This window comes from Microcoleus sp. MOSTC5 (assembly GCF_036701825.1).
GTDB lineage: Bacteria > Cyanobacteriota > Cyanobacteriia > Cyanobacteriales > Microcoleaceae > Microcoleus > Microcoleus asticus.
In genome coordinates, this window is record NZ_JAUBRK010000001.1 from 57,672 (window position 1) to 115,342 (window position 57,671).

Annotated in this window: 52 protein-coding genes, 2 tRNA genes and 1 pseudogene (1 of these 55 only partly in view); 27 read left to right on the top strand and 28 right to left on the bottom strand. The window is 46.9% G+C overall.

The genetic code is table 11. From position 1 onward, the window contains the following. Window positions 1-184, top strand: the final stretch of a protein-coding gene (locus QUA54_RS00265) for an aminopeptidase P family protein (RefSeq protein ID WP_333412364.1). Its footprint begins 1,706 nt before the window's first position; the window shows 184 of its 1,890 coding nt (coding positions 1,707-1,890); the start codon falls outside the window, past its left edge; its stop codon occupies window positions 182-184. A 175-nt stretch (window positions 185-359) separates the two neighbouring features. Here QUA54_RS00265 and QUA54_RS00270 read toward each other — a convergent pair. From QUA54_RS00270 to QUA54_RS00280, 3 genes are all read right to left on the bottom strand, one after another. Beyond that, window positions 360-432: transfer RNA gene (locus tag QUA54_RS00270), tRNA-Thr, on the bottom strand. 164 nt (window positions 433-596) lie between these two features. Next, the gene (locus tag QUA54_RS00275) at window positions 597-2,753 is read right to left on the bottom strand and encodes a WD40 domain-containing protein (RefSeq protein ID WP_333412366.1); all 2,157 of its coding nucleotides are present in this window, start codon (window positions 2,751-2,753) and stop codon (window positions 597-599) included. Between the two features lie 41 nt (window positions 2,754-2,794). Then, the gene (locus QUA54_RS00280) at window positions 2,795-3,058 is read right to left on the bottom strand and encodes a hypothetical protein (RefSeq protein WP_333412368.1); all 264 of its coding nucleotides are present in this window, start codon (window positions 3,056-3,058) and stop codon (window positions 2,795-2,797) included. Window positions 3,059-3,148: 90 nt separating this feature from the next. Here QUA54_RS00280 and QUA54_RS00285 point away from each other — a divergent pair, with 90 nt between their 5' ends. The 4 genes from QUA54_RS00285 (at window position 3,149) to QUA54_RS00300 (ending at window position 6,569) form a co-directional block, all read left to right on the top strand. Beyond that, window positions 3,149-4,294, top strand: a complete 1,146-nt coding sequence (locus QUA54_RS00285; protein WP_333412370.1) for a sulfate ABC transporter substrate-binding protein — start codon at window positions 3,149-3,151, stop codon at window positions 4,292-4,294. Between the two features lie 89 nt (window positions 4,295-4,383). Continuing rightward, window positions 4,384-5,244 (top strand): sulfate ABC transporter permease subunit CysT, encoded by an 861-nt coding sequence (cysT, locus tag QUA54_RS00290; protein ID WP_333192646.1) that lies wholly within the window; start codon window positions 4,384-4,386, stop codon window positions 5,242-5,244. Further along, on the top strand, window positions 5,234-6,112 hold the full coding sequence (gene cysW, locus QUA54_RS00295; protein WP_333412372.1) for a sulfate ABC transporter permease subunit CysW: 879 nt from the start codon (window positions 5,234-5,236) through the stop codon (window positions 6,110-6,112). The genes cysT and cysW overlap by 11 nt, the downstream gene beginning before the upstream one ends. A 97-nt stretch (window positions 6,113-6,209) precedes the next feature. Continuing rightward, a complete protein-coding gene (locus QUA54_RS00300) occupies window positions 6,210-6,569 on the top strand; it encodes an NIL domain-containing protein (RefSeq protein WP_333197504.1) in 360 nt (119 codons plus the stop codon). A 222-nt stretch (window positions 6,570-6,791) separates the two neighbouring features. Here QUA54_RS00300 and QUA54_RS00305 read toward each other — a convergent pair whose 3' ends face one another. Further along, window positions 6,792-6,974 (bottom strand): hypothetical protein, encoded by a 183-nt coding sequence (locus QUA54_RS00305; protein WP_333412374.1) that lies wholly within the window; start codon window positions 6,972-6,974, stop codon window positions 6,792-6,794. Window positions 6,975-7,254: 280 nt separating this feature from the next. On the opposite strand from QUA54_RS00305, the gene QUA54_RS00310 reads away from it, so the two are divergent. Then, on the top strand, window positions 7,255-12,627 hold the full coding sequence (locus QUA54_RS00310; protein ID WP_333412376.1) for a DUF4347 domain-containing protein: 5,373 nt from the start codon (window positions 7,255-7,257) through the stop codon (window positions 12,625-12,627). Window positions 12,628-12,720: 93 nt separating this feature from the next. On the opposite strand, the gene QUA54_RS00315 is transcribed toward QUA54_RS00310, so the two are convergent. Continuing rightward, a complete protein-coding gene (locus tag QUA54_RS00315; RefSeq protein ID WP_172184354.1) occupies window positions 12,721-13,101 on the bottom strand; it encodes a c-type cytochrome in 381 nt (126 codons plus the stop codon). Window positions 13,102-13,281: 180 nt separating this feature from the next. Between QUA54_RS00315 and petG the strand changes: the two genes are divergently transcribed. Further along, on the top strand, window positions 13,282-13,401 hold the full coding sequence (gene petG / locus QUA54_RS00320; RefSeq protein ID WP_006632329.1) for a cytochrome b6-f complex subunit V: 120 nt from the start codon (window positions 13,282-13,284) through the stop codon (window positions 13,399-13,401). 244 nt (window positions 13,402-13,645) lie between these two features. Here petG and QUA54_RS00325 read toward each other — a convergent pair whose 3' ends face one another. The 8 genes from QUA54_RS00325 to QUA54_RS00360 form a co-directional block, all read right to left on the bottom strand. Continuing rightward, complete coding sequence (locus QUA54_RS00325; RefSeq protein WP_333412378.1) at window positions 13,646-14,728, bottom strand: glycosyltransferase family 1 protein; 1,083 nt, start codon at window positions 14,726-14,728, stop codon at window positions 13,646-13,648. A gap of 211 nt (window positions 14,729-14,939) precedes the next feature. Then, on the bottom strand, window positions 14,940-16,010 hold the full coding sequence (locus QUA54_RS00330; RefSeq protein ID WP_333412380.1) for a glycosyltransferase family 1 protein: 1,071 nt from the start codon (window positions 16,008-16,010) through the stop codon (window positions 14,940-14,942). Window positions 16,011-16,174: 164 nt separating this feature from the next. Continuing rightward, window positions 16,175-18,304, bottom strand: coding sequence for a glycosyltransferase (locus tag QUA54_RS00335; RefSeq protein WP_333412382.1), 2,130 nt, complete (start codon window positions 18,302-18,304; stop codon window positions 16,175-16,177). A 251-nt stretch (window positions 18,305-18,555) separates the two neighbouring features. Further along, a complete protein-coding gene (locus QUA54_RS00340) occupies window positions 18,556-19,089 on the bottom strand; it encodes a hypothetical protein (protein WP_333412384.1) in 534 nt (177 codons plus the stop codon). A 192-nt stretch (window positions 19,090-19,281) separates the two neighbouring features. Continuing rightward, the gene (locus QUA54_RS00345; RefSeq protein WP_333412386.1) at window positions 19,282-20,355 is read right to left on the bottom strand and encodes a glucose-1-phosphate thymidylyltransferase; all 1,074 of its coding nucleotides are present in this window, start codon (window positions 20,353-20,355) and stop codon (window positions 19,282-19,284) included. A gap of 285 nt (window positions 20,356-20,640) precedes the next feature. Further along, the gene (locus QUA54_RS00350) at window positions 20,641-21,351 is read right to left on the bottom strand and encodes a M15 family metallopeptidase (RefSeq protein WP_333412388.1); all 711 of its coding nucleotides are present in this window, start codon (window positions 21,349-21,351) and stop codon (window positions 20,641-20,643) included. A gap of 45 nt (window positions 21,352-21,396) precedes the next feature. Further along, the gene (locus tag QUA54_RS00355) at window positions 21,397-21,621 is read right to left on the bottom strand and encodes a DUF433 domain-containing protein (RefSeq protein ID WP_333412390.1); all 225 of its coding nucleotides are present in this window, start codon (window positions 21,619-21,621) and stop codon (window positions 21,397-21,399) included. Window positions 21,622-21,738: 117 nt separating this feature from the next. Next, entirely contained in the window at window positions 21,739-22,401 is a 663-nt protein-coding gene (locus QUA54_RS00360) for a class I SAM-dependent methyltransferase (RefSeq protein WP_333412391.1), read from the bottom strand. A 451-nt stretch (window positions 22,402-22,852) separates the two neighbouring features. Between QUA54_RS00360 and QUA54_RS00365 the strand changes: the two genes are divergently transcribed. From QUA54_RS00365 to QUA54_RS00420, 12 genes are all read left to right on the top strand, one after another. Then, window positions 22,853-23,323: a MarR family transcriptional regulator gene (locus tag QUA54_RS00365; RefSeq protein ID WP_333412393.1), complete on the top strand. Its 471-nt coding sequence runs from the start codon at window positions 22,853-22,855 to the stop codon at window positions 23,321-23,323. 163 nt (window positions 23,324-23,486) lie between these two features. After that, window positions 23,487-25,163: an HlyD family secretion protein gene (locus QUA54_RS00370; RefSeq protein WP_333412394.1), complete on the top strand. Its 1,677-nt coding sequence runs from the start codon at window positions 23,487-23,489 to the stop codon at window positions 25,161-25,163. 375 nt (window positions 25,164-25,538) lie between these two features. After that, window positions 25,539-25,676 (top strand): 50S ribosomal protein L34, encoded by a 138-nt coding sequence (gene rpmH / locus QUA54_RS00375; protein WP_006632320.1) that lies wholly within the window; start codon window positions 25,539-25,541, stop codon window positions 25,674-25,676. A 42-nt stretch (window positions 25,677-25,718) separates the two neighbouring features. Then, on the top strand, window positions 25,719-26,123 hold the full coding sequence (gene rnpA, locus QUA54_RS00380) for a ribonuclease P protein component (protein WP_172184371.1): 405 nt from the start codon (window positions 25,719-25,721) through the stop codon (window positions 26,121-26,123). Continuing rightward, on the top strand, window positions 26,095-26,487 hold the full coding sequence (locus QUA54_RS00385) for a PH domain-containing protein (RefSeq protein WP_172184373.1): 393 nt from the start codon (window positions 26,095-26,097) through the stop codon (window positions 26,485-26,487). The genes rnpA and QUA54_RS00385 overlap by 29 nt, the downstream gene beginning before the upstream one ends. Before the next feature lie 201 nt (window positions 26,488-26,688). Beyond that, window positions 26,689-27,837, top strand: coding sequence for a membrane protein insertase YidC (gene yidC, locus QUA54_RS00390; protein WP_333412396.1), 1,149 nt, complete (start codon window positions 26,689-26,691; stop codon window positions 27,835-27,837). A gap of 11 nt (window positions 27,838-27,848) precedes the next feature. Continuing rightward, entirely contained in the window at window positions 27,849-28,322 is a 474-nt protein-coding gene (locus QUA54_RS00395; protein ID WP_333197487.1) for a R3H domain-containing nucleic acid-binding protein, read from the top strand. Between the two features lie 97 nt (window positions 28,323-28,419). Further along, the gene (locus QUA54_RS00400; RefSeq protein ID WP_333412398.1) at window positions 28,420-28,941 is read left to right on the top strand and encodes a YceD family protein; all 522 of its coding nucleotides are present in this window, start codon (window positions 28,420-28,422) and stop codon (window positions 28,939-28,941) included. Between the two features lie 6 nt (window positions 28,942-28,947). Then, window positions 28,948-30,456 (top strand): AAA family ATPase, encoded by a 1,509-nt coding sequence (locus QUA54_RS00405; RefSeq protein ID WP_333412400.1) that lies wholly within the window; start codon window positions 28,948-28,950, stop codon window positions 30,454-30,456. A 168-nt stretch (window positions 30,457-30,624) separates the two neighbouring features. Then, entirely contained in the window at window positions 30,625-31,086 is a 462-nt protein-coding gene (locus QUA54_RS00410; RefSeq protein WP_333186304.1) for an SH3 domain-containing protein, read from the top strand. Between the two features lie 448 nt (window positions 31,087-31,534). Further along, window positions 31,535-31,711 carry a hypothetical protein gene (locus QUA54_RS00415; RefSeq protein ID WP_172184385.1) on the top strand — a complete coding sequence of 59 codons (177 nt, stop codon included), beginning with the start codon at window positions 31,535-31,537 and terminating at the stop codon, window positions 31,709-31,711. Between the two features lie 522 nt (window positions 31,712-32,233). Then, window positions 32,234-33,811 (top strand): peptidoglycan-binding protein, encoded by a 1,578-nt coding sequence (locus QUA54_RS00420; RefSeq protein ID WP_333412402.1) that lies wholly within the window; start codon window positions 32,234-32,236, stop codon window positions 33,809-33,811. A 177-nt stretch (window positions 33,812-33,988) separates the two neighbouring features. Here the strand turns inward: QUA54_RS00420 and QUA54_RS00425 are convergent, their stop codons facing one another. From QUA54_RS00425 to lipA, 4 genes and pseudogenes are all read right to left on the bottom strand, one after another. After that, complete coding sequence (locus QUA54_RS00425) at window positions 33,989-34,516, bottom strand: transcriptional repressor (protein ID WP_333197482.1); 528 nt, start codon at window positions 34,514-34,516, stop codon at window positions 33,989-33,991. A gap of 267 nt (window positions 34,517-34,783) precedes the next feature. After that, window positions 34,784-36,049, bottom strand: a complete 1,266-nt coding sequence (gene sigC / locus QUA54_RS00430) for an RNA polymerase sigma factor SigC (protein ID WP_333186295.1) — start codon at window positions 36,047-36,049, stop codon at window positions 34,784-34,786. Window positions 36,050-36,571: 522 nt separating this feature from the next. After that, on the bottom strand, window positions 36,572-36,751 hold the full coding sequence (locus QUA54_RS00435) for a hypothetical protein (protein WP_333412405.1): 180 nt from the start codon (window positions 36,749-36,751) through the stop codon (window positions 36,572-36,574). 245 nt (window positions 36,752-36,996) lie between these two features. Next, window positions 36,997-37,872, bottom strand: a pseudogene (gene lipA, locus QUA54_RS00440) (lipoyl synthase); the annotation flags it as partial. A gap of 91 nt (window positions 37,873-37,963) precedes the next feature. Here lipA and QUA54_RS00445 point away from each other — a divergent pair. Together QUA54_RS00445 and QUA54_RS00450 are read left to right on the top strand one after the other, a co-directional pair. Next, window positions 37,964-38,037: transfer RNA gene (locus QUA54_RS00445), tRNA-Pro, on the top strand. A gap of 456 nt (window positions 38,038-38,493) precedes the next feature. Beyond that, complete coding sequence (locus QUA54_RS00450) at window positions 38,494-39,615, top strand: EAL domain-containing protein (protein WP_333412407.1); 1,122 nt, start codon at window positions 38,494-38,496, stop codon at window positions 39,613-39,615. A 165-nt stretch (window positions 39,616-39,780) separates the two neighbouring features. Here the strand turns inward: QUA54_RS00450 and QUA54_RS00455 are convergent, their stop codons facing one another. From QUA54_RS00455 to QUA54_RS00465, 3 genes are all read right to left on the bottom strand, one after another. Then, window positions 39,781-40,656: an SDR family oxidoreductase gene (locus QUA54_RS00455; RefSeq protein WP_172184507.1), complete on the bottom strand. Its 876-nt coding sequence runs from the start codon at window positions 40,654-40,656 to the stop codon at window positions 39,781-39,783. A gap of 171 nt (window positions 40,657-40,827) precedes the next feature. Continuing rightward, entirely contained in the window at window positions 40,828-41,613 is a 786-nt protein-coding gene (gene xth, locus QUA54_RS00460; RefSeq protein WP_333412410.1) for an exodeoxyribonuclease III, read from the bottom strand. After that, complete coding sequence (locus tag QUA54_RS00465; protein WP_333412411.1) at window positions 41,610-42,341, bottom strand: hypothetical protein; 732 nt, start codon at window positions 42,339-42,341, stop codon at window positions 41,610-41,612. The genes xth and QUA54_RS00465 overlap by 4 nt, the downstream gene beginning before the upstream one ends. A gap of 496 nt (window positions 42,342-42,837) precedes the next feature. Between QUA54_RS00465 and QUA54_RS00470 the strand changes: the two genes are divergently transcribed. Together QUA54_RS00470 and QUA54_RS00475 are read left to right on the top strand one after the other, a co-directional pair. Beyond that, window positions 42,838-43,443, top strand: a complete 606-nt coding sequence (locus QUA54_RS00470) for a hypothetical protein (protein WP_333412413.1) — start codon at window positions 42,838-42,840, stop codon at window positions 43,441-43,443. Between the two features lie 90 nt (window positions 43,444-43,533). Beyond that, a complete protein-coding gene (locus tag QUA54_RS00475) occupies window positions 43,534-43,656 on the top strand; it encodes a hypothetical protein (protein WP_333412415.1) in 123 nt (40 codons plus the stop codon). On the opposite strand, the gene QUA54_RS00480 is transcribed toward QUA54_RS00475, so the two are convergent. From QUA54_RS00480 to QUA54_RS00490, 3 genes are all read right to left on the bottom strand, one after another. Continuing rightward, window positions 43,649-44,272 (bottom strand): type II toxin-antitoxin system antitoxin SocA domain-containing protein, encoded by a 624-nt coding sequence (locus QUA54_RS00480; RefSeq protein WP_333412417.1) that lies wholly within the window; start codon window positions 44,270-44,272, stop codon window positions 43,649-43,651. The two genes, QUA54_RS00475 and QUA54_RS00480, sit on opposite strands and share 8 nt — an antisense overlap. Before the next feature lie 141 nt (window positions 44,273-44,413). Then, window positions 44,414-44,641, bottom strand: a complete 228-nt coding sequence (locus tag QUA54_RS00485; protein ID WP_445250970.1) for a hypothetical protein — start codon at window positions 44,639-44,641, stop codon at window positions 44,414-44,416. After that, window positions 44,631-44,969: a DUF6972 family protein gene (locus QUA54_RS00490; protein WP_333412419.1), complete on the bottom strand. Its 339-nt coding sequence runs from the start codon at window positions 44,967-44,969 to the stop codon at window positions 44,631-44,633. The genes QUA54_RS00485 and QUA54_RS00490 overlap by 11 nt, the downstream gene beginning before the upstream one ends. A 35-nt stretch (window positions 44,970-45,004) precedes the next feature. On the opposite strand from QUA54_RS00490, the gene QUA54_RS00495 reads away from it, so the two are divergent. Further along, window positions 45,005-45,148, top strand: a complete 144-nt coding sequence (locus tag QUA54_RS00495; RefSeq protein ID WP_333412421.1) for a hypothetical protein — start codon at window positions 45,005-45,007, stop codon at window positions 45,146-45,148. 57 nt (window positions 45,149-45,205) lie between these two features. On the opposite strand, the gene QUA54_RS00500 is transcribed toward QUA54_RS00495, so the two are convergent. The 5 genes from QUA54_RS00500 to cysC all read right to left on the bottom strand — a co-directional run bounded on the left by QUA54_RS00500 (window position 45,206) and on the right by cysC (window position 53,522). Next, window positions 45,206-46,843, bottom strand: a complete 1,638-nt coding sequence (locus QUA54_RS00500; protein ID WP_445301515.1) for an acetolactate synthase large subunit — start codon at window positions 46,841-46,843, stop codon at window positions 45,206-45,208. Window positions 46,844-46,976: 133 nt separating this feature from the next. Beyond that, window positions 46,977-48,344, bottom strand: a complete 1,368-nt coding sequence (locus tag QUA54_RS00505) for an NAD-dependent succinate-semialdehyde dehydrogenase (protein WP_333412423.1) — start codon at window positions 48,342-48,344, stop codon at window positions 46,977-46,979. A gap of 423 nt (window positions 48,345-48,767) precedes the next feature. Beyond that, complete coding sequence (locus QUA54_RS00510) at window positions 48,768-51,095, bottom strand: polysaccharide biosynthesis tyrosine autokinase (protein ID WP_333412425.1); 2,328 nt, start codon at window positions 51,093-51,095, stop codon at window positions 48,768-48,770. A 146-nt stretch (window positions 51,096-51,241) separates the two neighbouring features. Next, on the bottom strand, window positions 51,242-52,960 hold the full coding sequence (locus tag QUA54_RS00515) for an SLBB domain-containing protein (RefSeq protein WP_333412427.1): 1,719 nt from the start codon (window positions 52,958-52,960) through the stop codon (window positions 51,242-51,244). 37 nt (window positions 52,961-52,997) lie between these two features. After that, window positions 52,998-53,522 carry an adenylyl-sulfate kinase gene (gene cysC, locus QUA54_RS00520; protein WP_172184417.1) on the bottom strand — a complete coding sequence of 175 codons (525 nt, stop codon included), beginning with the start codon at window positions 53,520-53,522 and terminating at the stop codon, window positions 52,998-53,000. Window positions 53,523-53,918: 396 nt separating this feature from the next. Here cysC and QUA54_RS00525 point away from each other — a divergent pair, with 396 nt between their 5' ends. The 3 genes from QUA54_RS00525 to hetR all read left to right on the top strand — a co-directional run bounded on the left by QUA54_RS00525 (window position 53,919) and on the right by hetR (window position 57,664). Beyond that, window positions 53,919-55,721: an FAD-dependent oxidoreductase gene (locus QUA54_RS00525; RefSeq protein WP_333412428.1), complete on the top strand. Its 1,803-nt coding sequence runs from the start codon at window positions 53,919-53,921 to the stop codon at window positions 55,719-55,721. Window positions 55,722-55,817: 96 nt separating this feature from the next. Then, window positions 55,818-56,045: a heterocyst-inhibiting protein PatX gene (gene patX, locus QUA54_RS00530; RefSeq protein ID WP_172184421.1), complete on the top strand. Its 228-nt coding sequence runs from the start codon at window positions 55,818-55,820 to the stop codon at window positions 56,043-56,045. Window positions 56,046-56,758: 713 nt separating this feature from the next. Continuing rightward, the gene (hetR, locus tag QUA54_RS00535) at window positions 56,759-57,664 is read left to right on the top strand and encodes a heterocyst differentiation master regulator HetR (RefSeq protein ID WP_172184509.1); all 906 of its coding nucleotides are present in this window, start codon (window positions 56,759-56,761) and stop codon (window positions 57,662-57,664) included. Window positions 57,665-57,671: the final 7 nt, after the last annotated feature.

A 57,671-nucleotide genomic window follows, 5' to 3' on the forward strand; every position in this document is an offset into this window, starting at 1 on the left:
GTACGGATTTGTATCGCTGACGTATATTCCGTTTGAGCGCAAATTAATAAATGTCGATCGGCTTTCAAAGACTCAACTAGCATGGTTGAATAATTATCACGCTTCGGTAGTCGAGAAACTGGAACCCGTACTTGATGCTGCAACAGTTGAATGGTTGAAAAAAGCCTGCGCTGCGTTAGGTTAAGCCTTGTAATTGGTCGCACATTTAACTTGTGCACCTATTTTTATTAAAACTATTGTGGAGTGGGCTTCTAGCCCGCTCCAAAGGTACAAAATAGCACATATCAGATAGGGACACGGCACTGCCGTGTCCCTACTGTATTTAATCCGATATTTAATCCGAGTGAAAACTGCTATAAAGCTGGTGACAAGACTCGAACTTGCGACAGGCTGATTACAAATCAGCTACTCTACCAACTGAGTTACACCAGCAGTGAAACTTAATATAGCAAACTTATAGTCATCTGCGCAACCCCCCCAGCCAATTTTTTTTCAAATTCGCTCAAAAGCCCTACCCGCAAAGTCTGACATGGCAATGCCGTTTCCCTACCCCAAAATAATATTGTAGGGAAACGGCACTGCCGTGTCCTGATTTCTTAATTGCACCGCCAAATCTTAATCGTCTGATCAGCACTCCCGCTGGCGAGCAAATTGCCCGAAGGTGCGATCGCCACCGAGTACACCGTACCCGAATGTCCCTTAAGAGCGCTCAACAGCTCCCCGGTCTGCAAATTCCAAATATTAATCGTATTATCATCGCACCCGCTAGCTAAAGTCAAACCGTCCCGACTGATAGCAACCGAATCGCCCCGACTCACATAATTCTGCAAAATATGCAGCGCCTCATTCATTCCTAAATTCGTGACACCCTTCCCCCTCCCTGAATTAGTATTTAGAATCCGCAACAAACTGCCCGTCTGCAAATTCCGCAGCTTAATCGTATAATCATTGCTGACGCTAGCAAGAATCTGACCGTCCGGAGCGATGGCCACAGAATTCACCCCCACATTCAACCCCGAAAGAGTCCGCAGCAACTTGCCGCTTTCAACATCCCAAACCTTGCTTGTCGCATCCGAACTGCCACTCGCCAATATTTTACCGTCCGGGCTAAAAACCACCGCATTCACATTGTCAGAATGACCCCTCAAAGTCCGCAGCAACTCACCAGTCCGCAAATTCCACAGCTTAATCGTATTATCAGCCCCGCCGCAGCTAGCAATTACCTGGCGCTTCGGGTTAATCGCCACCGAATTCACCTCCATAGAATGTCCTGGAAAAGTACACAGCAAATCACCGCTATGCAAATTCCAAAACTTAATGGTTTCGTCCGAACTGCCGCTGACCAACATTTTTCCGTCATAGCTAATAGCAACGGAATTTACGCGATCGGAATGTCCCGTCAGAGTGCCAATTAATTCCGCTGTTTCTAAACTCCAAATCTTAATAGTTTTATCCCAACTGCCGCTAGCGAGAATTTTGCCGTCAGGACTAATCGCCAGAGAATTCACAAACGATGAATGTCCAGGCAGCGTGTATACGCACCGCCATTTCAGATTTGTTAATTTGTGAGCTAATTCCTTCGCCCGCTTAGATGCCTCCTCAACGGCCTGTCTGCGTTTGAGTTCAGCCTCCTCCAAACGCTGGCGTTCCGCCCTAGCTTTCGCCTCTCTAAGCGTCAGCCGCCGCATCTCTCCCTTATAAACTATTCGCTGCTGCTCCTGAATTTCTTTAAGAGTTTCAATATACGGTAGGGCCCAATCTTTAGAAAACCATTCGTGAGCAAATTCCGCCTCTAATTTAAATAGCTGAGGTTCGTGAGTAAAATCGATATTTAAATAATACAAATCAGCTAAAAAACCGGCCAATAACTTGTGGATTGTCACAATTATTTGCCGAATAATCCGCAGGCTCACTTTTCTATCTTTGCCCTCCGCCTCCAACTGGTGATATACCTCTTCCCAATTCCAAGGCTGCATCGCCACTAAAGAAACGCTCTGATTTATGATTCCCCAAAAACCGACATGAAAATTAACTTCATAATCGCTGATATCGCTGTACAGTATAGCTGTCGGTACGGGAGACAAAACACTCTGCAACCGCTCCACATCAATATCAGAGATCGGCTTTTTGAAATAGTCTCCGTAAAACTGAACCGGAGACAAATCTCCGTGCTGGGGGTAGTGCTGGTTTAAAAAAGCTCTCAACTTAGCCGGCAGCTCGATATTCAGATTGTGGCGAAACGAATCCGGGCAATCTTGGCTAATTTTTGCGGGAGCAACTAACAGCAGCAATCGGTGCTGCTGCTGCTGCAAAATCTGTTCGGTTTCCTGCCGGCTCAAATTAGAAAACCAGTTATCTCTGTCCCAAATAGTTTGAATTTCGCTCAGCTTAACTCGAATTGCTTCTGATTGAAACTCCCGCATTAAGTCGCGGCAAAGCCGGCTAATTGCCCGCTTATCTCTCAATTCTTGTGCCTTAATCCGATTAGCGCGTTCTTCCTTTACCCATTCTTCTGCGTTGGCGAGCGCGATTAATTCTTGTTCTCTGGCCTGCTGCCGCTGCAAATATCTGACTTGTGCTTTAATCCAGCGGGGGTCTTTTTTGATTTGCTGGTTCAAAGCTGAAGAACCAGACGGCTCAATTTCTGCATAGCGTTCGTTGACAGCGCTTGCTCCCAATCTTTCTCCCAATTCAGATGCTACAGGCTTCAACAGTTCAATTAGGGTGTCTGAGACGGGGCGGGGTAAGGACATACCAGTTAAAACTTTTTTTTTATTAAGGGCGATCGCGCGAGTCAGGCATATCCCCCTGGGGCGGAAACTCTTGGCAGGGCTATTACATTTGGGCGATCGGCCGATGGTATCCGTAAGGCGTATCGTGCAGGCTTATCGTGCAGGCTTATCTTGCAGCCGCACAATTTTAGCACTTTAACTAAATAATAGTATCTATCTATATAGTGTACATTTTCCCCCGAATCTGAATTGAAAGCACCGACGGAAAAGACTTCAGGATATTCGATCGACCCTGAGTTCACCCAATTTGTTTTTTTTGTTGCCATTTGACTCGCTCTTGTCTATAATCATACTTCACAACCATAATTACGGTATTCCTACCTAATAACCGTACTTTCACTAGAGGAATAAATATAATGAGTCCGTGGCAACGCCTAACTCAACACCTTCACTGGCCGCAACAGCCATCAGTCAGCACAAATCAATCATTAACTGGACTGAAAAGATTTGTGTCGCTATTTTTAGTGGGAATAACCTTAAGTCTGGCCGTTGCATCCTGCGGCCAGGGAACCACCAACAACCCCGCAGCCACTCCAGGCGGTGCTAGCCCAGCAGCCAACAAAGGCAACGTAGAATTAACCCTAGTATCATTCGCCGTCACTAAAGCCGCCCACGAAGCGATAATTCCCAAATTTGTGGAACAGTGGCAAAAAGAAAAAGGCCAAACGGTCACCTTCAACCAAAGCTACGGCGGTTCCGGTTCCCAAACTCGGGCAGTAATTGACGGTTTAGAAGCAGACATCGTACACTTAGCCCTCGCCCTCGACACCGCAAAAATCGAAAAAGCCGGACTAATTCAACCTGGGTGGGAAAAAGAAGCCCCCAACGATGGCATAGTCAGCAAATCCGTAGCAGCAATAGTCACCCGCGAAGGCAATCCCAAAGGCATCAAAAACTGGGAAGATTTAAGCAAAGACGGAGTGAAAGTGATTACTGCCGATCCCAAAACATCAGGCGTTGCCCGTTGGAATTTCCTCGCACTTTGGGGATCGGTTGTTAAAACCGGAGGAGACGAAGCCAAAGCATTAGACTTTACTAGCAAAGTCTACAAAAACGTCCCTATCCTGACTAAAGACGCCCGCGAAGCTACTGACGTATTTTTCAAACAAGGCCAAGGCGACGCCTTAATTAACTACGAAAACGAGATTCTTCTGGCTGGTCAGCAAGGTGAAAAACCGACTTATAGTATTCCCGAAGTCAATGTTTCGATCGACAATCCCATTGCCATTGTAGATAAAAACGTTGATAAACACGGTACTCGCGAAGTCGCCGAAGCATTTGTCAAGTTTCTGTATACCCCAGAAGCTCAGCGAGAATTTGCCAAAGCAGGCTTCCGCCCAGTAGATGCAACAGTAGTGGCGGAACCAGAATTTGTCAAAAAATATGCCCCTATCACAACCCTATTTACAGCTCAAGACTTAGGAGGTTGGGGAGATATTCAGAAGAAATTCTTCGATGACGGAGCTGTTTTTGACAAAATCCAAGGTTCAATTAAACAGTAAAAAAACAGACTGCCCAGAGCCCCGACTTCCCCGAAGTTGTCGGGGCTTTAAAAGATTCACTATTCTTGACAACTCAAAACTCTTCACTTATGGCTGTATCATCTCCAACCAGCAACCCTGAGTCTCCGATCGAAAATATCAAAAGGGCGATCGGCAAAATCACATTACCTTGGGGAATCACCCTAGGCTACCTCAGCTTAATGCTATTGCTCCCAGTTGCAGCAATGCTGCTGAAAGCCAGCACAGCAAACCCCGCCGAATTTTGGGCAATTGCCACCAGTCCGATCGCCCTTTCCGCCTACGATGTCACCTTCTTTACGGCATTAATGGCGGCATTAATTAACGGAGTATTCGGCACATTAATTGCCTGGGTATTAGTCCGCTACGACTTTCCCTTAAAACGGGTTGTCGATGCAGCAGTCGATTTACCTTTTGCACTGCCCACCTCCGTCGCCGGTTTAACTCTTGCCACAGTTTACAGCGATAACGGCTGGATCGGCGGGCTGTTTGCACCCTTGGGAATCAAGATCTCATTTACTCGCTTGGGCGTAGGCATAGCGATGATCTTTATTTCCTTACCCTTTATCGTGCGGACTGTACAGCCAGTTTTAAACGAAATGGAAAAAGACATCGAAGAAGCAGCTTGGTGCTTGGGTGCTTCTCAATTTCAAACCTTCTGGCGAGTAGTTTTACCACCGCTGTTCCCGTCTATTTTAACCGGCGTTGCCCTTGGATTTTCGCGAGCGGTTGGCGAGTATGGCTCTACTGTAATTGTAGCTTCTAACATTCCCTTCAAAGATTTAATCGCGCCCGTATTAATTTTTCAAAGATTGGAACAGTACGACTATGCAGGAGCAACAGTTATTGGCACTATCCTGTTAGGTATTTCGCTGACAATGCTGTTCGCAATTAATCTATTACAAGCATGGAGAAGACGCTATGACGGCTAATAATATCAATTCACCCGCTGATTACAAATTTCCGCCTGCGGGTTCTAGTCCGAGTCAGGAGAAAGCCTGGGTAAAACCAACTTTAATCGGAATTGCGAGCGGCTATCTTGCTCTCGTCTTATTTATCCCCATGCTCAACGTTTTTTACCAAGCGTTCAGAAAGGGATTTGAGCCATTTCTTTCTAACTTAACATCGCCCGATTTTCTGCACGCAGCGCAACTTACCTTGGTAATTTCTCTGATAGTTGTACCTGTAAATACAGTATTCGGTTTGTGCGCAGCTTGGGTAATTGGTCGCAATAAATTTCGGGGGCGCACGCTATTAATCAGCATTTTAGACGTGCCGTTTGCCATATCTCCCGTAGTTGCAGGTTTAATGATTGTACTGCTTTACGGTCGGGTGGGATGGTTCGGGCCGTGGCTGGAGGCGGCAAATATCAAGGTTATTTTTGCCTTCCCGGGAATGGTGCTGGCTACTGCTTTTGTTACCTTGCCTTTTGTCGCCCGCGAAGTGATTCCTGTTTTGGAGGAAGTGGGAACAGATCAAGAAGAAGCGGCGAAAACTTTGGGAGCAAATGACTGGCAAATTTTCTGGAATGTCACGCTTCCCAGTATTCGCTGGGGATTGCTTTACGGGGTAATTTTGACCAATGCTAGAGCAATGGGAGAATTTGGAGCCGTCTCTGTGGTATCGGGAAATATTGCTAAAAAAACGCAAACTTTGCCTTTGTTTGTAGAGGATGCTTACAAGCAGTATGCGACGCAAGCCGCATTTTCAGCGGCGGTAATTCTAGGTTTTTTAGGAGTTATTACCCTTGTACTTAAGGAGATTTTAGAACGAAAAACTAGCATTAAAGAAGTTGAATAATAGTCATTAGTCCTTAGTCATTGGTTATTAGTCATTAGGGCGGTAGGTTCGCACGGTGCCCCTCATCCCTGAAAACAGTAAACATTAGGAGGCTGAAATGTTAGCTCACAACTCTAGCGAAGCTGAATTTGAGGCGAGCGACGATTTTCACAAAACCCAAGAATCAGATATTCCCAAATCTGACAGTGGCGACACCAGACCAACTCAAACCCGCATTCGCATTCGTGTCCCTAAAGAGTACCATCAGGAACCAGTCATTTCTCACTTGATTTCTGAATACGGTTTGACGGTTAATTTTAATGCTGCTTTCTTGGGTGTCAAAACTTTAGAGGACGGTTGGTTTGACTTGGAACTTAACGGTACCAGTAAACAGATTGAAACGGCTCTGATTTATCTCAATGATTTAGATGTGGAAATCTGGAGCAATTCCAATAAACCCGATGAAGAAACTTGGTAATTAGTCAGTATTGGACGCAGAAACCGGGAAGAGGAGTTAAGATTCTGGACTGACAGGCAGAATTTTATTTCCTCTTCCCGGTTTATTGAGTCTAAGAGTCTCCAGGAATTTTAGTCATGAGTCAGCTTTTATCAGTCATATCTATTCGTGTAAAATAACCGCGATCGCCTTTCTAGTGAGGAATGCAAGTCCTCTGAGTTTTATGAGGATTTGCATTTCTCACTACAAACCAATTTGATTGCGATTTTTCGATCGCACATACATATCATTCAGCAGCCAACAACTACCAAATAATATCAGCTTATAGCTAATAACCGTGACTGATGACTCTTGACTAACAAATCTCGATCGCCATCGGTTAATTATTTGATTGACAATTATCATCAAATCTGGTATTTTATCCATCTCTCATCTGGTAGATCGGAAAACAGCGCGCAAGTTTTATTCAACATTTTTGGTAACAGCCGGAACAATATCCCCCTTTAAAACTTCTCAACCATCAAACTAACTCAGTTAGGCTAGGTGTGCATAAAAAAAATTTTTTGTCAATATTCAATTTAGGTGAAAGTTAAGTTAGGTGAAAGTTAGGGGCGATCGACTCTCATCCGCACTGGAAAAAGATTGATCGCTGCTGCGGTTGGTTTGTGCTATGAATTTGATGTGTGTTTACCAGGAGAATTTGATCGTGGAACTCTATAAAGAACAGAAACACCAGATTGTTTTTGCAGATTCACAAGTTAAAGATTGCGAAAGTTTAACAGAAACCGCAAATCCCGATACAGAAATTGTTATTCTCAAAGCCGATCGCGACGGCATCAAGCAAATCGCCGAAACACTTAAACAGCGGCAAAATATTGCAGCCGTCCACATTTTGTCTCACGGCGCAGCAGCCAGCTTGCAACTGGGAAGCACAGAATTAAATCTCAGCAACATTGAAAGCTACCGCAATTATTTAGAAAAATGGTTTGCTTTGCCAGCAGCCGAGGCAAACTCTCAGTCTCCAATTACTGCTAAACCCGAAATTCTACTTTACGGCTGCAACGTCGCCGCCACCGAAGCCGGTGTCGCCTTCGTCCAAAGGCTGAGTCAGCTCACGGGGGCAAATATTGCCGCTTCCGACAACTTGACGGGGAATGCTGCGTTGGGTGGAGACTGGGAACTCGAAGTAACTACGGGCAAAATAGAAACACCTTTGGCATTTTCTGCTGAGGCCAGGGAAGCTTACAGTGGCGTACTGGCTGACTTGAACCAAACGACTGGCGACTTTAACGGACTGGTAAATGCCATCAATGTTGCCAACATCAACAGTGGCATTGACACGATCACTCTCACTGCCGATATTACCCTCGCAGGGCAATTGCCGAGAATTACCGACACCACCACTATTGTTGGCGGCGGTTTCAAGATCAGCGGCAATAACACCCGTGCCTTCGTAGTTGATAACACAACATTTAACATCTCAAACCTCACCATTGATTCCGCAAAAGCAGTAGGCAACGTAGGAACCACCGGTGGTGGTGGCGCTGCCGGCTTAGGTGGCGCACTTTTTATCAACAACGGTACAGTCACAGTTGACAGAGTTACTTTTTCTAATAACTCTGCCGTTGGCGGTGCAGGTGTGGCTGGGAATGGTGGCAAGGGTGGTAGCGCGGATCTGGCTACTGTCTTTGGAGGCACAGCAGGGACAAATGGTAGAAATGGTAGAAATGGTCTAGCAAGTAATGGCGCTGCCGGTGGGGTTGGCGAAGATGGCGAGGCTGGCGGTACTGGTAATGCTGGCGGTACTGGCGGTATTGGCGGCACTGGCGGTACTGGTGTTGGCGGCACAAACGGTGGTGCTGGTGGTATTGGTGGTGCTGGTGGTGCTGGTAGCGTTGTCGGTAGTGGCGGCGGTGGTGGTGGTGCCGGTGGCGTTGGCGGTCCTGCTGGTACTGGTACTCAAGGTAATGGTGGCAATGGCGGTGCTGGCGGTGCTGGTGCTACTGCTGGCGGCGGTGGTGCTGGCGGTAATTTTGGTACAGGTGCGGCGTCTGGTGCTATCGGCGCAGGAGGCACTGGCGGCTTCGGCGGCGGTGGCGGTAGTGGCAATGGTGCAAGCGCAGGGGGCACTTTTGGCGGTGCTGGTGCTACTGCTGGCGGCGGCGGTGCAGGTTTAGGCGGCGCGATTTTTGTTGGCGGCGGCACTTTGACCATGACCAACAGCACCTTATATAGCAACACAGTTACGGGTGGCAATGCTGGTAATGTTGCCGCAGGTGCCGGTCAAGCTGCTGGTGGTGCAATTTTCGTCAACTTAGGTGCTACAGCTACCCTCACTAACAACACGATCGCTTATAACTCTGCAACAGCCGCCACAGTTGGCACACCGGCTAGTCTGATTGCTAGTGCCGGAGGAATTTACAACAACGGCGGTACAGTTACAGTCAAAAACACGATCGTTGCTGGCAACGTTGCTACTACCGACACTGATGTTACAGGGACATTCACAGGAAATAACAACCTGATTGGGGTTCTCGGCACTAGCACTGGTTTCGCAGGTCAGGCATTACTGGTTCCTGTGGCAAATGTATTAGCTCCAGCCGCCTTTGCCGGACTCAACGGTGCAACTACGGGCCCGTTCACCCTTGCCCTAGTTGACAACAGCCCCGTCACTACCAGCAGCAACCCTGCAATTGGTGGGGGCGACCCGACAATAACGGCAGTGGGCGCTACAGCTTTTGACCAACGCGGTACTGGCTTTCCTCGAAAAATTGACAATACTCTTGTCAGCAAACCGAATATTGACATCGGTGCTTACGAGTACGGGCCAGTGGTCGTGGGTCAGAAATTCAACGACTTTAACGGGGATAGCCTGCAAGGTGCCGCGGCAACTGAACCAGGTCTCCCCGGTTGGGTGATTTCTGTAGGCACAAAAAGCGCTACCACCGCAGCCGACGGCACTTACACGATCCCGGACGTAAAAACAGCTACTCCGATTACAGAAGCGCCGCCTGCTGGAACGCTTGCGACCGATTGGCTACAGACTCTCGGCCCGACTCCCGCTTCTACAGGTGTAATTGATGTTACTGGTGCCAACTTTGGCAACTTCCAACTGACATCGATCGCAGGCAAAACCTACACCGATCTTGCGGGGAACGGCTTCACTCCCGACGACACTACACTAAACGGCGTCACGGTTAACTTATACAAAGACACCAACGGCAACGGCACGCTGGAAGTCGGCACAGATACTGTTGTCGGCACTGCGCAAACGACTGCGGGAGCCGGAGATTACACATTCTCCAATATCGGCCCCGGCAATTACCTGATACAAGCCACTCCTCCAGCCAACTCCAGCATTTCTTTCCCCGCTGCCGCAATTCTCGTTAGCGCCCAAAGCGGTACTGCCGTTACGGGTCAAAACTTCGGCGTTTTCCAAAACATCACTGTCAGCGGCACCAAATTCACCGACCTCACAGGCGACGGCTTCACTGCTGACGACACGCCCCTCAACGGTACTACCGTTCGCTTGTTCAAGGATACTAACAATAACAGCACTTTAGATACCGGCGACTCCGAAGTCGCCAGTCAAGTTACCGGAACAGCGCCTGCGGCTGCTGGCACTTATAGCTTTACCAGCGTCGGCAGCGGTCGTTACTTTGTGAGAGAAGACGTACCGACGGGTTTCTCACAAACCGCCGGCCCGGTTTTTTATACAATTAACCCGGTCAGCGGCACAAACATTACGGCTCAAGACTTTGGCAACTTCCAGTTGGGCAAAATCAGTGGGCTCAAATTTAATGACCTCAACAAAAATGGCATTCAAGATGCCCCAGCAGAACCACCGCTAGGAGGCTGGACAATTTACTTGGATGCCAACAACAACGGCGTGCAAGAGGCAGTAACAGCCGAAACAGGCACCAACGCCACCGTCACCGATGTCGCCGGTAACTACCAGTTCACCAACTTGCCAGCCGGCACTTATACAGTGCGGGAAGTGCCACAAACAGGCTGGACGCAAACTGTGCCCCCCGTCAATGCAGCCACGCCTACTCTTTCCGGCGCGTTTACGATCGCCGTCACCAGCGGCACCGACTCCCAAAACAACAACTTCGGCAACTTCAGGCCCAACTCGATTAGTGGTCTGAAGTTCAATGACCTCAACACAAATGGCATCCAAGATGCGCCAGCAGAAACAGGACTACCCAACTGGCAATTCTTCCTCGATACCAACAACAACGGTACTCTCGACACCGGGGAACCGAACACCCTCAGCGATGCCGCCGGCAACTACAAATTCCTTGATTTGTCAGCCGGAACCTATAAGGTGCGGGAAGTCTTGCAGCCTACTTGGACGCAAAGTACCCCCGATCCGGCGGACATCACTGTCACCAGCGGTCAAGACATCGCTAATATCAACTTCGGCAACTTCCAGTCGAGTACCATCAGCGGTCAAAAATTCAATGACCTCAACAACAACGGCGTTAAGGATGCCGGAGAATTGGGGCTAGGTAACTGGCAAATATTCCTCGACAGTATCACTCCGGATGGATTGTTTCAGCAGGGCGAACTCACTACCATCACCGATGCCACAGGCAACTACACTCTCAAGGACATACCCGCAGGTACTTTCCAGATAAGAGAAGTCCAGCAAAATGGCTGGACGCAGACGACCCCCAACCCCGCCCCCGTTACGGTAACAGGTGGAGCTAACATCACGGGCATTGACTTCGGCAACTTCCTGCCCCAACCGGGTACGATCCGAGGTCTGAAGTTCCGAGACAGCAACAACAACGGCACTCAGGAGGCTGGAGAACCGGGTTTACCGAATTTCCAAATTCAGTTAACCAATGTCGTAGCTGGAACTGCTCCTGCTCCTGCTCCTGTTACTACTACCACAGACAACAGCGGCAACTACCTGTTCGCGAACCTAACGCCGGGAACCTACCGCGTCCGGGAAGTCAACCAAACTGGGTTTACCCAAAGCACCCCCGACCCCGCCGACATCGACCTAACTTCAGGCGCTATTGTCAGCGGCATCAACTTCGGGAACTTCCCGACGCCTGCACCTGTACCGACGCCGACGCCTGAACCGACACCGACGCCTGCACCGACACCGCCGACATCGCCTGCACCGACGCCTGCACCTGCACCGGCGCCTGTACCGACGCCTGAACCGACACCGACGCCTGCACCGACGCCGACGCCGACGCCTGCACCGACGCCGACGCCGACACCTGCACCGACGCCGACACCTGCACCTGTACCGACGCCGACACCTGCACCTGTACCGACAGATTTGGTTTGCCCTGAGAACTTCCCGAGGATCGCTACTCCCAATGAGCCCGGCATTCCTTCAGCGACGGGTAATGTGATCAACGGCCCTAACGGCGACGATACGATCGTGGGTAGTGCTGACAGCGACTCTATCTTCGGGTTGAGCGGCAACGATTTGATCTTTGGTCGAGGGGGCGGCGACTACATCAATGGCAATACAGCCAACGATACTCTCTTCGGAGGCATCGATAGCGATACTCTCTTCGGCGGCAAAGGCTTTGACCTGATTTTTGGCGATCGCGCTAACGATACGATTTACGGCAATCGCGGCAACGACTCGATCTCTGGCGACGAAGGCAATGACGTATTGTACGGCGGCAAAGCCGAGGACGTAATTTTGGGAGGAGGCGGCGACGACGTGCTAATTGGCGATCAAGGCAATGACACTCTATGCGGCCGCGACGGTAACAATACCTTAATTGGCGGCAGCGGGGATGATTTGCTCTTTGGTGATATCGGCGATAACTTGCTCTTTGGCGGCTTTGGTAGCGATACTCTAGTCGGCGGTGGCAGGAATGCCTTTGCCTTGGCAGCGGGCGGGGGAATTGACACCATTATCAACTTCACGCAAGGAGTTGATTCGCTCGTGTTGGTGGGAGGCTTGGACTTCAATCAACTGTCATTGAGCGAAACTAATGGCTCAACTGCGATCGGAATCGCCGGCAGCAACGAGATTTTGGCTGTAGTGGCGGGCGTGCAGCCGAGCCAGTTATCGGCTCAGAGTTTTACCTTGCTGGTTTAGTCCGCATTCCACAGTAGGGTGCGCACGGCGCGCACCTTACTCTTGCCTGGACAATGGGGAGCAGGGGAACCATATTTCCTCCCCTCCTTTGGTTCAAAGTTGTTCGAGATATTTCAGCAAGTCTGCCATTTCTTGCGGACTCGGCTGAAACTGGGGCATTGGTGGGGTTTGCCCGCTCGTGACTTGCCGGATCAGAGCGAATTCGGATTTTCGCTCGGACACTCCGTGCAAGTTGGGCCCGACTTGACTGTCTGAAACGGATATGTGACACCCCGCACAGTTCATTTGAAAGATGGCGGAACCCTGAAACGGATTGCCAGTGAGGGATAGTACGCTTTTGACATAAGGATCTGCGACTTGAAAGTGACGAATTGCGATCGTCGCCAAGAAGATGGCAAGCAACACCGCTAGCGCAAATATGGCCAGTCGCTCGATCGGGTTTTTAATTTCATTCCTGGCAAGTTGGTTATTCAAAGGAGTTCAATTAAAAATAGTATCTACAAGAAAATTTATTTCTCATAACATAGCTTAATCGTTCGCAGCGGGGAGAGCAAGATCTAATACTCCCGGAAGGGCGTTTTTCGGAAAATTCATCTGTGTAAGTGCTGGTAATATTAAAAATAGGTTGTTAAATCTTAACGTTAAGGAGATCTCATGGTAGAACCGCTGCTTTCAGGTATTGTTCTGGGTCTAATCTTTGTTACTCTGGCGGGGCTGTTTTTTGCTGCTTATCAGCAGTACAAGCGCGGCGATCAGTTGGGTATCAACAAGTAAAAGGGCGAATTTTGCCGAAATGGGCGGGAAAGGCGGGTTGACAAATACCCTGGATCTGAATCGTAGATATTGGCGAACCCGCCTCTACAAAACCCGTCCCCGAGCTTAATTGCTGTTAATTTGCCAGACATGAGATCGGGCTTGTAGCTTCTATTTCCCAGATGTCTGCTGACACCGGTGGCGATCGCACCCTAAATGCGATCGCACCCTAAATACGATTCTATGTGCTGTCAGAATAGAAAAATTAGATATATCGATCGAGGATAGCCGCAGTTTCCAGACCGGTTTTTTCCCAGCTAAATTGTTTTGCTCTGGCTAAACCGAGCTCCCGCAAGTGCGATCGAACTTTGGCATCCACTGCAAGCTGGTGCATAGCAGAGGCAATTTCCTCGACGCTGTAGGGGTTGACTAATAATGCTGCACCCCCTGCCACTTCCGGCATTGAAGACAGGTTAGAGGTGATGACAGGAGTGCCACAGGCCATTGCTTCGAGCACGGGGAGGCCGAATCCTTCCCAAAGACTGGGGAAAACCAGGGCGATCGCTTGGTTGATCACTTTGGGCAAGTCGGCCGCGGGAATGTAGTCTAAGAATTTTACTCGATCGACCAATCCCAATTCTTGAACCTGCGCCTTCAGCAGCGGCGTATAGCGTTTGTCTTCCGAACCTGCTATCCACAATTCGTACTCGGAATTATCAGCCAAAGCAGCAAACGCTGCTACAACTCGCTGCACGTTTTTATAGGGATTGTGGCGGCCGATATAAAGAAAATAATTGCTGGTTGGTATGCCTAAAAAACGGAAAAAACTGGTATCGTATCCGGGGAAAATTGGCGTAATTAAATTAGTAGGAATATTGCAAAAATTAGCGATATCGTTGGCAGTTGATTCAGAGTCGCAAATGACGTGTTGAGCCTGCCGCAGCACTTGGGGAATGTAGTAGCGGTGGTAAGGTGTCAGAGGATCGAAGCGGCGGGGAAATCGCAGCGCTATCAAGTCATGTACTGTAATTATATAGCGGCAACCTGTAAATAGAGGAGCTTCTGGAATTGGGGAAAATAAGAGGTTAGATTTTAGCTGTTTGTAAATTTTGGGGAGTTGGGTTTGTGTCCACAGCAATCGGTTGATGTGTCCTTTGGTTCCTTGTTCTGGTGTTAGGTTTGGGGGGATTTGGTAGCAGTTGTTATTGGGAAAATTTTCGGCTGTTAGTAATGTTGGATTGAGGGATTTTAGGTGGGGAAATAGGTTTTTAGCGTAGATGGCTAAGCCGGTTGGTTTGGAAATTAGGAAGGAGAGGTTGATGAGCAGGTTGGATTGGGGATTGGGCATGGGATAATATGTAGATTGCGGTTTTTGGGTGGGATTTTTTTTATTTAACCTGAGATATTGCACCATTCTCAATTAGCCTTTTATGAACAGGCAAGATGCCTGTTCCACAAAAGATAAATTTTCTTGTGGAACAGGCATCTTGCCTGTTGCTGACAATGGTGCAAGATGTGAGTTTAACTGCAGATGGCGCAGAAAAGAAGAGAGGGAAGATTTAAAGATATTGCTGTAAGATGTTGGCGGTTGCTGTTCCGGTTTTGTTCCAGCTAAATTGAGATGATCTGGCTAAACTAGCAGTTTTTAAGTTCGATCGCACTTTGGAATCTGTGGCTACTGTTTGCATGGCTTCGGCTATTTCTCCGACGCTGTAAGGATTGACTAATAATGCGGCATCTCCGGCTACTTCTGGCATCGATGACAGGTTGGATGCGATGACGGGTGTGCCGCAAGCCATTGCTTCTAAAATTGGTAAGCCGAATCCTTCCCAAAGTGTAGGGAAAACTAGGGCGATCGCCTGATTCATCAGTACGGGCAATTGAGAATATGGCACGTAACCGAGAAACTTTACCAAAGATTGTAAACCTAATTGTTCGACTTGTGCTGTCAACTGCGGTGTGTAGGCATTGGGAGGCCCTGCTAGCCACAATTCGCAATTTGCGCGATCGGGCAAACTCGCAAATGCAGCAATTAATCTTTCTAAGTTTTTATAAGGATCGTGTCTGCCGGTATAAAGAAAATAATTTTTGGTTGGCAAGTCGAGATATCTAAAATTAATATTATCGCAAGCTAGGGGAATTGCGGTCATCTTTTTAGGCGGAATTTGGAAAAAGTTAGCAACATCTGCCGCCGTTGCTTGAGAATCGCAAATAATGTGTTCTGCTTGCCGCAAAACCTGCGGTATATAGTAGCGGAAATAAGCTGTTAAGCGAGAAAACCGTTGGGGAAATCGCAAAGGGATTAAATCGTGAACAGTGACGATGTAGCGGCAGCCGGAATACAAAGGCGCTTCTGGAATTGGGGAAAAGATCAGGGTTGACTGCAATTTATGGTAAATTTTTGGCAAATTGAATTGAGTCCACCGCAGCCTGTCAATTTGTCCTTTCGGGCCGCGATTCGGTGTCAAACTTTCGGGAATTTGATAGCAAGTATAATTGTCAATTTGCTGGGAAACAAGTAATGTTGGTTTTAGCTGTTGCAATTCTGGGAAAATATTAGTGGCATAAGTCCCGATTCCAGTTGGTTCGGGAGTTAAAAATGATAAATTGATTAACAGTGAATTAGACATGATTTTAGATATCCGGCGACTGGAAGTCGCGACTACACATACAAAGTCCGCCTGCGCGGACTCAAGAAAACGCTAAAAAAATCGACTTTGATATTAGTCCTATGCAAAAAGACTTTAGCTTTGGGCTAAGGATTTTAACCCCTGGTGAACTACTTAATTAGCCTTTAAGCTCGATCGAGCATTTGAGCTATATCGGCAGGATTTGGCAGCCGAATTGTAGCATATTCTTGGTGAATAATCTCAAAAAAACTCTTGACTTTTTTATCGAAACGTGCAAGTCTAAAGTTCTGACTGCGCTGCTGTGCACCTGCTTGAAGTTCTGCTAGCAAATCGGGATTAACAATTAGTTGATGTGAATGCTGGCACAGTTCCTCAACGGTATTGAACAAAAAGCCCGATCGCCCATGTTCGACAATTTCCGGTTGGCCGCCGCCGTTGAAAACAATTGGAGCACAACTATTTTGCATGGCTTCAACAGTCGCCATCCCGAAATGCTCAAATCTTTGAGGATTGACTTCACCCAAACCGCAGCCGTGCCAAAATATGCTAGCTCTAGCATAAAGCGATTTTACCTCATCAAAGTCAGCATTGACTTTTAGCTCGATCGCCCTTGAATCTTGCTTCAATAAATTCTGAACTGTCTTTAAATAAGGATTGCGGGGAATACTGCTGCCGGCTAAAATTAGCCGCCATCCTTGAAGTTCTTCGGGATAATCCGCTAGCAAACTGCGGAAAGCTTTAATTAGTTCAATTTGCTTTTTTGTTCCCCCAGCTTCAAATTGTCCCACAGCCAAAATTATGTTTTCTTTCGGCACTTTAACTGTTGCCATTTCCACTGGGGGATAAAGCAGAAAAGTGGGCTTTAAGTTCCAGCGTTTCTCCAACCACTTGACAGTAAATTGACTGTTGGCAATAACGAAAGTGTAATCATCGACTGCAAAGTGACGGTTGCGGAAAGTATTGGGAAAGTGGCAGAAAAATACTGAGATTGGCGACAGTGGTTGCACTTTTTCCAGTTGGTTTGCGTTGATAAAAATATCGTAGTTTTTGCTTTCTCTGGCAATTTCATCAAAGGGATTTTCCATATCCTCCACAATGATGCTGGAATCGATGCACTGCATTCCGCGTTTCTCGTAAAACGCCAAGGGCATAATTTTAATTTTGCATCCTGAAAGGTTGAGTCCGTACCACGATTCTAAGTCGGAAACAGCAACTGGTTTGTTGGCGATAAAAGTAATGTCAAATTCATTTTGTAGCAGCGAGGCGAGGGTAGCGACGTATTTTTGACCGCCACCAATAAAATGCAGCCCGTGATCGTAAATGGCGATCGACATTTTGCGATCGCCCCGAACCACCTGTAACCGAGATAAAATGCGATCGACCTTCAGGCGACTGTAAATCACCGCCAACTTTTCCGACAACTGCGGGATTACAGTTTCAATTATTTCTGGTTTCTGATAATCTAGCAGTTTTTTAATCGCTACAAATAAACTCTCGAACAGCAAATCGTACTGCTTGTTAGTAAAAAAATCTGAAGTATGAATTCCTTTGACTAATTGCAAAGGTTCGTGTTTTGCCAAATACAAAAACCGATTGCGGTTGCAGAAATACTCGGTAAGTTTGCTTCCTTTACTCGAACCCCGATACTCGTGATGGGCGATAGCTGCGGGAGTATAAAGCATTTTCCAACCGCGTTTGTGGCAGCGTTTGGCAAACTCTACATCTTCAAAATACATCACAAAATCTTCATCTATCGGGCCCACATCTTCGAGACATTCCCTGCGGAAAAGCACCGCCGCCCAACAAAGCCCTTCGACTTCCCGTTCTGTATCGTACTGTCCCGAATCTTTTTCGCCAAAGCCGACATCTTGCCAATAAAAATTAGGTAATTGCTGAATACCTGCGCTGTTAATTCGCCCGTCTTTAAACAACAATTTGCCGCTAGTCGCGCCTACTTCTTTATTAGTTTCTAGCCGTTTTACAAGAATCTCTAACCAGCGACTGTCAAGGGTAGCATCGTTATTTAGAAAGGCGATATATTGCCCTTTCGCTTCGCTGATGCCGAGGTTGAGGGCTTTAGCAAAGTTGTTGGCGGAATTGACAAAAATGCGGACTTTTGGAAATAGTTCGCGCAGGGAATTAACGGAATCGTCTTGAGAACAATTATCAATTACAATTAAATCTAGTTGCGATTCGGGATACGCAAGTTTTTGTAGAGATTTTAAGCAATCTTTCGTGTGGCGCAGACCGTTATAGTTGACTATAATTAACGAGCATATTGGCAGTGCAGTCATTCGATTTTAGATTTTAGATTTTAGATTTTAGATTGAGTAATTGAAGGATTGAAGAATTTTAGATTTTCGATTTGGGATTGAATAATTTTCGATTCAAAAATTGAATTATCGAGGAATTTTCGATTTGGAATTGGGGATTTTAGATTGAGGAATTGAATTATTTTAGATTTTTGATTGAAGCATTGAAGCATTGCTCTCGCGAATAAATCTGGGGCCTTGTGACCAAATTATTTTGGGTCATCTTTGATGCTTTATTGTTGTCGATCGAGCAATTGAGCGGTAATCTTCTCTAAAATAGCAGTATGTTGCTGCTGCACTGCTTTAATTTGCTCTATTTCAGACTGAAAAGTTGCGATCGCATTTTGTTGAGTCTCAAGCTGTGCTGTAACTTCGGGAGATCCGCTGCTGAATTCCTCTTGAATTTTTTTCTCTAGGCTTTGTTGATTTTCTTGCAATTTTTGCAATTGAATGCTCAATGTTTGAACGACGCGGGTATTAGCGAAATTGTAAATAACTTGACGTTCGAGTACGGGTCTGAGTAATTTTCGGACTATTTTTCTGACTGCAATTACTGCGGAACCCAGCCGTCTTTGGTAAGAGGTAATTGGTATGTTATAAATGTCGAAACCCGCTTTTAAAAGGGCGATGTCTTCGTCATCTTCATTTTGGGCGAGCGCACTATTTTCTGTTCCCAAAAGCGTCTGCTCAGCAATACCAATTCGCGGCTCCAAAGTTTGCCGCAATCTATCTATGATTTGTTTAGTTGGTATTTCTTCGTACTGCAAACTTTACTCTCCTTTAGATAACTTAGTATGACTTATCATGGAACAGGCATCTTAGCTGCTTGAATAATAATTGTAACTAATTGTGGAACAGGCATCTTGGCTGTTCAAGGGCGGGCAGAATGCCCACCCCACAAGAAAATTCATCTCTTGTTAAATCAGGATTATTGCTTCCGATATTGGCAATATCTCAATTTAAGCTAACTCAATTTGACTGTCATCACCAATCATAAACCGCAGAGCTTTTGGACGAGCCGGTGCATTGGTGAGTTGAGCTCGCTGCCCGATCACGCTGTCAACAATTCGCTGGTGAATGCCAACTATTTTTGCCCCTTGCAATATTACACTGTGTTCGATGTCAGCATCAATCATCGTCACGCGATCGGCAATACTGCTGTAAGGCCCAATAAAGCAATTTTCAATGCGGCAATTTTCCCCAATTACCACCGGCCCGCGAACTGTAGAATTAATGATTTCCGTTCCTTCGCCTATTTGGACTCGTCCGATAATTTGACTTTTGGCGTCTACTTTTAATTCAGTTGAAGCTACGATACGGCTATCTAAAATGATTTGGTTTGCACTCAGCAAATCGTCTTTTTTCCCCGTATCCAGCCACCAACCCTCTAAATTGCAGGCTTCTACCTGTTTTTCCTGATTCATGAGCTGTTGAATAGCGTCTGTAATTTCCAGTTCGCCGCGGGCCGAGGGTTGAATTTGATCGATCGCCTCGTGAATAGTAGGAGCAAAAAAGTAAATCCCCACCAGTGCTAAATTCGATGGCGGAACTTGTGGTTTTTCTACTAACTCCAAAACTCTTCCTTTATCATCAACTTTTGCCACACCGAAAGCAGAGGGATTGGGAACGGGACGCAGCAAAATCAGAGCGTCTAGTTTTTGCTTGTTAAAAATTTCTAAAAACGGATCTAGCTGATTCTCAATTAAGTTATCTCCCAAATACATAATAAACGGAGAATCGCCCAAAAATGGTCTAGCAACTTTCACCGCGTGAGCGAGACCCGCCGGCTGTGCTTGCAAGATATAAGTAATTTTTGCACCGAAGCGAGATCCATCTCCTGTTTTCGTCTTCACCTCTTCCCCGGTTTCGGGACTAATAATAATCCCAATATCCGTAATCCCAGCCGCCACAATTCCTTCAATTCCGTACCACAGTATCGGCTTATTTGCTACAGGAACCAATTGCTTAGCACCCGTATAGGTGAGGGGACGCAAGCGTGTTCCTTTGCCGCCAGAGAGGATGAGTGCTTTCATTGGGTGAACTTTGAGTTATCCTTTAGGGTTTGCGGTGCTGACTCGATTTGCCTGCACTTGTTCGCTCTCGTTGATTTTAAACCACCGCTACCCCGCTGGCAATAGTTGCCGTGTCTGATGATACAAATGATTTATGCCGATCGAGCTTTTATAGTCCTGGACGCATAGAGTGTCAGGAACCAGGTTTCTTCCCGAAGAAAGCACCTAAAAGCTGAGGTTTTTTGTCAATAAACCCGGTTTCTCAAGGTTGCGAGTGTGCCAGTCCAGATTTAATCGCGTACCGTTTTAATAGCGGCCGTATCGGGCAATCAATGGATTAACACTATTGTTTTGATTTGTCAACCAAGCCCACATCTGATCGCCCAGACAAAAATGCCACCATTCGTTAGGATGCTGCTGAAAACCCGCATTTATCATCGCATTTTTTAAGATTTGCCTGTTACGGTGATATTGCTGTTCTTTTGGGTGATTGCTGTTAGCAAAATAATCGGGATAAGAACGTTCTGATATTTCATCAATCGGAGAACCCATATCAATTCGCCGATTATTTTTATCCGCTAAAGTTACATCTAAAGCTGCACCTGTACTGTGAGGGGGAGGTGTCGCGCGATCGAGGCTCGGTACTGCCCAAAATTGATATACGTGTTCTATAATTACTTGGCGTTTGTCTTCGGAAACTGGAAATTCGCAGCCTTGAGCTACGGCAATTTGATTAAAAGTATAATCTACCATAAATTGTTGGACTTCCACCGGCCGATAAGCGTCAAATATCAGAATTTTCCAATTTTGATAATTTTGCTGTAGCTCAGTTTGAGCTGCGATTAAACTATCTACAACTCCTTGCCGCAAATAGTAAGGCGAATTTGCTTTGCTGTTGTGATAGGGAGCACCCAAGTTTTGATAAGGATGCGGGATTTCAAAGGCAAAATGTTCTGGTGGAATGGGGACTAAAGGTTCGCCGCATTCGTCGATCGCTATTTGCTGGTATGGTTTCATATCAAGGTGTTACCCTACTTTATGATTACTGATGAACTACCCTACTCAGTATATGCTTTTCTCTTGAGTCAGCCGCGCTGCACATAGCAAAGCAGCTAGAATATCCTCATGTTGTAAATCTTCATAGTCATCTATAATTTCTTTAGCATTCATACCAGAACTGAGTAATTCAAGAATTAACTCGACTGGATATCGGAGACTGCGAATACATGGTTTTCCGTGACAGATATTTGGATCTAGTGTGATGCACTGCCAAAGTTGGTTTTCCATATTTTAGGAGCAAATATTCAATATATCCTAACCTAAAGAGTGTAGCTTTCGATTGGTTTTTAGTAAGGACTTTAGTGCTTTCAATCTCCATCTAAAGTCCTTAAATGCCAAAAAATCCTAACTTTGGCGGTAAGCAACTACCGCATAAAACGGATCGCCGCTTCCTATTCGCAGCATTTGCATAAAACTCGGCAAGTTAGCCTTGCGAACTATTACTTCCGGCTTGCTAAATCCGGGTATATTCGCTCCTTTTACAGAATCAAAGTAACTCTTGACTAATTCTACCCGATCGCCCTCCGAACCTTCCCGCCAAGCTGCGATCGCCTTTTGATAAAACATCCGGTTGGAAAAGCTCACAATTGCTACGCCACCTGGCTTCAATATCCGGTGAATCTCGGCAAAAATCGCATCTGGCTGTTGCAAATACTGTACCGAAACGCAGTTGACAACCGCGTCAAACTCTGCATCCGGCAGCGGCAATTTGGGATTTGCGTTCAAATTCTGCACAAAATAATGATTTAGTCTGCGATTTTTTGCCAACTCCTCTTCATTCATGCCGTGCCCTTCAACATGGGCAAATTGCATCTCGTCGGGGAAGTGAGAAACCCAACTGCTCATCATATCAAAAATCCGAGTATTCGGTTTCAGCCGTTCCCGATATAAATCCGTTAGTTGCTGAATAAATCCATCGTCTACATGAGTCACAAACCGGGGATAGGAATAGAACAAATTGTCGTCGGTGTCGTCTAACTTGGTGCGTTTGTCGGCTGGAAGCAACATAAATTCTGATCGCAAACTAGATTTACCCTTTCTAGTTTAAGAAAAATTAAGAAATGTAAACACACCTCGCAGGGCGGACATCCGGCTTGCAGGGTGATGGTCAGAGTGCGATCGATAATCCTATGGAAAGCTACACATCCTCTGCAGCGCCACAGTCTGCGAGTGTACCTGCGAGTCCGCCAGGGACTTAAGTTCCTGGCTTACAGCTAAAGTCTACTTTAAGTGGACTAAACAGCAGTGGCAGTCTCGATCGAACGATCGAGCATCCCATCAGTTAAGCTTGAATTTTTTAGTCGGTTTCAACCGATTTCAGCTTTTAGCCTGGGACTTAAGTCCCAGGGGGATTCCCGGTTTTAGCATAGCTGTCGGCCTCAAAAAATCTGCTTGCGCCCCCTTGACAACACAAAAAAAATATCCTACTCTAATAATACGAACGCTAACTAATAAACCTATGGTTATTACACCCACTGTCGATCGCATAAATCTAGCTCAGTGGCACGACGTTCTCGCCCCGCACAGCCTGGGCTACCGGCTCAAACTTCTGGCACAGCTAAGCAGTCGCAGGCTGCAAGAGGTACTTGAACCCTTTGGATTGACACCTTTTCACTGGCTGGTACTGTGCTGCTTGTGGCAAGAAGACGGTTTGCCGACTTCCAGCATTGGCGACAAACTGCAACAGGTAGGCGGGACGCTGACAGGCGTGCTCGATCGCATGGAAGAAAGAGGCCTAGTCCGCCGGGAGAGAGACACCCGCGATCGCCGTATATGGCGCATTTGGCTGACAGACTCCGGCACGGAACTGCAAGAGGTATTGCCCCCGCTGGTAGCTAAAATCAGAGATCGAGCTGTCGATGGCATTTCACAGGCCGATACAGAACTGTTTTCTCAACTGATCGATATCGCCATCCTCAATCTCTCCTAAACTGACAAATCAATCTTTTGAGTGAAGTGCAGCAGCATCTACCTCCAGTACATTACAAATAACCGCAAAATACTACGCACTCTTAAAAAAAGCCGTCTTACTAAATTAAAACTACGCACCCTAAACAAACGACATCTTACTAAAGTATCAGGAGTCAAATATCATGAAAGGCACAAACGAAACCAACCCAGCAGAATTCAACGGTAACGGCAAAGCAGTCGCCTTATTAGAAAAGCCGATCGACGACACCATAGCTAAAAGCCTACCCGTAACGCCCGCCCCAGAAACAGAAATCAGCGCCCCCGCCGATGTCAAAACAGGCGCAGAAACAGAACTCCAAGCACCCCTGCCGCCTGCGGAAACGCCGAAGAAAAAAGCCCCGAAAGCGTTGATCCTAGCAGCGCTGGGCATCGGGGCGATCGCCGCAGGCAGCTTCGGCTACCACTACTGGCAATACGCCTCCATCCACCAAGAAACCGACAATGCTACAGTTGCCGGACACATCCACCAAGTCAGCAGCCGCATCAACGGTACAGTCGGCGAAGTCTTAGTACAAGACAACCAACAAGTAAAACCCGGACAACTGCTGATCAAACTCGACCCCCGCGACTACCAAGTTAAAGTCCAACAAGCCCAAGCAGCCTTAGAAAATGCCCGCCGCCAAGCCGAAGCAGCCGAAGCCAATATTTCCCTAGCCGCCCAAACCAGCCAAGGCAAAACTGCCCAAGCTCAAGGAGATATCGGCAGCGCCAACGCTGCCATTTCCACCGCCCAAGCAGCAATTAGAGAAGCGCAACAAGGCGTACCCGCGGCAGAAGCTGCGGTAGCCGAAGCCGAAGCCGGCGTACCCGCAGCGCAAGCCAAAGTCGCCCAAGCTCAAGCCGGCATTCCTCAAGCCCAAGCCAAAGTGACGGAAGCCGAAGCCGGCATTGCCGCAGCGCAAGCTCAGCTAGTACAAGCGCAAGCCAACCTCGTCAAGACGCAAGCTGATTATAAACGGTACGAAAGCTTGCAGTCTGAAGGTGCGATCGCCCGCCAGCAGCTAGACACAGCCAGAGCCGCCTACGAAGTAGCCCAAGGCCAAACCACCGCAGCCCAACAAGGAATTGCCCAAGCCAGAGCGCGCTTAGCCCAAGCCAAAGAAGGCGTAACCGAAGCCCAAGCAGCAGTAGCCCAAGCTCAAGAAGGAGTAAAACAAGCCCAAGCCCAAGTAGCCCAGGCCCAAGTTGGCGTCGCCAGCGCCCAAGCCAAAGTCGCCCTAGCCGAAGAAGGCATCAGCACCGCCCAAGCTAAACTTGCTGCGTCAAAGGGCGGATTGCAACAAGCTGAAGCTACGGGCGAACAAACTAAAGTCAGCCGATCGCAGTATGATGCTGCTAAAGCTGCGATCGGGCAATCGGAAGCCGCGGTTAAAGACGCTCAACTGCAACTTTCCTACACGAATATCACCGCTCCCGCCGCCGGACAAATCGGCCGCAAATCCGTTGAAGTCGGGCAGCGGGTGCAGCCGGGAACTCCGTTAATGGCGATCGTCAGTAACGATTTGTGGGTAGTTGCTAACTTCAAAGAAACGCAACTGGCAAACATGAAACCAGGCCAAAAAGTTGAAATCAAATTAGATGCTTTTGGTAGCCGTCAATTTGAGGGTCATCTCGATAGTTTCTCCCCTGCTTCTGGCGCTCAATTCTCCTTATTGCCTCCCGATAATGCTACGGGCAATTTCACCAAAGTTGTGCAGCGGATTCCGGTAAAAGTTGTGTTTGATGCCGAAAGCATTAAAGGCTATGAATCGCGAATTGCACCGGGGATGTCTGCTACGGTAAATGTTGAACTGAAATAAGGGAAGAACACGGATGTTGACACGGATACACGGATGAATTTAGAAGTCGGGCATTTGATTTGTTTGGGTTAAGGGCGACTAGCAGGAGAAATCCCCGACTTCTTGGAGCAGTTTGAGAAGTTTGAGCAGTCGGGGATTTTATTTGTTTCGGTTAAGAGCGAGCCCTCTTGCAATATCATCTTAGAAAGTTAGGGATATGGTAGTGAAAACAAAACCGAAATCTCGTCCACCAGCTCGAACACGGGTTGTTGCTTTGTGATGAGTGGCGATCGATTCAAATCGGAAAAAAATTATTGCCAATAAAACCACTCTATGGTAAACTAGAAGATTGTGAATATTAATCAAAAGTAAAGTAACAAGCCGGGAGAAATCAAAATGACACAGCAAACCCTGCACGGAACCAGCCGCAAAAGAAAAAGAACATCCGGTTTTCGCGCCAGAATGCGCACCGCAACTGGTCGATTGGTAATCAAAGCCCGCCGCAGCAAAGGTCGCCACCGCCTCGCAGTCTAGCACTGCCTCAAGGTTGAGAGGCCTTAACGATCGCCCTACGCCATGTTGCCCGAGACAAACCGACTCAAGCACCGAAAAGACTTCAGCGCCGTCTACCGCAAGGGAATGCGCCGTAACTCCGCTCATTTCAGCTTAAGAGCTCTGCGCAAACCAAAAAGCGCCGAACTCGCCAAACCGACAGCCGAAAAATCCTTGCAGCCCACTCGTACAGGCATTTCTATCAGCCTGAAAGTCAGCAAACGCGCTGTAGTCCGCAACCGGATTAAACGCCAGATTCGGGCAGCTTTGCGACAACTATTGCCCCGATTAAAATTCGGGTGGGATTTAGTAATTGTCGTGCGCCCGATCGCACAAGAGTGCAATTATGCAGAAATTCTGCAAGAATTAGAGCAGTTGTTGGTAGAAGCCGAGGTACTAGATGGGAATTCGAGAGGAAGTATATTATGAAGGCGGCCCCGCGCCGGGAGACTTGATCATCAACTTACTCCTTGGGCTGACAGTCGTCGGCATCCCCCTCGCCGTAGGAGCAATTGTCCGGGCTCTGTGGCTGCGGTATCGGATCACCAGCCGCCGAGTGTCTGTAACTAGCGGTTGGATGGGGGGCGATCAGACAGACGTTATCTACTCAGATATAGTCAAAATCGTCACAGTACCTCGCGGTTTCGGGACTTACGGAGACATGGTGCTGACCATGAAAAATGGCAGCCGCTTGGAACTCAGGGCTATTCCGAAATTTCGAGCAATGTATGACTACATTAACGAAAAACTGCCCGCAGCAGCTCAAAAAGCAAACGCGGCCCAAGCTAAATAACCGAACCGCTTCGCCCTCAAATCAGGGTAAAGTCAGTGCGAGTATTGGCAAACTCATTACAACAAACCGCTAGCGGGCGGTCGATCGACGGGCCATGTCCTAAGATAGAGACAAAACCCCGAAAATTGAGGCGGCTCGCGTTAAGCGGGTAAAAATAGTTCTCAACAGCAAACATAGAGCAACTAAATTAACTCAAAGCGAATGGATTTTGGTATCTCGTTTCTCTCCAACAACCTAATGCTGCCGATCCTAGATTTTTTCTACGGGATCGTGCCAAGCTACGGTTTAGCGATCGTAGCACTGACGCTGGTGATTCGCTTTGCTCTTTATCCTCTCAACGCAGGCTCTCTTCGCAATATGCGGCGCATGAAAGTAGCGCAGCCGTTGATGAAAGAGCGAGTAGATCAAATTCAAAAACTCTATAAAGACAATCCTGCCAAACAGCAGGAGGAAATGAGCAAGGTATACAAAGAATTTGGCAATCCTCTAGCAGGATGCTTCCCGTTGGTGCTGCAAATGCCAGTGCTGTTTGCACTGTTTGCAACGCTCCGGGGCTCGCCGTTTTCTGACATAAATTACAGCGTCAACGTTCAAGTTTTGCCGAAAGAACAAATCGAAACTGTTCAACCGCAAGCTTTTGCTACACCGCCCCAAAATATTTACGTCACAGGTACTTTTCATGCTCCTGTTGTGGGGGTAATTCCAGGCGGCGACAAACTCGCAGTCGGCGACACAACCAAGATTAATTTTCAAACCCCAGAGGGCAAACCTCTCAAAGTTTTAGCGGCAGAAAATAAGAGCGAAATCGACTTTGAACCCGGCTGGAAAGTCATCAAAGGCGAAGAAGTAGTCAAGGTAGATGAACAGGGCAACATCACGGCCTTAGCGCCCGGTGAAGCCACAGTTCAAGGCACAATCCCCGGATTGGCTAGTAACAAAGGATTCCTGTTTATTGAAGCTCTAGGCCGCGTTGGCGCGATCGACTCAGACGGTACAATCCACTGGGATATTTTGGTGATGATCCTGGGCTTCGGCATCAGTTTGTATATCAACCAAACTCTTTCGGGACAAGCACAAGGACCAAACGACAACCCCCAACAGGCTACAGTCAACAAACTGACGCCAGTCATATTTTCGGGGATGTTTTTGTTCTTCCCGCTGCCTGCTGGCGTGTTGATGTATATGCTGATTGCTAACATCTTCCAGACTGTTCAGGCGTTTATTTTGTCGCGAGAACCGCTACCTGAAAACCTGCAAAAAATAGTGGACGAAGCAGAGGCAAAAACCCAAAAAGAACAGGGATTAGATGCACTTCCCTTTGAGCCCAAGCGTTCTAAGAAAAAGGCTTGATTTTAACAACAATGAAAGACTCTCAAATGCAGCGCGGACAGCAATGGTTAGAAGAATTGTTACAACTGTCCGCCATTCCGTCAAAAGTTGTAGGCGAACAACAAAAAGATTGCTATTGGATGACAATCGATGACAGCAATCTGACAGCAGAACAAGTTGCAATTTTAGTCGGGCCTGACGGTAATGTAATAGATGCCATTCAGTACCTCTGCAACACGGTTCAGAATATAGGTCAGGAAGTAGAGGAGTCAATTCCTTATACAGTTGAACTCAATGGCTATCGCATCCGCCGCCAAGAGGAATTGCGATCGATGGCAGAGTACGCAGCGGATCAAGCGCGTTCGACGGGAGTTGAATTTGAACTCAAATCCCTGTCTTCGGCAGAACGCCGTCAAGTCCACAGCTTTTTGAGCGAATGTGAGGACATAGAAACTTACAGTCAAGGACAAGAACCCGATCGGCGTTTGGTAGTGCGACTGCGCTGACGCTAAAGAAGGAAGAAGGAAGAAGGAAGAAGGAAGAAGTTAAAAATTAACTATTCCTTTTGACCTTTGAATTCAAGAAGTAGGAAGGCAAAAGATTATGGAGACAATTTATATCCCTCATCTACTCACAAAAACTGAGCGGAAAGAGGTTATTGATTTTGAAGAATTTATCCCCGATTTAGAAACTCTTACTCCGGTGCGGGGACGACTGCAAGTGACTCACCAAGGGAATTATCTTGAGGTGAAGGCGAAAGCAGAAACAATTGTTACTCTCACCTGCCACAGATGCTTGAAACAATACAATCACCGTTTGGCACTCAACTCATCTGAACTAATCTGGCTCGAAGAAACAGCAAATCAGACAGATTCAAGTTCAGCAGAAATAGAAGTTGCTTTAGAAGATTTGGTGGAAAATTTGTCGCCAGGTGGCTATTTCTCTCCGGGCGATTGGGTGTACGAGCAAATGTGTTTGGAACTTCCACACAAACAGCTATGCGATGCTAAATGTCCGGGAATAAGTTTAAACGATCCAGAGACAGAAAGCTCAGAAGCTGCATCAGACAGTCGCTGGGCGTCTCTGGCAGCACTTAAACGGCAATTGCCTTCGTCGGTTGACTAATAACTAATGACTATTTTTAGCGACGAGTTTGAACTGCTGCTGCGATCGCGCTACCCCCTAATTTACATTCCCACACGGGAAGAAGAGCGCGTAGAAGTGGCGATCGCCCAATGTGCCAAAAAACAAGGTTCTCGCGCCGTCTACATCTGGGATTTTGTTGATGGCTACCAAGGCAATCCCAACGATGCTGGTTTTGGCAAGCGCAACCCGCTGCAAGCTTTGGAATTTCTGGAAAAATTGCCCGCCGCCGCCCCTGCAATCTTTATTCTGCGAGACTTTCAGCGGTTTTTGGAAGATGTCTCGATTTCCCGCAAGCTGCGGAATTTGGCGAGACTGCTCAAATCAGTACCCAAAAATATTGTCATCGTATCTCCTCTAATTTCGATCCCGGAAGACCTCAGCGAAGTGATCACAGTTTTGGAATTTCCCCTGCCTGCGGCGGCGGAAATCAAAATTGAGCTAGAAAGGCTGTTAGGGGCTACCGGACAAGCGATTGAAGGGCGTTTGCTGGACGAAACAGTGCGCTCCTGTCAAGGGCTGTCGATCGAACGAATCCGCAGAGTTTTGGCAAAGGCGATCGCCACCAGAGGCGAACTCCATCCCGACGACGCGGAACTGATTTTAGAAGAAAAGCGCCAAACAATTCGCCAAACTCAAATTCTGGATTTTTACCCAGCCCGCGAAAATATTTCCGATATCGGCGGTTTGGACAATCTCAAAGAATGGCTGCTGCGGCGCGGCGGTGCTTTTACCGAACGAGCCCGCCAATACGGTTTGCCGCATCCCAGAGGTTTGTTGTTAGTCGGAATTCAAGGAACCGGAAAATCCTTAACAGCAAAGGCGATCGCCCACCACTGGCATTTGCCTTTGCTGCGCTTGGATGTCGGGCGCTTGTTTGCCGGCTTAGTCGGAGAATCGGAATCGCGCACCAGGCAAATGATTCAGCTAGCGGAAGCTTTGGCGCCTTGCGTGCTGTGGATTGACGAGATTGACAAAGCTTTTGGGGGATTGGACGGTAAAGGGGATTCCGGGACAACCAGCCGGGTGTTCGGGACTTTTATTACTTGGTTGGCCGAAAAAACTTCACCGGTGTTTGTGGTAGCAACAGCCAACAACATCCAGTCTTTGCCGCCAGAAATGCTGAGAAAAGGCAGGTTTGACGAAATATTTTTTGTGGGTTTGCCCAGCCAGGAGGAACGGCGGGCGATTTTTGAGGTACATTTGTTGCGGTTGCGATCGCACAGCATCAAAAATTACGATGTAGAGCGCTTGGCTTACGAAACTCCCGATTTTTCAGGGGCCGAAATCGAGCAAACTTTGATTGAAGCAATGCACATTGGATTTAGCCAAAATCGAGACTTTACGACAGATGATATTTTAGAATCAGCTAGTCAGATGGTGCCTTTAGCCAGAACGGCTCAAGAACAAATTCAGTTTCTCCAAGATTGGGCCGCTGCTGGGAAAGCTCGCCTTGCTTCTAGATACGGCAGTTTGAGTCGCCGGATTCAAGGCTAAGCTTTTGAAGTCAGTAGTTAGTAGTTAGCAGCCAGTTGTCAGTTGGCAGTTACCAGATTTTACTCAACATTCAGCAGTCAACACTCAACCTTCTTCCTTCTTCCCTCTTCCCTCTTCCTTCTTCCCTCTTCCCTCTTCCTTCTTCCTTCTTCCTTCATTTGCGGTTTTATGAACAGTATATATAGCGTTTTCAAATTTTTAGTGGGTTTTCTGCTAGCGATCGTCCTGATGGCAGGTGCTAGCGTGGCGGCTGCACTTTACTTTGCCGCTAAGCTAACTACTGTGCCCGAAAAACCTGTTTTTCCCAACGACAAAACAGCAGTTCAGATTGCAGGCGCTGCGCCGCAGTCAACAGCCCAGGCTAGCCCTGTTTCTACATCTAGCGATGCCCCGTCTCCGAAACCGCTGGAACCGGGAGCTTACCGAGCGATGGTGACTCAGCCGATCGGCTTAATTCTTCGGGATACTGGTAGCCGAGACTCGAACCGCATTGGCGGTGTTGGTTACAAGGAAAAAGTCGTGGTTTTGGAAGAGTCGCCGGATAAAGAGTGGCAGCGAATTCGGGTTGAGGATGGCAATCGCGAAGGTTGGGTCAAGGGCGGCAATACTGAAAAAGTTGAGGGCGAATAGGACTTAGAAAAAAAATATACTCCTGTCATTGTGAGGGCAGCGAAGCAATTGCAATGTGAAGATTGTTCACTAACGCCGGGTTTTTTCCTGTCTCTAGTTGCCAATAGCTCGCTACACATTTATGCCAATAAGTCAAGTTAAATTTATTTACGATATTTAGGATTGCAGTTTGAGGCACACAGACTGTGGGTGCGATCGCCTCTGCAAAATCCTGAATTTTCCATAAAAGCCCAGCGGACAAAAGGTTTTAAGAGCTAAAAATCAACAGAAAAACTCTAAAATACATAATATTAACTTATGTTATTAATGAGAGTATGTTAAGAAAATTAGCAAAATTTTAAGGTTAGTTGCAAAACGCAGGCTGTTGTCACCCCAGCAGAGGCAAGAATGGTAGCTTTGATCGCATAGATGTAAGTTTTCAGCTTAACAGCTACCAACAATAAAAAATATGTACGACAAACGTCCGGATCGAGATTTGGCTAGTGCTGCTGTAACTGCGGCTTTGGGAGCTGGGGTCGTTACCTCTTTTGCGGTGAGCAGAGGGCAAAACCCGCTGGTAGCCATCGGCATTACTGTTTTTGCAGCGGGAGTAGCTGTACTTTGCGATCGGTTCGGCTTAATTTAAGTTAATGTCCCATTTTTACGAACAGTTAACCAATAAAATCCCCGCCCTATTTGCAACTAGCAAAGGTGGGGATTTTTATTGGCTCCTTTTTCAGTCAATCAGCGGTACTTTCCTAGACGCACTCGCCACATCAAAAAACGGGTTTCTTAACAAAAAACCTGCACTTTCAGCCTTTTTCCCAGACAACAAATTAAGGTGATGACAGCCTGCGCGCAAGTCTTGTGGTAATTTCAGCGGCAGCCAGATAAAATATTAGCCAGCACTACCCCAAAACTTATAGTCTTTTGACCTCAAAGGCTAAGACTATGCCTGCAAACTTTTTTCCTAACACTCGCGTCTCTGTAAATCGCGATGCTATCTTAGTTGTTACCTGTAATTATTTTTGAAGGTAAAAATTTTTCAAATACGGGTGCTTCGTGCAAACAGGTAAAACTTAGCCTTGATAGATCCACAGCAGCCCAAAGCTCAGCTTGAGTTTGCTCGTAAACCCCACCCACAATTTCACATTCACAGTAAAAAGTTATGGAATCCCTCGCCTACCTCGAACTTGCTCTTGTTTGCGAAGCACCCGCAGAGCCGAAAATTTTTGATGGGCCCAAGTGGCAAAACCTATCGAGTCAGACTTATGTCCGTTTGCTGTCTTTGGCTTTGATGCTGTCGGTTTTGAGTGCAGCCGGTGCGGCTTTTGCTCAAATAGATCCGGGATATCCAAATTTGCGAGCGGTTCAAGACAGGTTGCGGGATCTCGGATATTTTCCCAGATCTTCGACAGGTCAACTCGGCCCGGTTACTAAACAAGCTCTGACTAATTTTCAGCGAGACTATCAACTGTCGCTGACTGGCAGGCCCGATCGAGCTACGGTGATAGCACTCAACAGTTTTGCCGGGGATGACGATCGACCTTTTAAAACTATTTATACAAATTATCGGGAGCTGCGTTTTGGAGACACGGGTGCAGATGTTTCGGCTCTCCAGCGCAGGCTGAAGCAGCTAGGCTACTTCAGCACGCATCCCACAGGGAGCTTTCGCGAAGTTACTCTAAATGCCGTTAGATACTTCCAGCGAATTAATCGACTGCGGGTGACTGGAGTTGCCGACAGGCAAACTTTAGGTTTGCTGTTTGGTTCCACCCGGCCGGTTCCCCCCGTTACGCTGCCGGGGGATATTTCGGGAAATGGCGGTTGCAAGGGGCTGCGGTTCGGGGACAGAGGGGCGACGGTAGACTTGATCCAGCGACAGCTAAAAGCTTTGGGCTATTTTGAAGGCGGCGTTGACGGCAAGTTTCGCGAACGCACTCTCTACGCTGTGACTCGTTTTCAGCAAGATTACAATCTGGTTTCTGACGGCTGCGCTGACACGGCTACTTTGACAGCTATCGATTTCCAGATGAGGCAAGCTGAAATTACCTCATGGACTGAGGAAGATGACCCACAGAGTAATGCCGAAGATTTTCTGGAGTTGGGCGATAGAGGCAGACAAGTAGAATTTGTGCAGCGGCGGCTGCAAGAATTGGGTTATTACAGGAGCCAGATTCACGGTTGGTTCGATAGACCAACTCAGGCAGCTTTGATCCGCTTTCAGAGGGATAGCGGGCTGTTCGGTACTGGAAGGGTCGATCGCAGCACTCGATCGGCTTTGCGGCAAGGCAACAGGCAGGCCGCAGCGCCTGTGCCACAAATCACTGCTGGTCTGCGACGGGGTGATACTGGGCCTGCTGTCCGACAACTTCAGTCTGCGCTCAGAAGTCGCGGCAAAAACCCCGGCCCGGTGAACGGAGTATTTGGAGCCGAGACCGAATTTGCGGTGCTGTCGTTTCAGCAGGAACGCAATTTGTCACCGGCGACGGGTATTGCCACTCCGGCGACTTTGGCTGCGCTCCAAAATGGATTACCTGGGCGGGTGGCTGTTCGTGCTGTTCCAATTAGCAGCACTTTTAACTCTCGATCGAGCATTCAGCAATTACAAAGGCGGTTGCAAGACCTCGGCTTTTACACAGGCTCGATCAGCGGAGTTTTCGATGCTTCGACGAGAGACGCCCTCGATCGAGCTCAGCGCAGTTACGGGGTCAGCAGCGACGATTTGTTGAGCCAAACTTTTTAGCCCCAGGCTTGCGGACGCTACATCAAATAAATCGGGTTTCTCGTTTCCGACTCATTCCTGAAATGATGTATTTTTCTTAAGAAACCCGGTTTCTGCGTAACTGCGATCGCACTTGCGCCGAAGAGTTTTGTTAAAAAAGGTAACAAGCCGTACTTGAAATGCGAAAATAGTGCATTGTCACTCGATTAAATCCGCGGCGCTGCTGCCGTGCTGGGCGATCGACCTCGGACAAGACCAATTGCTGGAAACCAAAGACGGCCATCCCATCCGCAAAGCTTCGTGACACACCGTATGAATGGTTAGCTGGCAGTCTAGCAGGTGCAACCCAGACTTTTCAGCTTGCTTCAGGCCAATTTTTAAAATCGAATCGTTGTTAAATTCGATCGTTCTGTTGCACTGAACGCAGACTAGGTGGTGGTGGTGATGCGGGTAAGGCTGGTTTATTTCATAGTGTTTGTGACCTTCTGCTAGTTCGAGTTCGCGTAGCAGGCTCATCCTTGCCATTAACTTTAAAGTTCGGTAAATGGTGGATAAGCTAATGTTTTCTCCGCGATTTTTTAACAAAGTGTACAAATCCTCAGCACTCAGGTGATTGCCTTTGGGGAGGTTCTGAAACACGTGCAAGATGGTTTCCCGTTGGGGAGTCATCCGCCAGCCTTTGTCATTGAGTTCGGATTTGAATGAGGACGCGGTATAAAGTGCCATAGTGACCCTCTCAAGAAAGTCTGCCTATTGACAATAATACACAACGATCGAGATATTTTGCAAATATCGCAGCTTATTGAAAAAAGATTGATGAAAAAAATTGATTTTTGATATTTTTTGACTTTTAACAAGCTTTATGACTTGCTGCAGAGGACAGAGAAGTTGTTTAGAAGTAAATATTGTTACTTCTGCCTCATGCCTCATGCCTTCTGCACAAGTGCCAAATGCCTCGCTCCCTGATTAATCGCGCTGACTGGCCAGCCAAATTTAAGTCAGAGACTCCAGATAGTCGCGGACGCGGTTGCGGCGCTTGGGTTGGCGGAGTTTTTGCAAAGCTTTAGCTTCAATTTGGCGGACTCGCTCGCGGGACAAGTCGAGAGCACGACCGATTTCTGCCAGCGAATAGGGGTGTCCGTCACCCAAACCAAACCGCATCAGAATTACATCTCGCTCGCGGCTGGTCAAATCTGCCAGCAGTTGCTGCAAGTCGCGGTGCAGAGCTTCTCGCATCAGCATTTCTTCTGGCGATACGCAGTCGGTTTCGAGCAAGTCGCCCAACTCTGTATCTTTTTCGTTGCCCACTTTAGTTTCAAGAGAAACAGACCGGGGGACTCGCAGTAAAACTTCTCGGACTTGGGGCGCCGTCATGTCCAACTCGACAGCGATGTCTTCGATCGTAGCTGTCCGACCTTTTTCTTGAGAAATTTTGCGCTGGGCTTTTTTGATTTTGTTAAGTTTTTCGGTGATGTGGACGGGGAGGCGAATGGTGCGGCTTTGAGTGGCGATAGCCCGCGTAATTCCCTGCCGAATCCACCAGTAGGCATAGGTGCTAAACCGGTAGCCCCGCGTCGGATCAAACTTTTCTACCGCTCGCTCCAGTCCTAGAGTACCTTCTTGTATTAAATCGAGCAATTCTAAACCGCGATTTTGATATTTTTTCGCCACCGAAACCACTAGGCGCAGGTTCGCCTTAATCATGTGGTCTTTAGCTTCGACGCCTTCAGCTTGAATTCTTTCGATCGCCTCGACCGTCATCTCGGCTAACTCTGCCCAGTGGCGCTTGCCTTCGGACATAATTCGCTTGAGTTCTGGCACGTCACTGACGCCGGCGGTTAAGGCCCAGCGTTCCAGGGAAGGTTTATGTCCTAGCTGTGCGGCCAAGCGATCGCGCACCTCAATTAAATGCACGAAGCGCCCAATTAGCCCTTCTTCCTGAGAGGCGACCGTGTTGCGTAATTCCAGCAATTTGATATAGCGCTGAACTTTTTGAGCTTCCGAGACTTCTTCGTCTCTACCCAAGAGACGAACCCGACCTATTTCTTGGAGGTACAGGCGCACTAAATCTGTAGTGCGACGGCTGGCATTTTTTTGCAATTTGGCTGCTGGGTCTGCATCTTCTGTCTCTGCTGGGTATTGGTCGAGCAGTTCGTCTCCAGCTTCTTCAGCATCTTCATCCAACACATCACCTTGCAAGGGATTGACTCGCAGTTGTTCGTCGAATTCAGCTTCAGCGTAAAAAGAGGTGGCTGGCATAGTGATTTTCTCAGTTGCTCCGGGTGAAAAGATGCTACGCTTAGCGGCTATTTATAATTATGATGCCCACTTTGTTAAGACGAAGCATCACCGCTTTGTGTTTCTTTACTAACTTTCCTGACTTTTCTGCTGTTGTTCGATCGAACTTTTGCTGCCCCACTTGTTTTACCAAGATTCTGGAAAACGCTAAGAACTTTCTGATGTAACAGGTTGAAGGCCCGAAAAGTATGTTGTACTTCTTTGTTTATGTAGCTAGTATAGATAGTGACTGGCTAGAAACAAGTGACGTTAGTCAGAAGTTAAGTTAATCTTCATCACCGATAACCTGGTTCCCGATCACTTCGGAAAATTAGCCATTTTTTTAATAAAACTTTATATAACTCGGCGCTCTTGATTAAATACCCAGCAGTGAGCGCAGAAGTTTAATCCACTACAGTATATGAGCTTCTGAGTTGGTACAGTCCGCATTACCGAGTTATTGGCTGACTCAAAAACCGGGTTTCTTCCTCAAACTTCTAGGTTTTAATCTAGAAGTTTGAGGGAGAAACCCGGTTTCTCAATGTCTTTTGCGTAAGTCGCGACTTTGAGGAGGCGATCGGCTGATAATTTTTTGCTGTGCGCTGCTGCTTCCGGGTTAACATCACCCAAGAACGCCAGCATCAAAAACCTGTTTTTTTGCACGCGGCCTGCAACAACGCTCAACTTAAAATTGCTAAGTAGGCCAGAGGAAAAAAAACCATAGTATTTTGTAGAGGCGGGTTTAGTTAAGATCCCAAATACCAGGGAGTAGATGGCTGCAAAACCCTGCAATTAAAATTGCTAAGTAGGGCAGCGGAAAAAAACCATAGTATTTTGTAGAGGCGGGTTTAGTTAAGATCCCAAATACCAGGGAGTAGACGGCTGCAAAACCTGCCCTCCCTATGTAATGTTAATTTGTAGCCACCTACTTAGCGCGGGTAAAGTTTCATCAGTTCCCTCACCTGTTCGGCGTGATACGAACTGCGAGTTAAGGGAGAAGCGACAACTTGCAAGAATCCCAAAGATTCGCCAAACTTTCTCCAAGCATCAAACTGTTCTGGAGGCACAAAGTTTTCTACGTTCAAGTGCTTTTGAGTCGGTTGCAGGTACTGTCCAACTGTTAGAATATCGCAGCCGACAGCCCGCAAGTCTTCCATCGCCTCCCGAATTTCGGCGTCTGTTTCTCCGAGCCCCACCATGATGCCGGATTTGGTGTAAACCCCAGGTGCGAGTTCGCGGCTTCGCTGCAATAGTTCCAAGGTGCGATCGTACTTTCCTTGCGGCCGCACCTTGCGGTAAAGTCGCTTTACGGTTTCGGTATTGTGGTTGAGTACCTCTGGCCGGGCTGCGAGAATGATTTCTAAAGCCTGCCAGTTGCCGCACAAGTCGGGAATCAAAACTTCTATAGTTGTATCGGGCATCGCACAGCGCACTGCTTGAATGCACTCGACAAACTGAGACGCGCCCCCATCCGGCAAATCGTCCCGGTTGACAGAGGTAATCACGACGTGGTTGAGTTTGAGCCGCTGCACCGCTTGCGCCAATCTTTGGGGTTCTGTGGGATCTAAAGGTTGGGGCTTTTTCTCAAAATCGATGTCGCAGTAAGGACAGGCGCGGGTACAAGCCGGGCCCATAATCAAAAATGTGGCCGTACCTGCGTTGAAGCATTCGCCGATGTTCGGACACGAAGCCTCTTCGCAAACCGTATTCAGGGCTAAATCGCGCAAAATTTCTTTGACGTTGCCGACGCGCTCCCACTGGGGGGCTTTAACTCGCAACCACTGGGGCTTAACTGTCACGTCTGTCTCCGCCTGAGTAGTATTTTACAAATCATTATATACGAGCTTGGTAAATTTTAACTTGAATGTGATAAGCTTAAAATCTAGTGACTAATTTCGGGATGTAGCGCAGCTTGGTAGCGCACCTCGTTCGGGACGAGGGGGTCGCAGGTTCAAATCCTGTCATCCCGATTATAAAATCAAATTGGATATGCCCCAGCAAGTGAGCGTGTTTTGGGCGATCGTCCGGGTGTGTATATTTGTCGTACGCATAAATTAGTCGATGGGGCGATCGAGCGTGTTAATTTGCATTTGCTAAAAAATCAACTGTAGCGACGGTTTTGGCAGATGGAATTAGAGAATAAGGCGTAAAGAATCAGAGCAGCAATAGAGAGTAGAGAGCAAGTCTTTGCGTTCTCACTCTGTGAGGGTTTGGGACTGTGTTTAATATAAGACGTACTTGCTCAATGCTGAGAAATTTTGCTAAGGTTTGAAACCGAAGGCAAGTATACATACTGCAATAATTCTTAAATACAATTTTATTAAATTTTACATCTTCAGATACATGTATTAATAGATGAATGAGCTTATAATAAGATTTAATTGCTAGCTGTTCTCAAATTAACCCACAAACCGGAGGATATTCCAATGCAAAAAAGTGGCAAAGCCTTCGGCTCCTGCTCTAGCTGCGAAACACTACCCGCCAAAATAGAGGGAAGGGGAGGTCTATACCTGTGGTTTCCAGTATCGCACACCCTGAATAAAGTTATTTCTGCACTGACCAAGGCTCAACTTGAATTTCGGCTGTTAGAAGAGAGCAAGTGTTTGTACGTTATGCTTGAGGGAATAGCCAAAGAAAAGTTTAGCGCCCTAGCATCATCGGCGCTGACAACTCAAGAGTTGAAAAAGACAAAAGTTTTGTGGATGCGCGAAGTTGAACAGCCAAAACTTAGCGATTTTTATCGCAGCACTTCATTAGACTCTTTTATTGATTTTAGTAACTCTGATTGGCTGTTAGATTTATTGTCCGAAGAACGCATTACTACACATTTTCAGCCCATTGTTTATACCTCAGATACTTCTAAAATTTTTGCCCACGAAGCGCTGCTCCGAGGAATTGACGAGCAAGGAAACTTAATTTATCCGGGTCGGATTTTTGCCCAAGCAGAATCAGCAGGCCTAATTTTTCAACTAGATGTTTTAGCCCGGACTCGCGCTATCCGCGAAGCACATATTTACGATATCAAAGAACTACTTTTTATTAATTTTTCTCCCACTTCAGTTTACGATCCCGCTACGTGCCTGCGAAGAACCGTACAGGCTATTGATGAATCGGGAATTCCTCACAGCAATATTGTTTTTGAAGTAGCGGAATCTCAGCATCCTCCTGATATCGATCACTTGATTAATATTCTGAGTTTTTACCGAGAGGCGGGATTTTTAATTGCTTTGGACGATTTTGGCAGCGGTTCTTCTAATTTAAATTTGATGCACCAACTGCGTCCAGATTTTATTAAGTTGGATATGCAATTGATTCGCAACGTCCATCAAGATTATTATAAGGCGCTCATTACGGAAAAGATGTTAGAAATTGCCGCTCAATTAGAAATTAAAACTGTTGCTGAAGGTGTGGAAACTTTGGAGGAGTTTGAGTGGGTGCGGGAACGGGGAGCAACTTTTGTTCAAGGTTATTTGATTGCTAAGCCGACTTCTCCGCCGATCGCAGTTACCAGCTATATTGGTCCTGAACCAATACCTATGTCTGCTTAAATGGTTTTCAGTGGCAATTTGGCGCCACATTTGATTGTTTCCAGGCTCTGCCTGGGGACGCATATCTGGAGGCTCTGCCTCCATTAAAATGAGACAAGAGTTTGGAGGCAGAGCCTCCCGATCTTCATTACCAGGCTTTGCCTGGTAACGAGAATAACTAGCACTTTAAACGCTCAAATTGCGCCGCAGAAAGCTTTCTAGGGATTCCATTCTCATGCCGTAGATTGATTCCAAGTTTTGCACTTGTTCCGGAGTGCAGAAATACTCGTTACCCAGCAATACCCGCAAAGTTCCTAAGTCTTTTTGAGCTTGAGGATTCAATAAACCCAAGGCATTTCTCAAGCCGTCAAACACAACCAGCGGCGGGTTGATTACCATCGGTTCGCGATTGAATAAGCGTCCAAAAATGCGGGGAATGTCGTCTCTTGTCAGAACATCCGGGCCACCGACTCGCAGAATTTGGTTGCGGGCGCCTTCGACTGTTGGCGAGTCTGCGGCAATCTTTGCTAAGTCGTCGGTACTGACAACAGAGGTGCGGTTTTTGCCGTCGCCAATCAGCAGGTAAAGTCCGGTTTCTCGAAATCTTGCTGCTAGCGGTAACAAGCTGGAAGCAAAACCTGCTGGCCGCAAGATTGTATAATTCAAGCCGCTGTTTTGCAGGTATTTTTCTACTTCTCGCTTGGCTTTAAATACTGCGGAATCTTCGTATCCTCGATCGACTCCCAGTACCGAAACAAAGACAAAGTGCTGCACTCCTGCTTCTTTGGCGCAGTCGATCAATTCTATGTTAGCGCGGTAGTGTACTGCTTGAACGTCGCCGCCGGTGCCGTGGCTGCTGATGATGTACTGCACTCCTTGGCAGGCTTTTTTAATATCTTTGTCTTGTTTTAAGTCGCCGATAAAAATCTCGGCGCCTCGGTTTTCTAGTTCTGAGTAGCGAGATGCGAGGCGAACGAATGCGCGGACAGGCTTCTCTTGCTGTGTGATTTCTCGTACAATTCGGCGGCCTAGTGCGCCTGTTGCTCCGGTTACTAAGAACATGATTTTTAGTTGTTGGTTGTTACTTACATCTTGCACGTTTCTCAAGAACAGGCATCTTGCCTGTTCCACACAAACTGAATTTTATTGTGGGGTGGGCATCCTGCCCGCCCGTAAAATCCTTATTGAGAATGGTGCAATATCTCAGTTGCTATTAACCTTATAACTTATAAATCAAATTTCGACAATTACGGGGGCGTGGTCGCTGGGTTTAATTAATTTTCTGGGAGCAATGTCTATTGTACAGTTTTTTGCTTGTTCGTACAGGGGAAAGCTGAGATAATGGTGGTCTATTCTCCAGCCGTTGTTGCGCGGAAATGCGGCGGCGCGGTAGTCCCACCAGCTATAATGGCCGCCTTCTGATGTGAATTTGCGAAAGGGGTCGTTTAATCCTAATTCTATGATTTCTGTTAGTGCGAGGCGCTCGGGAACAGATAAGCCGACGGAGTTGGCATTGGCTTTGGGATTGTGGATATCTCGATCGTCCGGGACGATGTTGAAGTCGCCGCAAATGCACAATTTAGGGGATTTGTCTAGTGCTATTTTGAGGTATTCTTGCAGGAGTTTGAGCCACTTTAGTTTGTACTCATATTTCTCGCTGCCGACTTCGGAACCGTTGGGAACGTATACGCAAATAATGCAAATATCGTCGATTATTCCGGCGATTAGGCGTTTTTGTTCGTCAAAAATACCTGCCGTTTCGTCGCCGAGAATTGGGGCAAATCCGCTGCTGATTTGCTTTAGGGGCGAACTGCTGAGAATGGCGACGCCGTTGTAGGATTTTTGACCGGAAATGTAGCAGTTGTAGCCGAGGTTGATGAAGGGTTCTAGGGGGAAGTCTTTGTCGGTAACTTTAGTTTCTTGGAGGCAGATAACCTCTGGGGAGTTTGCTTGCAACCAGCTAGTAACGTGTTCTATGCGGGTGCGAATTGAGTTGACGTTCCAGGTAGCGATTTTCATTTTTTGTGTGTTATATACTCTCTGATTACTGGCCCGATCGTAAAGTGCGATCGCCCGTTTTGTTTGACTGTTTCAACTAATGACCGTCGTCCTAAAGATTGCATGACTTTCAAGAGTTCTGGCGGTGATAGTTGCAGGTTTTCTGGTATTTTTGAGATGTCGGCTGGTTCGGGGGTATTGGCTAGCCATGCGATCGCCTGTTGTTCGGATGCGGTTAGGCGATCGAAATGCTGGTGCAGGAGTGATTCTAAGTCTCCTAAGAATAGGGTATCATAGGAGAGGAATTCGGAAACGCTACCGCCGAATAAGTCTTGAATCAATGTGGCAACTATATTTAACCATAAGGGATTGCCTCGGTAAAGGTCGATCAGTTCTGACCATTTCTCGGGTTCTGCTAAACCTTTTTCTGTGAATATTTCTTGTGCTTCCGGGCCTAAACCGTTGAGTTGCAGAGATTTGCAGTGGCGGTTTTCGCCTTCTAAGGCGGCGATTTCTCTGGGTTTTTCCCAACTCAGGAGGATGAGGCAACTGTTGTGGGATGATTCTGTTATTTGTTTGAAGAATGCGCCGTAATTTTCATATCCAGGTTGGTAATTTCCTGCGAGTTGTTGCCTGCTGAAAATGGTTTGGATATCATCGAGGATGATGAGACAGCGGTGCGATCGCAAATATTCTAGTAGGGGCAATCCCCCCGTGGTTGCCCTTTTTTCTGGATAGGGGGCGGGCACGGGGGCACCGCCCCTACAGAATTTAATTAAGTCGGTTTGGAGCGATGCCAGGGGTGGAGAGTTGTGGAGACTTCGCCAAATGATGCGATCGAATTCGTGTTGAATTTGTGGGATTAGTTGGAGTGTAAGGGCGGTTTTGCCAATACCGGATCAGCCTAAGATGGTGATGAGGCGGGTGCGGCCCAAAATCCAGTTTTCGAGGGTGGTGAGCTCGGATGTGTGTGAACAATTTGAGAACCAAAGGCAAAAAATGATACAAGAGTGCTATGCAAAAGGTGGTGATAGTCTAATTTGTGATCGATAAGGTACTGGTAAAGCTGATTGCGATTATTTTCATTTTAGATGTTATTATCTCAATAGCGTAAAGCTAACTGAACTAATTTGGGGAATTATAAACTAATTGTAGTATGGAAAACTACCCTCTCTTTAGGGAAATTAGTTGCATGGAGACAGAATAGAAAATGGTAGTCCTGTAGAATACTAAGGGGAATACAAGATGGCTAGAGATATAGAAGCAATACGAACTAAATACAATGGAGTGATATTCAGATCCAGGTTGGAGGCTCAATGGGCTGTCTTCTGGGATGAGCTAGGAGTGAAATGGGAGTACGAACCACAGACATTTAAGTTTTCAGATGGAAAGCAATATATACCTGATTTTTGGATAGTTGATTTAGCTTTATGGGTCGAGATTAAGCCTAATTCAAAAATTGCACACGAAGAGGAAGCAAAATCGAAATGTTCACAATTAGCTTATGAAACTGGCGATCTAGTATACTTAGACCAGGGTGGATTCGCTTGGCCTATTTCTGAAGACTGGGCATACTCAAATGCATTTGTTGCAGGGGGGGCCGAGGTATACTCAGTTCTTTTTTTCTATATCACAGAGCCTGTTCAAGGAGATTTTATATATCACTCAGAAAACCATTATTGGGCTACCTGCCGTGAATGCGGAAAATTAGGGATTGCCAAACCACTACGAGAAGGTTACAGTATTAATTATATTTTTTCATGTGAGTGTTACACCCATCATCTTTCGCTAGATAGCAATTCTGAAATACTAATGGAAGCATACGATAAAGCATTAAGATATTGGAGCTAAAAAAAATCACAAGTTCCTATCATAGCTATATATATAAATTTCTCACTGTTAAAGCTAACCTGATGATTATTTAATCAAAAAACTGTTTTTATGGAAAGGCGATCGCCCTTACATCCCAATTTGTCAAAAAGCGCGATCGCCCTTACATCCCAACTTGTCCAAAAGCGCGTGAAGCGCAGCTATCCCGTAGGGAATCGCCCTTATATTATTTAGAGAAAAAACGACCGGAATAATATTTTTTCATCGATTCTTGAGAAATAATCCCATGACAAGATTCGTCTCTCGGCAAATCCCCTCTCGCTTCTAGCCAAGGCATTTCACTGCAAATCATTCGTTCCAAAGTTTCATCATCATACTCAAAATATGCCTCAGCAACTTCTTCGATAAATTGCCCAATTTTTTGGGGAAGTTTCGGTTGTTCGATTTTCTCTGTAATTGGTTCCCAACTAAATTGGCATTGATACTTTTCTAATAAATCAGGAATAACTGGCCCGTGAATCCAGGCTTGAAAATCTGCATCAAATAGTGGCTTGCCGTAAACTCCTAAATGCCAAGCTTGAGCGTAATACACGAGTTTTTGTAGCTTGTAGACATTGATTTCTACATGAGTTTGCGAGGCTAACCAAATGAAAGCATTTGCAATATCTCGATCGCTCAATTTGTCCGAATTAGCTGGAACCGCAACAACTTTCAGTTGACCTTCGCCTATCTGTTCCAATAGTTCAGAAACTGACAAGTTAAATTCTCCGGCAATTTGCTCAACTTTTTGCCAGACTGGAGAACTTACATTTATTTGATATTCAGTTGTTATTGAGGTAGCTTGAGTCATGGCAGTTCTTAGAGCTGACTTAAATAATTGTAGCAAACAGTGCCGAATAATGACCTAATAGCGATCGCCCTTACATCCCAAATTGTCAAAAAGCGCGTGAAGCGCAGCTATCCCGTAGGGAGTCGCCCCTACATGAATTATTCAAACTAACTCTGACACACTCAGCCGCCCTTCTACGGGTTCATACTCATCCTCTAAAAGCCAATACTGCGCCTCATCATAACTCTGACTAGAAAACACAACTTTATAACCCTCAGCCGGATCGTATATCCGACAATTTCCCTCAGCGTCACTTAGTAACAAAAGTAGATAAGGCGGTGAAAGATTTGGATCGATCCATACCTCTGTAAATTCCCAGTTATTCTTCACTAAATCGGCTTCGAGGCGTAACGTGGTATCGGTTTTCTGCATCAACTTTTATCTCTCCGTAGTAAAGTAAAAGACGGCTACCATCCGGGTCAACTCTATAACCAATTGATTCAGCAAAAAACATACCATAACGATCGTATCCCCGAATCGTACCTGTAAATTCTCCATCTTCTATTATGGCTTGAGCTACCTGATTCATAGTAGCCTCATCGTTAAAAATATGAGCAGCACGTCCTTTATTAAGCAGTCTTCTCATTTGTGGCGTCTCTGGCAAGTGTTTAGCAATGTGCCTGCTGTCAAGGGTGATTTGGCGATTAATTCCACTCATTAATTAATTACTGAGCATACAAGTATGATTAAATCATGCGATCGCCCTTACATCCCAATTTGTCAAAAAGCGCGGCGATTAAAGGGCGATCGGATATAACCCTCAACAAGACGGGGATGGAGGACACGGCAATGCCGTGTCCCTACCCCAAAATAATCCATCGCACTTTCAGGATGTAACCATCGCCAGATTAACAGTAGGGAAACGGCACAGCCGTGTCCTGATTTCGGCTACTCTTAGATATTGCAACTCATATCCCCAGATAATTGACTGAAACGCGCATTTTCTCGGTAGTCAACCGGACAGTCAATCACGCAAGGAACATCTTGAGCAAGGGCTTCTTTGAGGATGGGAATTAAATCAGTTGCAGATTCAACTCGATAGCCTTTTAAGCCCATACTTTCGGCAAATTTCACAAAGTCGGGATTGCCAAATTTGATGAAATCTGAATGACCAAAATAATCTTGCTGCTTCCATTCAATTAAGCCGTAACCGCCGTCATTAAAGATGAGTGTCACAAAATTAGTACCGACTCGCAAAGCAGTTTCTAATTCTTGGCAATTCATCATAAAGCCACCGTCTCCGGTGGCTGCTACTACTTTGCGATCGGGATAAACGAGTTTTGCAGCCACCGCACCCGGAATCGCAATTCCCATCGCCGCAAATCCGTTGGAAATCAAACAGGTATTCGGGCGATCGCAATGATAGTGCCGCGCGATCCACATTTTGTGAGCTCCCACATCAGATATAAGAATATCTTCCGGGCCCAAGACTTGCCGCAAATCGTAAATGAGTTTTTGCGGCTTGATCGGGAAACCGTCGTCGGCTGCATATTGTTCGTACCCAGCGCGAATATCCGCCCGCAATTGCTTAGCAAAAGGGTCTATTTTCTCCATGCGATCGGCACGCTGCAAAATTTCATTGAGGGAATCAGAAATATCCCCCACAACTTCTACCATAGGAATATAACTGCTGTCTATTTCTGCTGGCAGAGCTCCTATGTGAATAATCGGAATTTTACCGTCTGGATTCCACTTCTTCGGGGAATATTCAATCAAATCGTACCCAACAGCAATCACTAAATCCGTTTCTTCAAAAGCACAGCTAATGTAATCTCGTTTTTGCAATCCCGTCGTCCAAAGTGCCAAAGGATGAGTGTAAGGAATTACGCCTTTGCCCATGAAAGTATTAGCTACGGGAATATTCAATCGAGTAGCAAATTGTGTCAAAGCATCGCTGGCATTCGCGCGGATAGCGCCATTTCCTACTAATAGCAGAGGACTTTTTGCCTTGGAAATTGCCACAGCGGCTTTATTCAGGCTTTGGTAAGCGCCAAATGTTTTTTCGCGATTGTCTTTGGTTAGCGGATTTCCTTCGACAGCCATTGCTGCGATGTTTTCTGGCAAGTCAATGTGAACTGCTCCCGGCTTTTCACTTTGAGCTACTTTAAAGGCTTTGCGGACGATTTCTGGCGTCGTGCTGGGTCGGACAATTTGAGCGTTCCACTTAGTAACTGGCGCAAACATGGCAACCAAATCTAAATATTGGTGCGATTCTATGTGCATTCTGTCTGTGCCGACTTGTCCGGTAATTGCTACTAAAGGAGCGCCGTCTAAGTTAGCATCAGCAACTCCTGTCATTAAGTTAGTTGCGCCCGGCCCCAAGGTGGACAAACAAACGCCTGCTTTGCCGGTGAGGCGGCCGTAAACGTCGGCCATGAAGGCTGCGCCTTGTTCGTGGCGAGTAGTAATAAATTTAATTGAAGAGTTTCTCAGGGCTTCTAGAACTTCTAAATTTTCTTCTCCGGGAAGTCCGAAGACGTATTCTACGCCTTCGTTTTCTAAACATTTTACCAGTAGTTGAGCTGTGTTCATTTCCGTTTTTTCCTCTGTAAGTATGGATTTTTTGTCTTGGTTAAATGCTCGTAAAAATACTCGGTTAGTTTTTATTAACCGCAGATTAACGTAGACTAATTAATATTTTTACGAGCATAGTATCGACTTTTACTTATTTTACCCACACTGTTTTAATGTTGACAAATTCGTGCATTCCTTGGATGCTCAATTCGCGTCCGTAACCGGAGCGTTTGATGCCACCAAAGGGTAATCTGGGGTCTGATTTTACTAAGCCGTTGATGAATACGGCGCCTGCTTCTAGTTCGGAAATAAACCGATCACTCTCTGAGTTTACTGTAGTCCAAGCCGTCGCACCCAAGCCAAAAGATGTGCTGTTTGCGAGTTCGATCGCCTCATCGATGTCTGCAACCCGGAATACTAAAGCTACGGGGCCAAAAAACTCTTCTTGACGGGCAGCGGCATCCGGGGGAATATCTGCCAGAATAGTTGGCAAGTAGAAATTGCCGACATTCTCTGACAATGGGCGGCCGCCTGTCAGAAGTTTTGCTCCCGATTGGATGCAAGTTTGCACTTGATTGTCCAAGTCTTTGAGGATTGCGGGAGTAGCTAAAGGGCCGATATCGGTTTCGGGCAAAATCGGATCGCCTACTTTTAATTGCTCGATTTTTTCGACAAATCCTTTGATGAATTCGTCGGCGATATCTTCTGCTAAAATAAAGCGTTTGGCGGCGATGCAAGATTGACCGTTATTCAGCATCCGGGAGGTCACAGCAGTTGATAAAGCTGCTGCTAAATCAGCACTGGACATCACGATAAAAGGGTCGCTTCCTCCTAATTCCAGTACAACTTTTTTCAAGCTTTTGCCCGCATTTGCTGCTAAACTAGCACCTGCTGGTTCGCTGCCGGTGAGGGTGGCTGCTTTGATGCGATCGTCCGCAACTATCTTAGCTACCTTGTCCGAACCCACTAACAAAGTTTGAAAAACTCCTTCGGGAAAGCCAGCAAGCGCGAAAATTTCTTCGATTTTCAAAGCGCACTGAGGCACGTTGGAAGCGTGTTTTAGCAAGCCCACATTGCCCGCCATCAGCGCCGGCGCCGCAAACCGAAAAACTTGCCAAAATGGGAAATTCCAGGGCATGACGGCTAAAATAGCGCCCAGCGGTTGGTAGCGGACAAAGCTGCTGCTAGCGTCGGTGGTTGCCGGTACGTCTGCCATAAATTGAGCGGCATTTTTGGCGTAATAGCGGCAAACTAAGGCGCATTTTTCCACTTCGCCGATCGCAGATTTGAGCGTTTTCCCCATTTCCAGGGTCATCATTTCAGCGTAAATTTCGCGATCGCGCTCTAAAATGTCTGCGGCTTTCTGCATCCACAGAGATCGCTGCTCAAACGGCAGGTAGCGGTATTTGTTAAAAGCTTGCTGTGCTAATTCCAGCTTAGCTTCTATTTCCTCATCCGCGATCGCCTCGAAAGTTTTCAGCGTTTCTCCCGTTGCCGGGTTGATAGTAGCAATAGCCATCGTTTCCTCTCCTGTATGAAAAACACAAAACTCCCCTCTTGTTTTCAAGCTAGGCGGGGAGTTGTATCAATGTATTACAAAATGGGAATTTACCAGCCACGTTTTCAGGTCATGCCAATTGGCAAGTGTCGGGATTTGTTTAAACTCTCAACTTTTAATTATAGTGCAGAGTCTCGATCGCAAATCTTAAGAAAATTCGTTCTTCAACTGGCTCTCTTAATCTCGCGTTGTGCTGACTTCGTTTAAGTCTCAGCAGCGATTTCAAGATCCGAATCATCTCTTAAAGTCCCCCTTTTTAAGGGAGGTTTAGGAGGAGCGAGACTTCGATACAAAGTTAAAAATTAAAACAGACATCTTGCAGCATTCTCGCTTAACAGGCCCGAAGGCCTGTTCCACTATTATACATTTCTCAAGCCTTCTCCCTCAAACAGACTGTTCCTGAATGTAATCCTGCACGTAAGACTGATAGTAATACCTGCTGCCTTTATCGTTATTCGCCACCATTCCCAACAGCGGAATCCCCGCCATTTTCAAATCTTCAAAAGCCAACAACAGCGCCTCCCGCTCAGTTTGATTCAGACCCACTACCAGCATCAATCCGTTAGTGTGAGCCGCCAACAAATTCGCATCCGCCAAACCCAAAAGCGGTGCAGTATCGTAAATAACTAAGTCAAAATGACTTGACAAAGCTCCCATTAAATGCTGCATTTTTTTGGAAGAAAGCACCTTTGTGGGATCGAGAGGAACCGGGCCGGAAGTTAACACAAACAAATTTTCATCGCGGGGCGATCGCAAAATCAACTTTTCCACATCCACATCATCCGCGATCGCATTGTGCAGGCCTTGCCAATTCGGTAAACCCAGCATTTCGTGCACCTGCGGCCGCCGTAAATCCGCATCCACCAACAGCACTTGCTGGCCCATTGCAGCGGCCGCCCGCGCCAGATTTACTGCGACAGTAGACTTGCCGTCAGCTACTTGACAAGAAGTAATGACACAAGAATTGATCGGACTATCAACGTTTAGTAAGCGAATATTAGCATTGAGCGATCGAAAAGCTTCTTGAAAAGCATCTGTAGGCACCGGCGAACTTGCCACATCCAGCGGACTTGTCTCAGCAGGAGGAAGCCTCAAAATTTTATCGCTAGCAGGAATTACCCCCAACAAAGGCAGCCGAATCGAATGTTTGACATCCTCGGGAGTGTGGAACACCGTTTTATTGTTAAACCGTTCCGCCAACTGCGCCGCCAGCATACCGAACAGCAAACCAGCCAATCCCCCCAAAGCCAAATTCAAAGGCATAATTGGAGAAACAGCCATCAACTCGCCATTTTTGTAGCGCGGAATTTCCGGCTTAGCAATAATTTCCCAAGCCACCTCTTTTTTACCCACAGCTTCAAGCTGCAAAGCTTGTTGTTTTGCCAGCAAACCATTCAGCGTATTGTTAGTCAAATCCAACTCGCGCTGCAAATCGGAATAGCGCCGCAAAATCACAGGTAATCCTTGAGAGTATTGATTCAACTGCTTAGCAGCTTGTTCCAAAACTTGATTTCGCACGCCTAGCACCTGAATTAAATTAGCAGTACCGATAAACTGCTCGATTAACTTAATCCGCACCGGATCTTGAAAAGCCAGCACTTGCGAACTTACCTTAGCCAAATCAGTTCCCAGAACCTGTTGGGCTTCTTTCTTTAACAAAGGAATTAGGTTTTTTTGCTGTTCTCGCAACAATTGCATTTGCGGAGTTTGGTCTGTAAACGTAGCCGAGTTAATCGCAATTTGCCCTTCTAATTGCTGCAATTGAGTCAGCATCGCTTGATAGCGGGGAGCTTGACTCAGAGCCGAGGCCATCAGCGCTTGCTTCTGGTTCAGTCCGAGCTGATTTTGCAGATTGGAATAGAGCAATCTCTGCTGATTGAGCTGCGTTTGCGCGTCCAATCTTTGCGTTTGAAGTTGGCTGATTTGCTGCGCCAGTTGTTGGGTTTGAATTTGCGGGTCGATGAAATTGTACTGCTGCCGCAACTTTTGAATTTCTGTTTGCAGAGCTTGTTGGCGCTTTTGCTGGTTGGGAATTTGCGATTTTACAAAATCCAAAGTCTGACTAATTTGAGTTGTGGTATCTTGCACGCTGTAGTTGCGGTAGCCTAGCGCCACTTTCCCCAAAACAAACTGAATTTTTTTCGGGTCATAATCCCGATATCTAACTTCGATAATCTTGGTATTTTTGAACCGATTGATTGACAGCCGGGTTTCCTGAGAAAACGGCAAATTATCGGCTTTTTGGTTCAAGAGGTAGTTGTAATTTATTTCCGGATATTTAGCCTGCAACTGTTTAATAATCGGCGACATTACTTGCGGGCTTTGCAAAACTTGAATTTCCGATTCGTAGTCAAAACCGCCCTTTTCTGGCGTCGCGGGGGCCGCTGGTTGCAGTTTCAGCTCACCGGAGTATATTTTAGCTAAGGTATTTTGCGTAACTGCGGGTTCTACTAATAATTGAAAGCGCCCTTCGTACTCACTTTTTTGATTCAGCGTCCAGGCGAAAACCCCCGTGGTCACTGCCGCTGCTACGCCGATGACTAAAATGGAGCGGCTGCGGCAAACTTCCCAAAAACTTAACTCTTCTTCCTCTGTTTTGTCTATGCCTAAAAATTGCTCTTCTTCATAAAGCACGGAAGATATTTTTTGCATATCAGCGGCTTTTTTATGATTATTAAACAGTGCTATTTGAGATTTTTTCCCTGGTTTCATTTGATTTCTACAACTTATTAGTTTAAACGTCTGTACCGCTTGCGTAGTTTCAGGAACCCGGTTCATTCCTAGATATTTCGTTACCAAGCCGAAAAATTTTCTAGAAAACCGATTTATGAAACCTTAATGCTAGTCTATTCAAATCACTAAAAAATATTGAACAACCGAAATATTCCTAACAGCGGGCTTAAAGGAGAGAGAGTCCCGCCTACATTATCCGAGAACGTAGCGCGGCCCGATCGCCTTACCATAATTACATCATTATTTTGCAGTTTGGGATTAGTTTCCTCATTAGCTGTTGCGGAAAAATTAACCTTAACAGTTAGCTGCGAAACAGTGCCGTTAGGATTGAGGCGAATTAAATTAACCGAATCCATTTCGGCCCGCGCTTTATTAAAACCTCCCGCTGCTACCAGCGCTTGATTTAAAGTAGTATTGGGCAGCACCGCAAGCGCTCCCGGTTTCACAACTTCTCCCACAATGTTCACCTTAATCGTATCAGGTGAAAAATTAGAATTAGCCACTTGATCGTCTTGAGCTGCATCGAGATTTTCGGCTTTGGGAACGATTACCGTATCTCCCTGTTGCAGCGTTAAATCTTGGGAGACATCTGCAGCTTCCAAAAGTTGCCACAAATTTACATTAATAATTTGTTCTGTACCCGCCCGTGTCAGGCGGCGAACTTGTATTTGTCTGATATCAGCTACCGGCGTAATGCCGCCCGCCATTTTAATTGCCCTCGTTACAGTTTGCTGCAAAACCGTTTCCCCGCTGTTTGTTTCGCTGGCAGCAAACAAACCCGAATTTGCACCCATTTCATTGTCTTGTACCCGACTTTGAGCCTCTTTTGCCAAAGTATAAGTACCGGGGCGAGTTACTTCGCCCACCACAGCAATATTAATTGGTTGAGTGCTTTGTCCGGTAATATTAGCTACTGCTAAAGTTGGTGCTTCTTGGCGGTTGAGGCTAGTTACAGTGGGAATAAATATAGTATCGCCGTCGCGCAAAGTCAGATCGGCCCGCAAATCGCCATTTTGCAATAATTCCCACAAATCCACACTAATAATTTGTTCCCGTGCGTTGCGCTGGGGGCGGCGGATTTTGATTTGCCGCACGTCTGCTGACTGCGTGATCCCGCCCGCCATTCGCAGAGCCCGCGATATCGTGGGCATTTGAGTTCCCATTTGCTCTGATGTGCCTCCGGGACCTGCTGCTGAGGATATTGTATAGGCTCCGGGGCGGTTGATTTCACCCGCGATCGCAATTTGCAAAGGACGCGGCGCCAGAAGTTTCAGGGTAATCCAAGGACGTTTAAGGTATTTGCCGTATTTGTCTTTAACAACATTAGAAGCTTGTTCTAAGGTCATCCCGTACACCGAAACGCTGCCAATTAACGGCAAACTCAAGGAACCGTCCGCCTGTACTTGGTGTTGACCGTTGGGGCCGCTGTATTCCGGGACGTTGAAGATGTCCATTTGAATACGATCGCCCGCTCCCAAAGTGTAAACTTCCGATCGTACAGTTGAAGGTGTACTTGCCGGAAATTCGGGAAAGCCCGGCACGGCGGGTACCGGTACAGGAACAGGAGAACCCGGAGGAGGAGGAGGAGGAGGCAAAAACTGGGCCGCCGCAGGAGAGGAACCCACCGCAGCCAGCACTGAGACTGTTAAACTTTGGACAATTAAACTTTTGACAGCATTGCTTGCCCAATAACCAAGCTTGCAGTTTTTGCTGGAAACCTTTCCCTCCGCCCCTCTCCTTGCAGGAAAAGGGAGAAATTCTCCCCTTTCTCTCTCCGCGAAGGGGACAGAAGGGTGAGATTTTTTCTCAAGTTGCACGCCGTGCGAAGAACTTTTCACCACCATCGCTTTTTGCCCCTATCCTCATCCAACCCCGCCAACATCAAATGTAACCCAACTCTTCTAACTTGCTGAGAACTTTTTTAACACTCTCTTCCACACTTTCTCGCTCTGTGTAACAAATAATCTCAGGATTGAGCGGTTCTTCATAAGGATCGTCAATTCCCGTAAAACCCTTAATTTCTCCTGCTCTAGCCTTAGCGTATAGCCCCTTGACATCGCGACCTTCACACACTTCTAACGGCGCTGTGACATATACTTCAACAAAATTTGGCTCCATTGCTCTAATTTCGCCGCGAATTGCTCTGTAGGGGCTAATAGCTGCGGTAATTGCGGCTACTCCATTGCGGCTCAGCAGGTGAGCAACAAATCCAATCCGCCGAATATTAGTATCTCGGTCTTCTTGGCTAAATCCCAAACCTTTTGACAAGTTGGTGCGAACGACATCTCCATCCAATATTTCAACTTTGCAACCTCTTGCCTTCAGTTCGGGTTCTAGAGCTTTGGTGATAGTTGTCTTGCCGGAACCGCTCAGCCCGGTAAACCACAAAATAAAACCTTTTTCCATTTTCAGCCGTTAATTACTAACTGGGAAATTATTAAGACGTAAAACTTTATAGATGCAGTTCCCTTTCTTCTATTATCGTTATTCGCGGTGTCATATTGGCAATAGTGGAGCGCAAAAAATGAGAAATCAAAAGTTGCGATCGCTCCTGCAGTCATTTAGTAACAGAATTGTGCGCTCGCTGCATAATTCCCGATTTATTATTTTTCAAGTCTTGACACAGTAAAATTCAATTCGCGATCGCCAACGCCGAACATCTATCCGCAGGGTGCGCAGGGAATACCTTAGCTTACATTATTACACAATGGCAAACGCCGAACATCTATCCCCAGGGCTCACGGCACGGATTACCTGACTGAGCCTTTCGCAATAAACCTAAAATCTCCAATAGTATTGCCTATGTCTTCCGTTTTGAAAGCAGATGTTTTGGTAGTGGGTGGCGGCACTGGCGGCACCGCTGCGGCCGTGCAAGCAGCCCGCCGAGGTGCCAAAACTATTTTAGTAAGCGAATTCCCCTGGCTGGGAGGAATGCTGACTTCGGCTGGCGTTTCGGCCCCTGATGGCAACGAATTAGCAGCTTTTCAAACTGGTTTGTGGGGCGCGTTTTTGCGGGAACTCCAGCAGCGCCAGCCGGGAGGTTTGGATTGGGGCTGGGTCAGTTTTTTTACTTACGATCCCCGCACCGGTGCTAAAATTTTCGCTGATTGGGTTAAATGTTTGCCGAACTTGCACTGGATTTCTGGACAAACTGCTCAAGATGTGGTGTTTGAAGGCGATCGCATTTCTGGCGTTCAGTTTGCAGATTTTACGGTTTCGGCCAAAATCACTTTAGATGCAACGGAATTGGGAGATTTGCTGGCTTTAGCGGAAGTTAGACACCGCTGGGGTTGGGAATTCCAAGGCGAGTGGGGAGAACCCAGCGCGCCGGCTGCCTCTAATGCTCTCACAGAGCGCTATTCGGTGCAAGCTCCGACTTGGGTGGCAATCATGCAGGATTTTGGCTTAGGTGCGGTTGCGCCAGAAATTCCCGCGCCGCCTCTTGACAATCCCGATCGATTTATCGGTGCTTGGGACGGTTACACTCCCAAACAATTTCTCAATTACGGCAGGCTTCCGGGCGGATTGTTGATGATTAATTGGCCGATTCGAGGTAATGATTATGGTGAAGGAGTCGATCGACTCATTAAATCTGAAGCATCTCGACAAGAATTCCTGCAAGAAAGTCTGTGGCACAGTCAAAGTTTCGCCCGTTTCATTCAAACGCAACTCGGCCCCCGCTACGGTTTAGCAGAGAATATTTTCCCGATTTCAACGATCGAAAATCAACAAAATTCTTCCCTTCTTCCTTCCTTCGCCTTACATCCTTACTACCGAGAAAGTCGCCGCTTGCGAGGGATAAGTACAGTCAGAGAACAAGATATTTTGCCTGTTGTCGGTGGAAGAGTCGCGAAGTTGCCGATAAATTCTGAGGGAATTTGCGAAGCGGTGGCTATCGGCAACTATGCCAACGACCACCACTACACCAGTGGCGACATTCCCTTGCAGCCCAAATCGATCCGCTGGGGCGGCCGCTGGACGGGAACTCCGTTTACCATTCCTTACAGCGCGCTAATTCCTGCGAGTACAGACGGTTTGCTAGTCTGCGAAAAAAATATTTCCGTCTCTCACATCGCCAACGGTGCAACTCGCTTACAACCGACGGTAATGAATATTGGACAGGCGGCGGGGATGGCGGCGGCTTTGTGCGCGGAATCTGGATGTCAGCCGCGGCAGTTGCCGGTGAGAGTTTTGCAGGAAGCTTTGCTGCAAGATTCCGAGGCGAGTGCGGCAGTTATTCCCTTATTTAATTTGACACGGGGGCGATCGGACTGGCTCGACTGGCAGCGCTATTATCTCGATCGACCTCAAGCATATCCCGCCAGCGGCGAATGTCCTTTCTCAGTAGAGAAACAAAGCAGTCAAACAGCAAATACTCACAGCCAATTTTCGGGCATTTTCCGCCGCCTCGGCGAACAAGACTGGACGCTAATGCTGACAAGCCCTACATCCTTAGCCGGTCAAACTTGGCAACTCGTGACTTTGGACTCGGAAACCGACAGATTTTTACACAGTTGCGAAACCGGAAAGCCTCTGACAGTATGGGGTCGGCTGAATTATGCTGGTGCTTGGCTACTGTCGGTATCAGTAGAATTGAAGAGGTAAGGTTTTTTGCAGAGATCCGAAAATTGCAGAGATATCTATCCTGATCGATCGGGGCAAGTCCGTATCACGTAATAGACACTGACACGGATACTACCCATGCAAACCTACACTGCAATTGCTTTACTGAGCCTGTTGGGCATTACCTTGAGTGCCAATGCCGCTCGAGCTGTTGAATCTCCACTCGCAATGCTCGAAACTGCCACCCCCCAATATATGTTATCCGCCCAAACTCAACAAAAGGCCGAGCGCGTTCCTCACAGGGGCAGCGGACGCAGGGATTTTACCGAGCCTAATGTTTACACTCATCCGCTACAAGATTTCTAATGGCAATGGACGTAAGCGATTATCACCACTGAGTTGATTCGGGCTGTTGATTCGAGCGATCGGATTTTCTGGGATTCTAGTTTTTGAGCTTAAGCGACAACTGCACTTTTTGTTGACAGTTATGAGGATATTGTTTTGTGTGTGATCGATGATAGCATATAAACCTGGAACCGCCATCTACCTAGATATAGATTCTAGTATATGGCGGTTTTGTATTGAAAACTCTTCAATTAAACAGGAATTACCCACAGGCCTGGCAGCATCCGGGTTTTTCAACCGATATCCCTCGCCCTCCACCCCTTATTTTGATCGAACCGGGTTTTCATCCATAACTATTCAAACATTATCAGCTCGGAGTCGCCTCAAATTCCTCCGATCGCAACAGTTATTTACTGTTTCCCCGCCGCAGGTGGGGTTTAATTTTCAATGGCTGCACTATAATTAACGTGCGATAACTAATTTATATATAGGTAAACTGTCAGCGCAGAGGGTGCAGCAATCTACTTAAATTCGCCACCAATAAGAACCACTTATGCGGTGTGGATCGCCTTTAAGCCCATGCCCCTGTTACCTCAGGGAAATTAACTAACCTGAATATTAGGGTAGCTGGTAAGCTTTCCGGCGACAGTCGGCTATGCTTGATTCGGCGCTCTCGCAATAATTTAATGGAGGACGACAAGATGCCTCCAAGTTTGGCTATTTCGGGGATAGTGATGAAAAATGACTCTTTGGATCTGGTCAAAAGCCTCAGCCCTAGTGCAATGGATCAGATCATGCTATATCTGGCGTTTAGCGCCATGAGAACCAGTGGGCACAGGCACGGGGCGTTTCTAGACGCGGCCGCAACGGCGGCTAAGTGTGCTATTTACATGACCTATATTGAGGAGAAAAACAACCTGCGGATGACCGGACACTTGCATCACATTGAGCCTAAACGGGTGAAGGTGATTGTTGAGGAAGTCCAGGAAGCTCTGACTCAAGGAAAATTGCTGAAAATGTTGGGTTCCCAAGAACCTAGATATTTGATTCAGTTTCCTTATGTCTGGCTGGAACAGTATGGTTGGTTGCCGGGACGCCCTCGCATTCCGGGAAACAGCTTGACTGCGGATGAAAAAAAATATCTCGAAGGCAAAATTCCTCCGAATCCCCCTGACGCTCAACTGATCAATTCTTTTCAGTTTATGGAGTTGATCGAGTTTCTGCACAGGCGATCGCAAGAAGATATGCCTCCAGAAAGGCGAATGCCTTTGAGCGAAGCTTTAGCAGAACACATCAAGCGGCGCTTGATCTATTCGGGAACAGTTACTCGCATTGATGCTCCTTGGGGAATGCCGTTTTATGCCCTCAGCCGCGCTACTTACTCTCCGGCAGAGCAGGAAGAGCGGACATTTACTATGGTGGAGGATACAGCTAGATATTTCCGGCTGATGAAGGATTGGGCGGAAAAACAACCGAAGGTGATGCGAGTTATGGAGACTTTGGATATTCCGCCGGAACGCCTCGACCAAGCCCTTGAGGAATTAGATGAGATTATTCGCAATTGGGCCGATCGCTATCACAAGCAGGGCGAACCGACGATGATTGTACAAATGGTTTTTGGGCCGCAAGACGACGCTTAGTTCGATT

Excerpts from the sequence above, each read along its gene's own strand:
- QUA54_RS00275 (WP_333412366.1), bottom strand. The coding sequence starts at position 2,753 with ATGTCCTTACCCCGCCCCGTCTCAGACACCCTAATTGAACTGTTGAAG.
- QUA54_RS00280 (WP_333412368.1), bottom strand. The coding sequence starts at position 3,058 with ATGGCAACAAAAAAAACAAATTGGGTGAACTCAGGGTCGATCGAATAT.
- QUA54_RS00285 (WP_333412370.1), top strand. The coding sequence starts at position 3,149 with ATGAGTCCGTGGCAACGCCTAACTCAACACCTTCACTGGCCGCAACAG.
- cysT (WP_333192646.1), top strand. The coding sequence starts at position 4,384 with ATGGCTGTATCATCTCCAACCAGCAACCCTGAGTCTCCGATCGAAAAT.
- cysW (WP_333412372.1), top strand. The coding sequence starts at position 5,234 with ATGACGGCTAATAATATCAATTCACCCGCTGATTACAAATTTCCGCCT.
- QUA54_RS00300 (WP_333197504.1), top strand. The coding sequence starts at position 6,210 with ATGTTAGCTCACAACTCTAGCGAAGCTGAATTTGAGGCGAGCGACGAT.
- QUA54_RS00305 (WP_333412374.1), bottom strand. The coding sequence starts at position 6,974 with ATGGATAAAATACCAGATTTGATGATAATTGTCAATCAAATAATTAAC.
- petG (WP_006632329.1), top strand. The coding sequence starts at position 13,282 with ATGGTAGAACCGCTGCTTTCAGGTATTGTTCTGGGTCTAATCTTTGTT.
- QUA54_RS00325 (WP_333412378.1), bottom strand. The coding sequence starts at position 14,728 with ATGCCCAATCCCCAATCCAACCTGCTCATCAACCTCTCCTTCCTAATT.
- QUA54_RS00330 (WP_333412380.1), bottom strand. The coding sequence starts at position 16,010 with ATGTCTAATTCACTGTTAATCAATTTATCATTTTTAACTCCCGAACCA.
- QUA54_RS00335 (WP_333412382.1), bottom strand. The coding sequence starts at position 18,304 with ATGACTGCACTGCCAATATGCTCGTTAATTATAGTCAACTATAACGGT.
- QUA54_RS00345 (WP_333412386.1), bottom strand. The coding sequence starts at position 20,355 with ATGAAAGCACTCATCCTCTCTGGCGGCAAAGGAACACGCTTGCGTCCC.
- QUA54_RS00350 (WP_333412388.1), bottom strand. The coding sequence starts at position 21,351 with ATGAAACCATACCAGCAAATAGCGATCGACGAATGCGGCGAACCTTTA.
- QUA54_RS00355 (WP_333412390.1), bottom strand. The coding sequence starts at position 21,621 with ATGGAAAACCAACTTTGGCAGTGCATCACACTAGATCCAAATATCTGT.
- QUA54_RS00360 (WP_333412391.1), bottom strand. The coding sequence starts at position 22,401 with ATGTTGCTTCCAGCCGACAAACGCACCAAGTTAGACGACACCGACGAC.
- QUA54_RS00365 (WP_333412393.1), top strand. The coding sequence starts at position 22,853 with ATGGTTATTACACCCACTGTCGATCGCATAAATCTAGCTCAGTGGCAC.
- QUA54_RS00370 (WP_333412394.1), top strand. The coding sequence starts at position 23,487 with ATGAAAGGCACAAACGAAACCAACCCAGCAGAATTCAACGGTAACGGC.
- rpmH (WP_006632320.1), top strand. The coding sequence starts at position 25,539 with ATGACACAGCAAACCCTGCACGGAACCAGCCGCAAAAGAAAAAGAACA.
- rnpA (WP_172184371.1), top strand. The coding sequence starts at position 25,719 with ATGTTGCCCGAGACAAACCGACTCAAGCACCGAAAAGACTTCAGCGCC.
- QUA54_RS00385 (WP_172184373.1), top strand. The coding sequence starts at position 26,095 with ATGGGAATTCGAGAGGAAGTATATTATGAAGGCGGCCCCGCGCCGGGA.
- yidC (WP_333412396.1), top strand. The coding sequence starts at position 26,689 with ATGGATTTTGGTATCTCGTTTCTCTCCAACAACCTAATGCTGCCGATC.
- QUA54_RS00395 (WP_333197487.1), top strand. The coding sequence starts at position 27,849 with ATGAAAGACTCTCAAATGCAGCGCGGACAGCAATGGTTAGAAGAATTG.
- QUA54_RS00400 (WP_333412398.1), top strand. The coding sequence starts at position 28,420 with ATGGAGACAATTTATATCCCTCATCTACTCACAAAAACTGAGCGGAAA.
- QUA54_RS00405 (WP_333412400.1), top strand. The coding sequence starts at position 28,948 with ATGACTATTTTTAGCGACGAGTTTGAACTGCTGCTGCGATCGCGCTAC.
- QUA54_RS00410 (WP_333186304.1), top strand. The coding sequence starts at position 30,625 with ATGAACAGTATATATAGCGTTTTCAAATTTTTAGTGGGTTTTCTGCTA.
- QUA54_RS00415 (WP_172184385.1), top strand. The coding sequence starts at position 31,535 with ATGTACGACAAACGTCCGGATCGAGATTTGGCTAGTGCTGCTGTAACT.
- QUA54_RS00420 (WP_333412402.1), top strand. The coding sequence starts at position 32,234 with ATGGAATCCCTCGCCTACCTCGAACTTGCTCTTGTTTGCGAAGCACCC.
- QUA54_RS00425 (WP_333197482.1), bottom strand. The coding sequence starts at position 34,516 with ATGGCACTTTATACCGCGTCCTCATTCAAATCCGAACTCAATGACAAA.
- sigC (WP_333186295.1), bottom strand. The coding sequence starts at position 36,049 with ATGCCAGCCACCTCTTTTTACGCTGAAGCTGAATTCGACGAACAACTG.
- QUA54_RS00450 (WP_333412407.1), top strand. The coding sequence starts at position 38,494 with ATGCAAAAAAGTGGCAAAGCCTTCGGCTCCTGCTCTAGCTGCGAAACA.
- QUA54_RS00455 (WP_172184507.1), bottom strand. The coding sequence starts at position 40,656 with ATGTTCTTAGTAACCGGAGCAACAGGCGCACTAGGCCGCCGAATTGTA.
- xth (WP_333412410.1), bottom strand. The coding sequence starts at position 41,613 with ATGAAAATCGCTACCTGGAACGTCAACTCAATTCGCACCCGCATAGAA.
- QUA54_RS00470 (WP_333412413.1), top strand. The coding sequence starts at position 42,838 with ATGGCTAGAGATATAGAAGCAATACGAACTAAATACAATGGAGTGATA.
- QUA54_RS00475 (WP_333412415.1), top strand. The coding sequence starts at position 43,534 with ATGGAAAGGCGATCGCCCTTACATCCCAATTTGTCAAAAAGCGCGATC.
- QUA54_RS00480 (WP_333412417.1), bottom strand. The coding sequence starts at position 44,272 with ATGACTCAAGCTACCTCAATAACAACTGAATATCAAATAAATGTAAGT.
- QUA54_RS00490 (WP_333412419.1), bottom strand. The coding sequence starts at position 44,969 with ATGAGTGGAATTAATCGCCAAATCACCCTTGACAGCAGGCACATTGCT.
- QUA54_RS00495 (WP_333412421.1), top strand. The coding sequence starts at position 45,005 with ATGCGATCGCCCTTACATCCCAATTTGTCAAAAAGCGCGGCGATTAAA.
- QUA54_RS00500 (WP_445301515.1), bottom strand. The coding sequence starts at position 46,843 with ATGAACACAGCTCAACTACTGGTAAAATGTTTAGAAAACGAAGGCGTA.
- QUA54_RS00505 (WP_333412423.1), bottom strand. The coding sequence starts at position 48,344 with ATGGCTATTGCTACTATCAACCCGGCAACGGGAGAAACGCTGAAAACT.
- QUA54_RS00510 (WP_333412425.1), bottom strand. The coding sequence starts at position 51,095 with ATGAAACCAGGGAAAAAATCTCAAATAGCACTGTTTAATAATCATAAA.
- QUA54_RS00515 (WP_333412427.1), bottom strand. The coding sequence starts at position 52,960 with ATGGTGGTGAAAAGTTCTTCGCACGGCGTGCAACTTGAGAAAAAATCT.
- cysC (WP_172184417.1), bottom strand. The coding sequence starts at position 53,522 with ATGGAAAAAGGTTTTATTTTGTGGTTTACCGGGCTGAGCGGTTCCGGC.
- QUA54_RS00525 (WP_333412428.1), top strand. The coding sequence starts at position 53,919 with ATGTCTTCCGTTTTGAAAGCAGATGTTTTGGTAGTGGGTGGCGGCACT.
- patX (WP_172184421.1), top strand. The coding sequence starts at position 55,818 with ATGCAAACCTACACTGCAATTGCTTTACTGAGCCTGTTGGGCATTACC.
- hetR (WP_172184509.1), top strand. The coding sequence starts at position 56,759 with ATGAAAAATGACTCTTTGGATCTGGTCAAAAGCCTCAGCCCTAGTGCA.